This window comes from Flavobacterium foetidum (genome assembly GCF_004634245.1).
In the GTDB taxonomy this organism is placed as follows: Bacteria; Bacteroidota; Bacteroidia; order Flavobacteriales; family Flavobacteriaceae; genus Flavobacterium; species Flavobacterium foetidum.
In genome coordinates, this window is the sequence record NZ_SJTF01000009.1 from 173014 (window position 1) to 228686 (window position 55673).

The following is a 55673-nucleotide window of genomic DNA, read 5'->3' on the forward strand; positions in this document are numbered from 1 at the left end:
GATCTTCTACGCGATTGGCGACGATGATTACAGGTCAGTTTTCGAATCAGATCTTTTCAAAAAGACAATATAATTCTAAACTGATGCAAGTCTTTAATCCAGAATCCTTAAACGAAAGATTTGTTTCTGATATTGACGGGAAAGCAGTAAATAGCTTAAATTTAGGAACTATATATATTATTACTACGGCAAGTACAGCTTCTGCAAGTGAATTGATCATAAACGGATTGAAACCCTATATTAATGTTGTACAGATTGGAGAAACAACTATTGGCAAAAATGTTGGGTCTTTTACAGTTTATGATTCTGATACTTATATTACTAAGGAAGGAATTAACAGAAATCATAAGTATGCAATGCAACCACTGGTTTTTAAAATCGCAAATGCTCAAAATTTTGGCGATTACCAGCAAGGCTTGAGTCCGACCTATGAACAGTACGAAAAAGTGGCAACCTATGGTGTTTTAGGAGATCCGACTGAACCATTGTTAAGTCTGGCAATTTCTAAAATTACAGGTTCTGCTGCCAAAAGAGTACCTGATGTTTCTGATGAACCAAACAGCCCTTACTTTACAGACTCAAAAATCTTAAATGGACTTCGTCACGGAATGTATCTTACTACAGCTCCAAAAGAGTTCTTAAACTTAAAATAATAAAAAAGGCTTTCAGAAAAACGAAAGCCTTTTTTTATCCAAAAATATAATCAAATTCTAAAGCAAAAAGTTAATCATTGAAATAGAAACCGTTTGATCCTGCTCCTGTTGTTAATTCTTTTTGTAAAACTCCAGATAAGTTGTAGATAAAGGCTTTACTGTCTGCTGTGAATTTAGCATCTGCAATGTAAATGTGGTTATCCTTAACAGCAAAACCATATACATAACTAGCGTCTGACGCGAATAATGCTGTAGTCGGAGCTGTTGTTGCGTTTGTACTAAATGAATAAACAGAATTTGAAGCAGTATAATACACCTTATCATCTTCGATATCCATGAAACCAGCTTGTCCTATACTAGCAGGAAGTGCAATACGAGAAATAGATTTGTCAGATATTTTAACTTTTACAATTTCGCCGGCACCTCCATAAGGTCTTCTCAAAATAAAGAGTACTCCGTCTTCTTCTTCAATAGAATCTCCGTCAAAACCAATTGTTACAGGAGTTTCTAGAGCTTTTGAAGCGATATTATAAATTAAAAGTTTATCATTGTATGCATCTGTAATATAAAGTTTTCCATTTTCCTCAATAACTCTGTTCGCAGTTGAGTTTAATGCTACTTTAGATTCTACAGTGTTGTTAGATAAGTTGATTACAGCAATATAATCATCTGTATCTCCAGTCGCTGGATTTTGATACGAATATTCGCCAGCATTGATTACATATGCTTTTCCATCTTTTACAACGCCATATCTCGGAGCCACAAGACCAGAATCGATTTTTGCAATTAACTTAAATGTGTAGCGATTTACAACATTAATTACATTAGATCCACCCGCAATAATATACGCTCTGTCTCCGCTAAAAAAGATATTTTGTAAATATCCTCCAACTGCATCGGTACCGTTTTCTTTTTCGTAAACATTCTTAGTAAAAGAATTCAAATCATTGCTTGAGAATGAAATAGTTCCAAGGCTTTGACTTCCTTCATTCAAAATAAAAAAACCATTGTCATAAGCTCCCTTTGAAGTATCGTCGTCATCGCTCGAACAAGAAACGAACAGTGAAATGCTTAAAGCTATTAAAAGTAATTTACTGAATTTCATATATTAAAATTTTAAGGTTATATACATATTAAAATTGCGGCCTGGCATTGGTCTGTTTTCTAAGCTTTCATAGTTTTTGTTAAAGACATTTAAAACCTGAAACCCTAGCTTCGAAGAATCTAAAAATTTAAAATCATAATCGATTCCAATGTCTGAAATCGTAAAGTCTTTTACAACATCATCCGAGTTATTATCTGCGGTGGTATACACAAAACCATTGTATAACACCTGATAATAAGCGTTTATTTTATTTCGCGAATAAGAAACAGCTCCCGTTGCTTTATGAAATGGAACAAAGAAAATCTGTTTTTTAGTCTGATCGTCCTCAGATATAGTATATGCGTAAGTAGCGTTTAGAGCAAAAGTATTCTTGCCATAGCTTTTTTTCCAGTTCACTATGGTTTCTGTTCCGTAACTGTTTACTTTATCCTGGTTTTGAGGAGACCAAAGACCGCTTGGTCCTGGAACCCACTGCAGCATATCATTTATTTTGATGTAATAAAAATTTTGCGTCCAGGTAATATTTCTGAATGTGAAGACATTTCCAATTTCTGCCTGATAAGAACTTTCGGGTTTTAAATCTGGATTTCCGCCTGTTTCCCAGTACAAATCATTATAAGTAGGAATTCTGAAGTTTCTGGAAATATTTACTTTTAAGTTGTATAAATCACTGAATTTATAAGAAGATCCGAAATTGAATAGAAGTGGGGATTTGTAATTGTCTGTAAATTCTTTTCTAATTCCAAATTCATTTTTCCAGTTTGAGCCGATGTCTTGTTTAACTAATAAAGACGCAGAACTTATTTCGCGTATATGACTTCCAAAACCGCTTCCGTAGCCATTTGTTCTGCTGTAATCTACAATTCCGTTAATTTGAGTAGATTTAAATAAAGCATAATCTAAATCTAATTTTGTAATCAGATTTTCGGTTTTTCCGTAGGTATAATTTTTAGAACTAATGTTTGAGAAATATTGATAGTTTTCAAAAATATAAGCCGTTTTAAAATTGGTTTTCAGTTTCCCAAAATTACCATCATATTCTAATAAATTTCGATTAAAACCATTAACGTACTTGCTTTTTGTATCTGTCTCTGTAATTAGAGAAGTATTTCTGTCTGTATTTGAGGTTTGACTGTAAAGCTTTAGAATATGATTATCGTTTATTTTATAACCCACATTAGCATTTAAGGTAATAATGTCGTACTGTCCATTTTGATTCCAGCGTTGTTCGCCTCTCCAAGTGTATCGATTTAAATATTTGTAATCGTTTGTGGAGCTGTTTTTAGAAAAGCCAATTTGTGCGCTCCATTTTTTGTTTGAAATAAAAGTTTTGTAATTAATCCCAATAGTATTAAAACTGCCGTAATCCAGTTTTAAATTATTCTCAAAACGATTAAAAAACAACATATCGTTATTTAAGTGAACGGTTCCTCCAATTGCGCCGCTTCCATAAATTACACTTCCACCGCCAGCTTTTACGCTGATAGAATTATAATCAGAACCAGAAATAGTATTGAAATCGGTGCTTCCGTTCATTTGTGAATTAATATTAATTCCATTCCAAATTACAGCAGTTTGTGAAGAAGTTGTTCCTCTAAACGAAACTGTAGAAAGCATGCCACGACCGTATTCCTTAAAATATAAAGTAGAATTGAAGTTTAATAAATCGGTTAGTAAAGCTTCATTTTTAGTAATAACAGAATCATTAAGCTTTAAAACAGATTGTGTAGAAGAATATTTTTTTAGGTTTTTGTCTGAAACATAGACTTCTTTCAGATTGTTAATAGAATCGTTCTGCGCCGAAATAAATTGGCACAACAGTAACAACGATAAAGCAAGACGTATTCTAAAAACCATAATTTCTACACTCTTTTTCCCGAGAGCTCGATATTTTTGTTACAAAGGCAGGTCTCCTGGCTTGCGTCTTGTTGTTTACCTTCCCATTCACATCGAGCGAACAGTGGTTTTGTAGTTACAACAAGCATTCGTTTAAGAACTAAGCTTACAGTTGCGGGTACAGCTCAAGATTTTACTTGATTCCCTTTTAATGTGTTTGCTAAAACACAACCTTAATTTGCTGCAAATATAAAATTAAAAATACGGATTAATCAAATTTGTTTCACTTTTAAAGTATAATAATGAAACAAAATCGATATTTATAATTCAATTCTTATAACTTGTCCAAAATCAACCTTATTCTGAAATGCTTCTGTTAAGGCTAATGCAGTTTGATGACATAAAATACTTCTAATAATTCCGGCATGAGCGACAATAATAATTGGATGTTTTGTTTTTGAAATTTTTTCAGATAAAAAATCACCAACTCTTTCGTGTAATTCCGTGAAAGATTCACCATTTGTAGTTTTGATATTTACAAAATCTTCCATCCACGGATTGAGTTCTTCAGGCGGAATTTCGTTCCAGTTCTTGAGTTCCCAGTCACCAAAATTCATTTCCATTAAACGTTTGTCTTCCTGATAAGAGATAGCATTTATGTTTTCCTGAATATGTTTTGCCAAAATCACACAGCGTTGTAACGGACTTGATAAAATGACAGCTTCTGAAGGCAATTCGGAGATAATTTTAGAAAAAATTTTGTCAAAAGGTTTCGCAATATCGACATCAGATTGTCCGTAGCAGATTCCCTTTTCGCAGATCGTTTCAGTATGTCGTACTAGATAAATTTCCATAAAAATAAAATGCTTAGGTAAAAGATAACTTCACAAACCTGTTGTGTTGCACCAAGACAATCTCCAGTATAACCTTCAATCCATTTTTGGAAATATCGGGCTAAAAAATATCGGGTAATAAAAACAGGAATTATGGCTAAAATTAATCTGAAATCAAAATAGGAGAATACAAGTAAAGGAACTAATCCAAAAAAGAAAGATCCTAAAACTTCTTTCCATGTGAATTGTTTTGCAATAGGTTTGCTTTTGCTCGAAGCATCTTCACGAGAATATGCATGGGTAAAAACAATGCTGATCGCTGCTAAACGACTTAAAGAGTGCGCAGAAATAAACAAGAGCCAAATTTTGAATGTTGCCATCGAATCATAAACTTGAAATAGCAAAATAGATTCTGAAAGCAGTTTGAATTTTAGTAGAAAAAGTAAAACCAATCCAATTGCGCCATACGCACCGATTGCACTGTCTTTCATAATCATGAGGATTTTTTCTTTTGTCCAGCCACCGCCAAAACCATCGCAGACATCTGCAAAACCGTCTTCATGAAATGCACCAGTTGTTAAAACTGAAATGACAATCGAAAAAATAACAGCCGTTTCTGTAGAAAGAAATAAGGCAAATAAAGAATAAGTGATAAAAGAAATACTCCCCACAATCCATCCGATAAAAGGGAAATATCTTGTCGCTTTATTTAAATAATCCGGATCATGTGAAATGTTTTTTGGGCATGGAATTCGGGTGTAAAACATTAAACAGGTAAAGAAGATGTGGAGTTCTTTTTTCATTTAGTTTTTAGTTGTTTGGCTAAGGCCTTCTATCTTCCAAATTTTTAACCTCCAGATAAATCTGGAGGCAACTCAAAGAAGAAAATTTTAAAAAAAAATATAAATAATTTCACAATTTGAGTTGCCAACATCTTTAGATGTTGGTTATTTATTGACAAAGACAAGGGCTTTAGCCAAACTTTTTTTTAAGAATGTTTAAAGCCAAACTTAATCATAAACTCATCATATTCCTCTTGAAATGTTTTCATTTTATGATGTTCTTCCTGATTTTTGATATAATCTCGAACTTTATTTACAATTGATTGTGAAACAGAAGCAGCAAAATATTCATCCTGCCATTCAAATTTATCTTTTGTTAATTGATTTTTATTGATCCAATAAGAAGATTCTCCTTTTAATAGTTGTATTGTTTTTTGAATAGTCTGATCGTTTCCTAGTGAAATTAGACAATGACAATGATCGGAATATCCACTTATAAAATCTAGATAAATATCTTTTTTTGAGGCATTTTCTTTTATATGATTCCAAACTTTTTCACGTAGATCAACTGAATTTAAAAACGGAAACCTGTTTTTGGTACTCCAAACGCAATGAACATAAACTTTAGTAAATGGCATAGATAAAATAGTTTTAAAATTATTTTAAGTTTGATTCAAATTTAAAAACTATTAGTAATAAACGGAGAGTTATTTCCTACTTATTCCCGCGCTCTCAAAACTAGCCATATCATTCAAAAAAGCTTCAGCCGAATTTAAAATTGGAAAAGCGACTGCACAGCCAGTTCCTTCTCCTAAGCGTAAATCAAGATTTAGAATAGGTTTTACCTCAAGATATTCAAGCAGTTTTATATGTGCTTTTTCAGCAGAGCAATGACAGAAAACAGCATTGTTTTTAATATTCGGATTAATTTTAGAAGCAATTAAAAAAGCAACCGTACAGATAAAGCCATCTACTAAAATCAGCATTTTATTATCGAAAGCAGAAAGGATTCCGCCAGCCATCTGAAGAATTTCAAAACCGCCGAAATACGAAAGCTGTGATAGTAAATTGGCTTGACCGGAATAATTATCAATAGCTTTTTTGAGGATATTTTGTTTCTGAATTAGTTTTTCATCTGATAATCCTGTTCCTTTTCCAACACATTCTTCAATGGAATAACCAGTCAAAAGACTCATTAATACAGATGCCGTAGAAGTATTGCCAATTCCCATTTCGCCAAAACCAATACAGTTTGAACCAGATTTCGCAATGGTTTCAACAATCGATTTTCCTTTTTCAAAACACAATTGTACTTCAGTTTCGCTCAAAGCCGGAACATGAAGAAAAGACTGAGTTCCTTTCGCAATTTTAGCATCAATTAATTTTGTATTTGTTGGGAAATCATAATTTACGCCAGCATCAACAATCGATAATTTGATATCGTTTTGTTTGCAGAAAACATTTATTGCAGCACCGCCATCCAGAAAATTACTGACCATTTGCCGTGTCACATCTTGCGGATAATCGCTTACATCGTGATTGGCAATTCCGTGATCGGCTGCAAAAACTACAATGTTGGGATTTATGATTTTTGGATTTAAAGTTTCCAAAACAGTTGCAATCTGAAAAGCTAAGGTTTCTAAAGTTCCCAGTGAACCGACAGGTTTTGTTTTAGAATCTATTTTTTCCTGTAAAAGTTTTTGGAAATCAACTTTGTTTTCGTTTTCAGTTTTTACGTTTAGCTCAAAATCAGCAATGTTTATTGTATGAATTTCCGAAATCTCTTTGCAGATTGGAGCTTCTGATTTTTGTTTCCAATGCAATTGCTGCAACATGGGCTGATTATTATAATTAGTAGCAGGTTTTCCGATACAGAAATAACCCAGCGGTTCTATATTTTCAGGTAAATCGAGGATTTTTTTAAATTGATAATAATTTAGAATCGAAACCCAGCCCATGCCGTAACCTTGTTCTGTCAGCGAAAGCCAGATATTCTGAGCCGCACAAACCGAACTGAATTTTACTGCTTCGTTACTGCCAATAGTTCCAATCGTAAATTGATTCAAAACCGAACGGTCGTAAGCGATGATAAGTCCAATTGGCGCTTCTTCAATAGCTTCGAGTTTAAGTGAGTTATACAATTCTTTTTGTTCCTCGTTATCGGTCAGTTCAGCCGCTTTTTTGTTGTAATCTAAAAACAGCTTTTTAATGGAGGTTTTAACTTCATTAGATTTGATGAGGAAATATCTAGTCGCATCAGTAAGTCCAACAGAAGGTGCCCAATGTCCAGCCTGTAAAGCTTTCTGAATTACTTCATCAGGAACTTCATCAGTTGTGAAATGTCGGGTGTCACGGCGTGATTTTAATATATCGTCTAGATTGCTCATAAATTTCAAATTTTCAATGTCAATGGCAAAAATCAATATCAATTACAATATCAAAAATCAATGTCAATTACAATATCAATTACAATATCAATTACAATATCAATTACAATATCAATTACAATATCAATTACAAAAATTAATATCAATGTCAATTACAATTTTCACCTTATGTAAAGATACTCCACGATATTGGAATTTGAAATTTAAAAGTTTAGAATTTGCCTTTTGATATTGTAATTGATTTTTGCCATTGATTTTTGCCATTGTAATTGCCATTGCCATTGCCATTGAATTTTGTTAACCTTTAATCTTGACCGGAATCCCGGAAACCATCAAAACAACTTCATCTGCGTTGGATGCCAAAAACTGATTCATCCAGCCTTGCAGTTCTACAAATTTTCTTCCGATATGAGTTTCTGCATGAACTCCCATTCCGATTTCATTGGTTACAATAATGATATTAGTGTTTTCCTGATTGGCAATGGCAAGGAATTCTTTTTTGGCTTCTTCCAAACTTAACTGAACATCATTTTGAGTATCCACAAAAAAGTTGGTAAGCCAAAGTGTAACGCAGTCAATTAAAGCCGTTTTATTGGAGAAATCAATTTTACTTAAAAACTTTTCTTCTTCAATATTCGTCCAGCGTTCATCGCGTTCTTGTTGATGTCTGTCAATTCGGTTTTGAAAATCAGAATCCCATTTTCTGGCTGTTGCGACATATATTGGATTGTCAGAAAGTGTTAAGGCTAAGTTTTGTGCATAACTGCTTTTTCCTGAGCGCTCACCGCCGGTAATTAAATAAATCATTTTTTTGGGAAGTTATAAGTTAAAAGTTGTGAGTTAAGAGTTAGGGGTTAGGGGTTAGGGGTTAGGATGTGTTGTCATAGCGCAAAGTAACAAAGAGCTTTTCAACTCATAACATATAACTCTTAACCTAAATTACGATTAATAAGGGCAATGTCGGCAATTATTCCCACAGCATTTTCCTCTTTTTAAATGGTACCAGGTTTTAAAAACCATATTTCCATTTTCGATATAATAATCAATGCCTTCAATTAAAGTGTTTGTTTTGGGTAAAGAAGTCGCTTTGTTTTTAGAAGCGTTTGACGGATTTATGGTCTCTACATAGGCATCAATTTTGTCTTCACAAGCTTCTTTAAAACAGGTCGGACAAAGACAATCTCCACCTTCAGAAAGAGAAAAAATGGGCGGGTAGTCGTTGCACCAGCATTTTTTTTCTACAGATATATCTCCACAGCTGAACTCAGAATCACAGCTTGTGCAAATTTTCATTTTTGTGGTATTCATGTTGTAAAGATACAATTGTTTAAATTTGTAAGAATAAAGGTAAACAAAAAAAATAGAAAATACTTTACCTTTGTTACCATCCAAAACATAAAATATGAGACATTTATTGCCAAAAATGATTTTTATAGCTTCTTTTTTTATCCTGACAGGATGTAAGAAGAATGAAAAAGCAGAAGCTCTAAAAACTGAAAATGTAAAAAACAGCATTGAATATGCGAGCGGACTTTCAATCGTAAAATATGATGATTATTCAGTTGTAACTGTCTCAAATCCATGGCCAAATGCGAATAAAGATTTCAAATATATTTTAAAAGAAAAAGACGGAAAAGTACCGGATAGTCTTAAAAATTACACTACAATTCAGGTTCCGTTAGAGTCTGTTGTAGTTACTTCGACAACTAATATTCCGTTTTTAGAAATGTTGGAAGTAGAAAACAAATTGGTTGGTTTTCCGCATACGGATTACATTTCTTCAGAAAAAACCAGAGCTTTAATTGATAAAGGTTCTGTGAAAAACGTTGGACAAAATGAAAAACTAAACATTGAGCAGTTAATTGAATTATCTCCAGATTTGATTGTGACTTTTGGAGTCGATAATAATAATCCGATGTTGGATAATCTGAAAAAAAGCGGGTTAAATGTTTTAATCCAAGGCGATTGGATGGAACAATCTCCACTTGGAAAAGCGGAATGGATTAAACTTTACGGTGCTTTATTTGGTAAAGAAGAACAAGCCAAAGAGCTTTTTGATAAAATTGTTCAAAGTTATAATCAGGCGAGAAAAATGGTGGCAGACAAACCTGCAACTTCAAAAGTTTTATACGGTTCTATGTACGAAGATGTTTGGTATGTGGCTAAAGGAAACAGCTGGGTTGCCGAGTTTATGAAAGATGCAAAATCCAATTATTTGTGGTCTGACTTAAAAGGAAGTGGAAGCGAAGGTTTATCTTTTGAAAAAGTTTTGGATAAAGCCAAAGATGCAAATATCTGGATTGCTTCTGGTTCATTTAAAAGTTTAGAAGAATTGCAAAAAGCAAATCCGCATTATGGAGAATTTGATGCTTTTAAAAACAAAAGTGTTTACAGTTTTGAAGGTAAATTGGGCGCAACCGGTGGTACAGTTTATTACGAATTAGCTCCAAGCCGTCCTGATTTAGTTTTAAAGGATTATATTAAAATTTTCCACCCTGATTTATTATCGGGTTACGAATTTACTTTCGCATCAAAACTGAACTAAATTGGCGAATAAAAAACGAAATACTATTTTATTTGTCATTTTGGCGCTGGGACTTTTACTGATGTTTTTTGCAAGCATTAGTTTAGGTTCTGTTATGATTCCTGTAAAAGATGTTTTTACTAGTTTAACAGGTGGACATGCGACAAAATCAACCTGGGAATATATCATTATAAATTATCGTCTGCCCAAAGCCATTACGGCAGTTTTAGTTGGAACTGGGCTTTCAATCAGTGGACTTTTGATGCAGACTTTATTCCGTAATCCGCTTGCTGAACCTTATGTTTTAGGGTTAAGTTCGGGAGCCAGTCTCGGTGTTGCTTTTGTTATTTTGGGAGCAGGATTTCTGCCTTCTTTTTTAAGTGTAATTGTATTGTCTTCTTATGCAATCGTTTTGGCATCTACTATAGGAAGCACATTGGTTCTTTTCTTGGTTTTGATTGTTTCGGAAAAACTACGAAACACAATGGCAATCTTGATTGTGGGATTGATGTTTGGAAGTTTTAGCACGGCAATCGTAAGTATTCTATCTTATTTTAGCACAGCAGAACAACTTCAGAAATTTACTTTTTGGACAATGGGAAACCTTGGAAATCTCTCTTGGACAACTATCGGAATTCTAACTTTCTGCGTTGGAATCGGGTTGCTTTTAAGTGCCAAAAGTATCAAACCATTAAACGCATTGCTTCTTGGAGAAAATTATGCCAAAAGCATGGGATTGAATTTTAAACAGGCAAGATTGATAATCATATTTGCAACAAGTATATTGTCCGGAGCAATTACAGCATTTGCAGGTCCGATTGCTTTTATTGGATTAGCAGTTCCGCATATCGCCAAACTGACTTTTCAAACCAGTAATCACACCGTATTATTTTGGAGTACTTTATTTTTTGGTTCGATTATAATGTTGTTTTGCGATATTGTTTCGCAAATGCCAGGATTTGAAGTCACACTTCCAATTAATGCAATTACGTCTATAATTGGTGCTCCAGTTGTTATTTGGCTTGTAGTAAGGAAAAGGAATTTTCAGTAAAAGATTACAAAAAAATAATATCTTAGTTTTTTAAATACATAGAGACATAGATTTCTATTTTTTCTGAAAGTTGATTTGGAAAATTTACTAGTAAATTAAAACATAGACTTTGCGAAAATGGAACATGTTCTTTTAAAAATTAAGAGAATGATTACTCAGAAATATTTAGATGAATTGACTTTCAGTGTTATAGGGGCTTGTATTCAAGTGCATAAAACGATTGGAAGAGGATTGTTGGAAAGTGTTTATCATGAATGTTTAAAAGAAGAATTGAGTTATCGTAAAATAAATTTTTTCACAGAAATGAATGTGCCTTTGATTTATAGAGATAAAGAATTAAATGCTAATTTAAAATGCGATTTATTTATTGAAATTGTTTAGTTGTAGAATTAAAAGCAACATTAGAATTAAATCCTATTTGTGAAGCACAGTTAATGACTTATATGAAACTCTTAAAAAGCGCCAAAAGGTATTTTGATTAATTTTAATTGTTTTAATATTTTCAAAGAAGGTCAAAAAACTTTCGTAAATGAATATTACAAATTACTCCCAAAGCTCTAAATTCAAAGCTATGTGTTAATTTACTAGTAAATTTTCAAATCAACTCTCAGAAAAAGGAAAAACCTATGTTTCTATGTGTTTAAAAAATAACCACAATGATTAGAATTATCTTAAATACATCAAACTTAAATATCGGATATAAATCCAAGAAAGGTGTTACGACCATTGGTAAAGATCTGAACTTAAATCTGGATTCAGGAAAACTGATTACTTTGATAGGAGCAAACGGAATTGGAAAATCGACTTTACTTCGCACTATAACCGGAATCCAAAAGCCTTTATCAGGCAATGTTTATTTAAATGAAAAGGAGATTTCGCGTTATAAACCTTTAGAATTAGCGCAGAATCTAAGTTTGGTTTTGACAGAAAAACTTCCTCCAAGCAATTTGTCTGTTTTTGAATTAGTTGCTTTAGGCCGTCAGCCTTACACGAATTGGGTGGATAGTTTGTCGAAAGAGGATATTGACAAGGTTCAGCAAGCGATGAGTCTCACTCAGATTGAGCATCTGGCTTCAAAAAAACATTTTCAAATTAGTGACGGACAATTACAGAAAGTTTTAATTGCAAGAGCTTTGGCGCAAGATACGCCACTGATTATTTTAGACGAACCTACCACACATTTGGATTTACTGCATAAAGTTTCATTATTCAAATTATTGAAGAAACTTACACACGAAACCCAGAAATGTATTTTGTTTTCAACCCACGATATTGATTTGGCCATTCAGTTAAGTGACGAAATGATTATTATGACACCGGAAAATATTGTACAAGATCTGCCGTGTAATTTAATTTCAAATGGCAGTTTTGATAATTTGTTCAAAGACGAACATATTGTTTTTGATGCAGAAAAGGGGAAGTTTATCGTGAGTTAGTTTTCAGCCTTTCCTGCAAGGTTTCCAAAACCTTGTAGGTTTAAAATTTAGATTTAGGCTAGAAATAATATACCTACAAGGTTTGGAAAACCTTGCAGGAGCGTATTAACTATTTCTTCAAGCCAATTTGTCTTTTAGCCTCACCAACCACAAAAGCCACAGAATTTGCGATATTAAAAGAACGAATCAATGGTGACATCGGAATTGTCAAATGATTTTCGAATTTGGCCATAAATGCCGCGCTCAATCCAACGCTTTCTTTTCCGAAAACCAACCAGTCGCCATCCTGAAATTCATTTTCCAAATACGATTTTTCAGAGTGTGAACTCATTAAAAATACACGGGAATGATCTGGAATCTGTGCAATCCATTCTTCTGCATTTTGATATTCGGTCACATCAAGGTGAACCCAATAATCCAATCCGGAACGTTTTAAGTTTTTATCATTAATCACAAATCCGAAAGGATGAATTAAATGCAGTCGGCTTTCTGTACCAACGCACAATCTTCCTATGTTTCCCGTATTGTTAGGTATTTCCGGTTCTACAAGAACTACGTTTAGCATTTTCTTTTTTTGAGTTATGAGTTAAGGGTTAAAAGTTATGAGTTCGCAAAAATTATCTAATTATCTAATTATCTAATTCAAAATTGGAAACCTCAAGTACTTCTCCCGCTTTTAAGTTTTGCAAATATACATTTCCTATTCGTACACGAACCAAACGTAAGGTTGGAAAATCGACTGCTGCGGTCATTTTTCTGACCTGACGAAATTTTCCTTCTCTTACTGTAATCGATGCCCATGAAGTTGGACCATGACGCTCATCTCGGATTTTTTTGGCTCTTAAGCCAAAATCTGGAATTTCATTTACTATAAAAGCTTTGCAGGGTTTGGTTTTATATTTTCCTCCGTCAAGACCAATTTCTACGCCTTTTTGCAATTGTTCTATTGCTTCGGGTGTAATTAATCCGTCAACCTGAACGTAATATTCTTTGTCGACTTTTTTGCTTCGCACCAGTTCGCTCATATTTCCATCAGTTGTCAGGAGAAGAAGACCTTCGGAATCTTCGTCTAATCTTCCAATGGCCATTGTCCCTTCCGGAAAATCGTGTAATTCGCCCAAAAGCTTTTTCTTTCTTTTTAATTCATAAATAAATTGGCTCAAATAGCCGTAAGGTTTAAAAAGAATGAAGTGTCGGTGCATTTTTAATTTTTTGCAAAGATAGTTCTTTCATAAAATAAAAAGCGAACATTTAGTATGGTAAGTCTGAATGGGATTTCATTTTTTTTAGCCACTGATACACAAACCAAATCACGGTAATAATAAAAACGCCAATTAAAAAGCATAATAATTTTCGAAAAAATCATGAAAATAACTTCCGATAAAAATATAAGCAGAAGCCATACAAAGTTTGATGAGAATGAATTCGGCATTAGACCAGCTGGTTTTGATTTTGAAGAAATTCATGAGGCTAGAAATTTGGTTAAACATTGAAATTGTATAAATAGAAACATGAAATTATGAAAAATTTTCTTTCAAAAAGTCAAAGCAATGTTAAACCATTTAGATGTAAGCTCTATAATTCGTAATATTATTATAGAAACTAAAAAAAATAAAGCCATGGAAACGAATAATTTAGGCACAAAGAAAATCAACGGAACGCAGAAAGACATAGACGAATCAAAAGGTAAAAACATTTCGCACGACGGAAAAGCCGATGATGCAAATTTAAAACGAGAGTTTGTTACAGATGCAGACGGCAACAAAAAAATAGTCGAAAGAGCTCGTAATGAAAATGAGGACATCAAAAATAAGCCATCGGGTATATCGGCAGACAATCCGAATGCAAACCGTGGTGTTGCTACAGACGACGAAGCAGAAAAAACGATAGAGAACAAAGACCGAAATTCGGATATCACACCAAATCGTTATCCGAACTCTCATCCTGATAATCGCAAAGATCGTGGTAATATGAAATTGGACGAGGAGGATTAAACCATAATACAAAATTTTCTGGGAATAAAAATCATTTTAATATCAAATAACATTTGATTAGCAGTTAACGTTAATGTTATCGTAAAGCCAGTAATTTAAAGGGTTCAACTGTTGATATCTTCGTAAATTAGTAGAACAAATTTTAAAATACAAAGAAAATGGCACTTTTAGAAAATAAGGTCGCTTTTGTATCTGGAGGAGGTTCGGGAATCGGACGCGCAGTTGCAGAAGCCTATGCTCGAGAAGGAGCAAAAGTAGTAGTTTCAGACATCAATGTTGAACACGGAGAAGAAACCGTAAATATCATAAAGGAAAAAGGCGGAGAAGCATTTTTCGTAAAAGGCGATTCGTCGAGTGCCAGCGACAATAAACATATGGTCGAAGTTACGGTCTCCAAATACGGCCGACTAGATATTGCTTGCAATAATGCCGGAATGGGCGGTCCTGCAAAACCCACAGGAGAATACGAGCCCGAGGCATGGGACAAAGTTATCGCGCTGAATTTAAGCGGCGTTTTTTATGCCTGCCGCTACCAATTAGAACAGATGGAAAAAAATGGCGGCGGAAGCATTGTTAATATTGCTTCGATTCATGGACAAGTGGCAGCGCCAAACAGCGTGGCTTATACTGCCAGTAAACATGGAGTGGTAGGTCTAACGAAAAATATTGCGGTTGAATATGCGCAAAAAAATATTCGCTGTAATGCCGTTGGTCCTGGTTATATAGAAACGGCGCTTTTAAAAGATAATCTGAATAAGGATATGATGGATGCCGTAGCGGCAAAATCTGCGATGAATCGTCTGGGAACTGCAGAAGAAGTTGCAGAGCTGGTTGTTTTCTTAAATTCAGATAAATCGTCTTTTACAACCGGAAGCTATATTATTGCAGATGGAGGTTATTCAGCGGTATAATTAAATTTCGATATAAAATGAATAGAAGAAGCAGTAAAGTAAAGTTTGCTGCTTTTTTGTTTGCAACAGCGAAATATTAGATTTTAAAAACAGTTGTTTTTGTAAGAAACCATCCGATTTTGTTGGTGTTTAGAAGATGTTTTAGTTTTGAATAATAATTTAAGAAATAAGTTTTGGTTTGATTTTTATTTAATAAAAATACCTGTTTTCGGGTATATGTTGAATTTAATTGATAAAAATGTACATATTAAGTTTATAGTTTTATAATATTAGCTTAACTTTAAACAACATAAATTTGATTTCTAAAACTCTATTCTAAGACGTATGAAAAAACTTTACATTTCACGCCATTTATTGGCTATTTTATGTTTTGTATGTTTGCTCTCGGGAAATCTTTTTTCTCAGACAAATCCTCCAGCTCAGATTTTGCCTTACACGCAAAACTTTGAAGGACTTGCAACAACTCCGACAACTTATCCAACAGGATTTCAGGGATGGCAGATTACGGGTGCCGCAACTACTACTTCTTATGCAACAATTGCTCCTATTGCCGATAGATCCTTAGTTGCAAACAGTCATGCGGGAACCAGCAGCGGTAATGTACATAATTATAACGGGAAAATAGGATTTCTAGATACCGGATCTTTAGATTTAGCAATTGGATTTGCATTTAATAGCTTAAATCAGACCAGTATTCAGGTACAGTATGATGCGATGGTGATTCGTAATCCGTATGATGGAACTCCGTCTAACAATCGTATTATGGAAATGGCGCTTCAGTATCGTATAGGTACTACAGGCGCATTTACTACGATTGAAGCTTCTGCCTATCTGAGCGGAACGGTTTTGCAAACGGGCTCTGGAGTTACAACACCGCAAAATCCACAAACAATTAAGGTAAAGCTTCCATCAGAATGCGATAATCAAAGTGTTGTCCAAATCAGATGGATTGCGAGAATGTTTTCTGGCACTACGGGTTCTCGTCCTTCTTTTGCAATCGATAATATAGAGATAGGAAAAGATGCTGATGCTCCGATTTCTGAAACAGGATATCCAAAAGCAGAAAATATATCGGCTAATAATTTTGATTTTTCAGACAAGTTAAATGAAATCGGAAAAACATATTACGTATTATTAGCTGGCGGAAGCACGGCTCCAACAGCTGCACAAGTAAAAGCGGGTCTTGATGCAAACGGAACAGCAGCTTTACAGTCAGGATTTTTAGATGTTACAGATAAAAATCAGGTGTACACTAAAAACTTTGCAGGCTTAACGTTAAATACGCAATATTCTGTGTTTTCTGTCTCTGAAGATGCTTCGGGCAACATTCAGACGACTGTAACTAAGACTGATGTCACAACAACTGCTGTTGCAGTACCTGTAATTACAGTTAGCGTGACTTCATTGGATTTAGGGCTGACGGAAATCAATTTTAATTCGCAATCATTAAATTATCAAATTCAGGCAACAGATTTAACTCAGAGTTTGACCGTAAGTGCCACTTCAAACTTCTCTATTTCAAAAGACAATGTAACATTCGGCTCAGAGCTTACTTTTTCGGTTTCAGATTTTGCCGCAAATGCTTCTCAGACAGTTTATGTTCGTTTCACTCCAAATTTAGCTAGGAATTTTACAGGACAGCTTACGCATAAATCTGTGGGAGCAGTTAGCAAAATGCTCTCATTGACAGGAAAAGGATTTGATCCGTATGTAGAAGGATTTAACGATGTAAATGTGTTGTCGAACGGTCTTTGGACCCAGCATAATATTGCGGGTACCGTAAATAAATGGACTCACACTACTGTTGCACGAAATGTTAATTCTGGAAGTGGAGCTGTATTGGTAAACGGATACTCTGACAATGGTCCGAGCAAAGATTGGCTGATTTCGCCAAAATTGCATTTGGATACTTTTACCCACTTTGCATTGCTGTCGTTTTACTCACGTAAATTTTATGCAGGACCAAGTTTAAAACTAATGGTCTCCACGGATTACGACGGAGTAAGCAGTCCAGAAACAGCTACGTGGGCAGAAATTGATGGTAAGTTTCCAACAACTACAGGAACTTATGTACAGTCAAAGTATATTGATTTGACTGGCTTTAAATCTCCCAATACGTATGTTGCCTGGGTTTACGAAACTACAGCTGGTGGAAACAATTTTGCCGCAGAATGGTCATTAGACGATGTTGCAATTACAAATGAAACGGGTTACGTAAATGCGGATCCGATTTTAGATTTTGGAGATGTAAGCATCAATTCAATTTCTGCAAGTCAGTCTTTTGTATTAAAGGCCGAAGGTTATGGTGATATTATCTTGACAGTTCCAGCAGATTACCAAATTTCTTTAGATAATTTGTCATTTCAGTCAAGTGTTTTGGTTGATGCATCGGCAGCAGCCAATAATCAGACGGTATATGTAAGATTTACTCCATCTGTAAAAGCGTTGAAAATAAGCGGGTCTCTAACGGTTAGCGGAACTGCATTAAATAGACAAATCGGATCTTTTACTGGTTCTTCAATCCCAAAAGCCGATACTTATGATGTCGTGACTTATAATTTAGAATTTTTCGGTACAGATGTAAAAGGTACTGACGGTGTGGAATTTGGCCCAACTGACGATGCGCTGCAAATTGAAAATGTTGCCAAAGTCATGAACAAATTAGATGCTGATGTTTATGTGGTTCAGGAAGTTTCAGATGATCCTTCAATTGATATCTTGATTCAGAAATTGAACATCAACGGAAAAACGTTCGATAAGAAAATTTCAACTTCATGGTCTTATTCTTTTCAGGATCCAGATCCAAACTTCCCGCCTCAAAAATTGGTAGTACTCTACAATACGCAGACAACTTCTGTAAAAAAGACTCGTGTAATGTTTAAAGATCTTTATGATGAGGTACGTGCGGGAACTACAGTTTTACAAAATTATCCAAATAACAGCGGCAACAGTTTCTTCTCTTCAGGACGTCTTCCGTATATGGTAACTGTAGAAGCTAATGTGGGAGGTATTAAAAAAGAAATCAATTTGATAAACATTCACGCACGTGCCAACAGCGGATCGGATTTGTCGAGATACAACATGCGTAAATACGATACTCAGGTTTTAAAAGACAGTTTGGATGCAAATTATCCTGATGCTAATTTTATCATTCTAGGAGATTTTAATGATGATGTGAAAGCTTCTGTAATTGCTGGTCAGCCTTCTTCGTACGAAAGCATAGTTACAGATACCAACCGCTACAACCCGCTGACTCTAGAAATCAGTAGGGCAGGCGCGTACAGTTTTTTAAGTTCTGGAGGGTTTTTAGATCATATCGTAATTTCTAACGAGTTGACCGATGATTATATCCAAAATTCAATTGCTGTTTACGATCCACGAAATGACATTCCTAATTATACTACAACTACTTCAGATCACGGGCCAGTAATTGCGCGTTTTGAGCTGAAAGAAGATGTATTGTCTACACCAGATTTTGGGAAAAACAATTATTTTGTAAAAGCGTATCCTAATCCGGCTTCAGATATAGTAAGTTTTGATGTTAAAACCACTGAAGGCAGAGATTTAAAAATCAAACTATACGATACAAACGGACGCTTGGTTGGAAGCCCAATTGGTATTAAAAGTGAAGCAGACATTAAAACAGCTTCGCTTTCAGTCAATAGTTTAAGTGCAGGAATTTATTTTTATGTTGTTACAGAAAACAACAAAGTGATTTTTAAAGATAAGATTATCAAAAACTAATTTGATAATTAACGAAAAAAAGGGCAGTCCGTTATAGACTGCCCTTTCTTTTTTAGAGTTAGTTTGTATAAAATATTGTTTTTATGCGATTGAAATCAATTTCGCTTTTATCAGAAAAAGAAAAAAAATAATCTAATTGCCATTTTTGGGTTTTTTGAGCTTGTTTGCTCGTAGTTTCATCCCAAGGCGGATAAACTCTTGTCGCTCGTATTCCTTCTTTATTTGGAGTTGAAAAAATGCTTTTCTCTAAGAGTATATTTTTTGGAAATATAAAATGTCCCCAGTTTAAATCTTTTCGAACACTCACAATTACAAAATCAATTGGGTCTGAATCGTCAAAAGGCTCAATAGTTCCATTTGAATTACGTTTCCATAACGTCACAAATTGACCTGTTTTTGTCGGAGTTATTTTGGCTTCTCTAAAACAGATTTTTTTTGCGTTGAGCTCAAATCTACAGGCACTGTATTCTTCGCTTTCGTTTTCTTTTGCAAACAAAGAAAATTCAAAATTACAGACATCATAAACCAAATATTTTGCTTCATTAAGCGATGTAGGAATGGGCTGAAATGATTTTGCTGCAGAAGTCATTTAAATCTAAAGTTTTTACAAATAACAGCAAAACTCTTTAAAACGAAAAATTAAGCCCGAAATTAAATCCCCACTGAAATTGATTAAACGATTGGCTGTTAAGCGGATTTATATAATAATTCATTGCTGGCTCTACAAACACATTGGTTTTTTTATAAACTTGATATTGAATGGTGCTGCTCAACGTTGATCCGTAAACAAAATCATTTGCGTTTACATTCTGTCCAATCGATTGCCCGTCTAATACAGCGTGATTAGAAATCAGTCTTCCGACAAAACCTCCAGTATTCAGATTAATGCTGGCTTTCTTTCTGTTAAAAACAGAATACGAAACCTCTAAAGGCATTTCTAGATATCTCAGATTTTGGTCGAGTGTGCCGCTTTTTATGTTATCGCTGTTTACGGCTTCTTTCGTGCTGTTTGAAATTAAGACATAATCAGAACTGCTGCTAAATTGAGCTGCCGGAGCGTTTGAACTTTCATTGCCGGGAGCAAAAAGAGCACCAGTTCTAGCGCTTGCATACGAAATGTTAGCGACACTTTGTCCCAATTCATTGATCTTAAGTCCGGTGCCGACTGCCCATTTTTTAGTAATGCTATATCTTGTTTTTACGCCGTACGAATTGGATTGTTTGGAATCGTTTACATTGCCCAGCGTCTTTTCGTTCTTATAATTTTCAGAATTCGCCACGCCCGCAAAAAGAGCAACAGCCCAACGCTCGCCTTTGGTGAGAGCTTTGTCTTTTTTCTCTTTTTCTTCCTTCGCATTTTCTGGCGTTTGGATTCCTTTTTCCAAGTTTTGAAGTGCAGCTAACTGTATAGAGTCTTGTTTGGTTAGAGCGTTAGCAAACTTTGGATTCTCCTTAGAAATTCCCGAATCTGTAGTTGGGCTGTTTCCGTTTCCAGCTTTAGTCGAAGAAGAATTTGCGGTATTTTTTCCAGAATTATTAGAGTTAGTAAATGCCAGATTAGCAGTGCCGTTTACAGTTTTTGGAGCTTCAAAAATAGAATTTGAAAATGTTTTATTTGTTGCTGGATAAAAATTATTCTGTTTTTTTCCAAATGCAATTCTTTGTTCAGAAACAGGCTGATTGAGCGTTTTTTTACTATTGCTTTTTCCGAATTGCGTTTTTGCGGTCTTGCCTGCTGTTTTTTCGTCAGAAGAAGCAAAGACAAAAGCGGATTGATTCGGAGAATTTCTTTGCGAATTTGGCTCAGTATAATAATTGTTCTGTTTTTGTTTCTTTTGCCCGCTTACTTCATTAGTATGTACAATGCTATGGTTCGCTTTTTTATTTTCTTTTGAGTTATTTGATAATCCGTTTGTTTTTGAAGCTGGATTTGTATTACCGATTTCATTTTTATGAATACCGCTGTCTGTTTTTTCATCGAGTGCCACAGCATCGTTTTTAGGATTGTCAAAAGAATTGTTCTCTAATTCATTTTTATCCTTATCTGCATTTTGATTTATTTTTTCTTCATTTTCGCCAATTCCTGCTGTACTGTTTGTAGAATTGTTTTTTATGATTTTATTTCCGCTCTCCGGAATATTTCGGTTTACATTCGTATTGTTTTTGTTTTCATCAAGAACTACATTGTTGTTTTCAAAACCGTTTTGGTTTGGAGCTTTATTTTCCAAATCCGTAAAATGCAATATAGAAGGAAGCAGCAAGCCTAATAAAAGACACGCAGCAGCCGACCACCAAAGAACAGCCCTTTTTTTCTTTTTTGGTTTGTCCAGTTTTTCTTCAATCTGTCCCCACAATTCAGGAGGCGGAACACTCGAAAAGTTTTCCATTGATGAAAAAATATCCTCTATTTTTTCCTTCTTCATGCTGTTTTAAAATTTTTTATGCTCAAAATTCGTTTCTGCAAAATATGCTTGGCGCGGTTTAAATTTGATTTTGATGTTCCCTCAGAAATTTTCAGTAATTCGGCTATTTCCTTATGCTTCATTTTTTCAAAAACATAGAGGTTAAAAACGGTCCTGTACTGGTCGGGAAGATCCCGTATATATTCCAGAAGTTTTTCCTGTTCTATCGGGATTGCTTCTAATTCTTCCTCTTCGATAAAATCGGTGTCAGGATCAAAAACATCCAGAAAAAAACTCTCTTTTTTCTTTTTGTTGAGTGTTTCAATAAGTTTGTTAATGAAAATCCGCTTCATCCAACCTTCAAAACTTCCTTCAAACTTATATTGGTTTATTTTTTGAAAAACAATTACGAAAGCTTCCTGAAAAACGTCTTTTGCGTCGTCTTCATTTTTCATATACTTCAAGCAGATACCATATAAAACAGGAGAGAACAACTGATAAATTTTCAGTTGTCCCTCTCTGTCATTTTTAAGGCACAGTTTAATGTATTTTTCTAAATCGTCTTTCAAGAAATGGTTCAAATTATTTTGGCAAAAATAGTCTATAAACGTTTACAAAACTATCTTTTGAAGATTGTGCGAACACCTTCTTCGTTATTGGTTATAATTGTTAGGTTTTGATTGTCAAGGTTTTCTATGATGTAAGTCTTGCCCTCAAACGTAATAAGGTCGTGTTCTGACTGGTCAAAAATGCCTATTCCTTTTGATGTCTGATACGTGCTGTTTCGGATCTCAACATTGTTTTTATAAGTGATGATTCTTCCGTTTTCGGTAAAAACAATTTTTTTTGCAAAACCCAAGCTTTTCGGGGTCGAAACATAAGGATTTTTTGCCCCTCCTAATGATTTTTCCCAAGTCCAGGTATTTACGATTGAGCCCGAATCAACCTTAGCAGCATCTGTAGAATAGGCAGTTGTAAAAAGACAGCATACGATAAAAAATGCAATGAGCTTTCTCATAAACTGTGTTTTTTATTTTAAAGCGGTAATCTTATCCTGAATCGCTTTTTTAAATGCTTTTACCTCTGCAGACTGATCGTTTGTGTCTATGTTGTCAATCGAAATTCTGGTAATGTCTTTGCCTTGTCTAAGTTGGAAATAAATACCACCTTGATCTTGAGAATCTGGATCTCCGTACGTTTTAGATTGTCCTTTTAAGTTTAAGATTTCTGTCGGAACAATTTTAAGCAACTGTGTTAATTCACCTCTTTTAATCGTTGCGGTATATTTATACTGGCCGAATTCGTACTGATCTGTAACAACCCCTTGAAACTTCAAGTAATTGTATTCATTAATCTGGAAAAATGTATTGGTAGCGCCAAAACTTCCAATTACAATATAATCAGAACTTTCGTTTGTTTTGTTAAAGTAAATCGGTTTTGAAGTTTTCGGGATTAATGCAAAATCTGAAGGATAAGTTGCAGATGGCGTTGTCGCTTCTCCCGCAGCAGGTTGTTTTTCAAAATAATTTACAATGATTTCACAGCTGTTTTCTACAATAGATGAAATTTTGATTTCGTAACCGCTTGATGGTTTTTGACCAGCGAAGATACCAACCAGTGCATTTTTGGTAAAATCAATATTCGGGTCGCTTGCAACCGTACAAGTGTTGTTATGCTTTGTGAAAATTTGATCCATTTTTTCCTGCGAACCAACAGCGACTGCAGCCGGAGTATTGGTTTGAGTTTTTACTGAATAATTGCATAAAAGCGGAAATCCGCTGAAAACAACTTCTTTATAAGTGCCACAATTCATATAAGCGTCGTCATTACCAAGAGAGCAGGCACTAAATCCAAAAGCTATAAATAAGCCCAGCATTAATTTTTTCATGATTATTTTTTAATAGGTTTATATACTGTAGATGGATCAATTGCGAAATGGTTGCGTCGTCGTGTATTTTTTTTGAAAAAATGTTGATTTAGTTTGCATTGAATACTATTTCGTGAAATTTTTATTTTTGGAATCTGGAACTACGTATTATTGCGTACTTTTACGTAAAATAAACTTAGATATGTTGAATTATGTACCGTTTTTATTAGGTTTCGCCTTGGCCCTTTTTCTAGGAATATACTTAGGAAGATTGCTGTTTCAAAGCAAATCACAGTCGGATAAAGCTGTTTTTGAGGAAAAGCTTCACGCATTAAACAATCAGTTATTGCAACAAAAAGAGCAGTTTGAAACCGAAAAAAGCTATTTTCAGAAACAGCTGCAATTGCTGAACGCTGAAAAAGAAAATATCCGTACAGAAAAAGATAGTCTTGCCATTCAGCTTTCTAAAAAAGAAGTTGATTTCGAAAATTTATGGGAACGCCATAAAGAGCAAAAAAGCGAAATCAATGAGCTTCAGGAAAAATTCACGAAAGAATTCGAAAATCTAGCCAATAAAATCCTTGAAGAAAAATCGGCGAAGTTTACTGAGCAAAATAGTGAAAACATGAAAAATATTCTGTTGCCTTTGCAGGATAAAATTCACGGATTCGAACAAAAAGTCGAACAGACCCACAAAGAAAGCATCGATTATCATGCGGCACTACGTCAGCAGATTATCGGTCTCAGTGAAATGAATGTTCAGATGAGCAAAGAAACCCTTAATCTAACCAAAGCATTAAAAGGCGACAGCAAAATGCAAGGAAATTGGGGCGAGCTGGTATTGGAACGTGTTTTAGAAAAATCAGGCTTAGAAAAAGGACGTGAATATGAAGTGCAGCAGAGTTTTGTGAATACAGAAGGAAACCGCGTTTTTCCAGATGTGGTAATCAATCTTCCTGACGGAAAGAAAATGATTGTCGACTCTAAAGTTTCGCTTGCGGCCTACGAAAAATGGGTCAACGAAGAATCGGAACTACTCAAAACAGAATTTTTGAAAGAACATGTAATTTCTATAAAAAGACATGTTGAGCAGTTGGGAAATAAAAATTACCATGACTTGTACCGAATCGAAAGTCCCGATTTTGTACTGTTATTTATTCCGATGGAACCTGCTTTTGCCATTGCCTTAAATGAAGATCCAGCCTTGTATACCAAAGCGTTTGACCGAAACATTGTAATCGTGACGCCAAGTACGCTCCTCGCAACATTGCGAACGATTGACAGTATGTGGACCAATCAAAAACAACAGGAAAACGCTTTTGAAATTGCAAGACAAGCTGGCGCTCTCTACGACAAATTTGAAGGTTTTGTATCCGACTTAATCCGAATCGGGAATAAAATCAAGGACACCAAAACCGAATACGAAAATGCCATGAATAAACTTGTCGAGGGAAAAGGAAATCTCGTTACAAGTGTCGAAAGATTAAAGAAAATGGGAGCAAAGGCCAAAAAATCGCTTCCCGAAAACATTCTTTCCAGAGCATCAATTTCAGACGAAAACGAACTGCCGGGTTCAGAGCTTTAAACACAAAAAACTATTAAATAATACCAAAAACAAAAACATGACTACAGATTTTAAGCCCGTTTCTTCTTCCAAAATTAGTATTTCAGAATTAATGCTGCCTTCACATACCAATTTCAGTGGTAAAATTCATGGAGGTTATATTTTACAGCTCCTCGATCAGATTGCTTTTGCAAGTGCTTCAAAATTTTGTGGTAATTATTGTGTTACGGCTTCTGTCGATACGGTAAACTTTCTAAAGCCAATCGAAGTAGGTGAATTGGTGACTATGAAAGCTTCTGTAAATTATGTAGGTAGAAGCTCTATGATTGTCGGAATTCGCGTTGAGGCAGAAAACATTCAGACCGGAGTGGTCAAACATTGCAATTCGTCTTATTTTACAATGGTTGCCAAAGACAAAGAAGGAAAAAGCGTTGCTGTTCCTGGACTTATTTTGTCTAATCTTGAAGAAGTGCGCCGTTTTAGAAAATGCATCAAACAGATTGAAGCCAAGAAAGAAATCGAGGAACATGCAAAAGTGGCCAACATAAATTCAATAGAAGATTTGGCAAGCTTGAATCAATATAATGTGTTGCTTGAAATCAGTTAATGAAGTATCAAAATGTAAAATTTAATTCTAAATTATAAAAGCGAGATTGCATATAATTTCTACCTTTAGAATCATAAATTTTAAAACTTCAGAAAATGATTAAGTTCGGATATACAATACTATACGTTGAAGATGTTGAGGAAGCAATTGCTTTTTACGAAAATGCTTTTGGTTTTACAAGAAAATTTGTTTCTCCTGATAATGATTACGGAGAATTGCTAACAGGTGAAACCACACTTTCTTTTGCTTCAAAAAAACTAGCAGCTCAGAATCTGCCTGATGGTTTTTTGGAAAGTAATTTAGAAGACAAGCCTTTTGCAATCGAAATAGGCTTAATAACCGAAGATGTTCCCGAAACACTGCAGAAAGCGACCTCGTTTGGAGCGGTGATTGTTTCGGAGCCGCACGAAAAGCCATGGGGGCAGATTGTAGCATATGCAAGAGACCTTAATGGCTTTTTGATTGAGATTTGTACACAAGTAAAAGCGTAATTGTTAGTTGAATGAATTTTATAACTACCAAACCTTATTTTTTATTTTTAGTATCAACAGTAATTCTGCTTATTGCAGGATTTTTGAATCCACAGAAAAGTATCAGTATTAATATTAAAGATACTTATCTTATAGTTTCAAGAATTGATTTTTGTTTGATTTTCGCTTTTATTTTCGGGCTTTTTTCTTTGCTCTATCTTGTACTGATTAAACTTCGTTTGAACTTAATCCGTTGGATGACGATTTCGCACGTTGTAATCAGCGTTTTAGGGTTTGGGTTAATTGTTTTGCTACATTATTTAATCAAAGACCATAGCCCAAAAGATTTTCTTGAAGTGCTAGACGGAATTGATTACAACAACAATATATACCTGTCAATTACAATTTTGTTTTTCTTAATTGGGTCTGCTCAGTTACTGTTTTTTGTTAATGTATTCTCAGCTTTGATAAAAGGCAGAAATTAGAAAGTAAATAGATTTCTTTAGTAGCACATTAAACTTAGAAAAATTCACAAATATTTAGGATAAAACGGCATCTGGCTTCGCCGAAAATTCGTAACTTTAAGTATGAAGTTCAACGAACTGATTTTCACGGAATACTGCCGTTTTATTTTTTCTTTTTCTCACCAAAAATAAAATGACATAATTGTTTAAATGCAGACGATTATGAAAACAACTACTTTATTAACTTTACTTTTTACCGCTTTTTCGGTTATTGCACAAGATAAATTTTTCACCAATACCGGAACCGTCAATTTTGAAGCTTCTGTGCCTTATTTTGAAGAAATAAAAGCCGTAAACAGACAGGTTGCTATTATTTTGGAACCTAAAACTAGCACTTTTATCTGCACTGTTCTGATCAAAGATTTCCGTTTTAAGTTAGATTTGATGCAACAGCATTTTAATGATAATTATATGGAAAGCCGTCGGTATCCAAAAGCCGTCTTTAAGGGAAAGATTCAGAAGTTTGATTTGAAAGATCTTACGGAAACCGAAAAGCCTTATCAAATCAAGGGAAAACTGATGCTGCGTGGCAAATCTAAGGAGTTTATTGTAAATGCATTTATAAAAAAAGTTGCCGAGGGTATCCAGATTATTTCTGATTTTCCAATTTTGGTTTCAGATTTTGACATTCAGATTCCTATGGCAATTGCTTCTAAAATTGCATCGACAGCCAATACAGAACTTACAGGAATTGTACAAAACGGCGATTTGATGTATGCTGCGTTGAAATAGTTATTTCACGCAATTTATAAGCGTTTTCTCGAGGTCGGTAAATAGAAACTCAAAACCGGTTTTTTGTATTTTGTCTGAAGAAACTCGTTGTCCTTTTAAAACCGCTATGCTCATTTCTCCTAAAAGAAGTTTAAGGAAAAATGTTGGGATTTTGGGAAGCCAGATATTGTATCCGTACAATTCCGCCAGCAATCTTGAAAGCCTTGAGTTGGTGGTGTTGTCTGTAATGCAGGCGTTGTAGGGGCCAATAACTTCTTGATCTTCTATTGCTTTTAGATAAATTCGACATAAATCATCGACATAAATCCACGGAATATATTGTTTTCCAGTTCCCAGAACAGCCCCAAAGCCAGATTTAAAAGTAGGAGTCATTTTTTTCATAAAACCTTGGTCTTTGGCTAAAACGATTCCGGTTCTTATTTTGGCAGTCCGAATATTTAGGGAGCCGATTTTATCAACGGCATTTTCCCATATTTGGCACGTCATACCGAGAAAATCGTTCGCAGGCGGTGTTTCTTCGTTACAGATTTTATGGCTCGTTTTAGCGCCGTAAATCCCGATTCCAGATGCCGAGATAAAACCTTCTAGACTTTTGTTGTGTTTTGTCAGAACAGAGAGAATCAGTTCAATGGGTTTTACGCGACTGTCTATTATTGCTTTTTTGCGTTTTTTGGTCCATCTTTTTTCTACAATGCCTTCTCCTGCGAGATGTATTATAAAATCAGCGTTCAAAATGGCATCTTCTTCGATAAAGTTTTTTTTCAAATCCCATTGATAATAAGTGATTTGTGAGTTGCTTTGGCGGGCAGAACGGCTTAACACAGAGACCGAATAACCATTTTCTAATAGTAAATCGGTCAAATGGGAGCCAATGAATCCTGTTCCTCCAGTTATTAAGATGTTTTTGGACATGAGAGTTTATAATTTATTTAACAGCACAACCTGTTTGACTATAAGTAAAGATACTTAAACATTGCTTACCTTTAAGGCAAATTCTAAATTTTAATATAATGGAAGCTAAAAATAAGATTATCAGCAAAGAAGATATCGTTTCACTATACATGGATACTGTTTTAGAAAAGGGACAAAGACCAAAATCGGTTTATCATTTTGCGAAGGAAAACAATTTTGATGAGTCCGAATTTTATGCTTTTTTTGGAACTTTAGAAGGTTTGGAGAAAGAAATATTCAGAATGTTTTTTAGCAACACGGTTGATTTGCTTCATAAAAATGAGGAGTATCAGCAATATGATATGAAAAATAAAATGCTGAGCTTCTATTTTACCTTTTTCGAGGTTTTAACGGCAAACAGGAGTTATGTTGTCGAAGCTTTGAAACTGCAGAGAAATCCGCTTCGTAATTTGGCACAGCTTTCTGCTCTACGTGATGATTTTAAGGGATATGTTAGTGAGATTTTGACAGATGATTATAGACTGGAAGTAGAAAAACTGCAGAAATTTCAAGAAAAAACCATTCAGGAATCGGCTTGGGTGCAACTCCTGATGACTATTAAATTCTGGATTGATGATGCCTCGCCAGCATTTGAAAAAACGGATATTTTTATTGAAAAATCGGTTAATGCTTCTTTCGAATTAATGAATGTGGCGCCGATTAATCATTTGATAGATTTCGGAAAATTTTTATTCAAAGAAAAAGTGTACAGCGGAAAATGAAAACAATCGATTATATTCCAACTTCAAAAATAGAAAGAGCCGGAAAACTGGTTCAGACTGGTGCCAAAATTGGTGTAAATTATATTAAGCATTATGCTGAAAAAGTTGTCAATCCAGATTTGACGCGAGATAAACTCAACGAAAACAATGCCGAAGATATCTACGACGGATTAAAAAGCTTGAAAGGTAGCGCTCTAAAAGTTGCGCAAATGCTCAGTATGGATAAAAATTTCCTGCCGCAAGCCTATGTAGAGAAATTTTCTCTTTCTCAGTTTTCGGTGCCGCCCTTATCGGCGCCATTGGTTTTAAAAACGTTTAAAAGCAATTTTGGCAAAACACCTTATGAGATTTTTGACGAATTTAATCCGAATTCGGTAAATGCGGCCAGTATCGGCCAGGTGCATCTAGCGGTTAAAGACGGAAAAAAATTGGCGGTCAAAATTCAGTATCCCGGAGTTGCCAATAGTATTTCATCCGATTTGGCTCTGGTAAAACCTATTGCCATTCGAATGTTTAATCTGCAAGGAAAAGATTCTGATAAATACTTTAAGGAAGTTGAAGACAAGCTTATCGAAGAGACAAATTATCTTCTAGAATTAAAACAGAGCAGAGAAGTAGTAGATGCTTGCAGCAAAATCGAAAATATACTTTTTCCGAATTATTATCCTGAGTTTTCGTCAGAGAAAATCATTACGATGGACTGGATGACGGGAATTCATCTTTCTGAATTCACTGCGTCAAATAATGACCAAGCGGCTGGAGACCAATTAGGACAAGCACTTTGGGACTTTTATATGTATCAAATTCATGTGCTTCGAAAAGTACATGCTGATCCGCATCCTGGGAACTTTTTGGTAGATGAAAACAACACTCTTATTGCGTTAGATTTTGGTTGCATGAAACAGATTCCAGAGGATTTTTACACACCTTATTTTGAACTGATCAATAAAAATGTGATTACAGACGAAAAACGTTTTAATGAGAAATTGTTAGAATTGGAAATTCTTCGCCCTGATGATACTCCGGCTGAAGTGGCCTATTTTACCGAAATGTTTCACGAGCTGTTGTCGCTTTTCACCCAGCCTTTTCAGAACGAAACTTTCGATTTTGCGGATGAAACTTTCTTTAACGCGATTGCACAATTAGGAAAACGTTTCTCTGAAGATACCAATCTCAGAAAAATGAACGGAAACCGCGGCTCGAAACATTTTATATATATGAACCGTACTTTCTTTGGATTATACAATTTAATGTTCGATTTGAAAGCTAAAATCGTTGTAGATAATTATTTGAAATATTAAGAGTTTGTTTGAGGTTTCAAGTTTCAAGTTTCAGGTTGCTAGAGCTTTGCGTATAGCGCTTTTTCAAAGTTTTTTAATCTGCTGATCGGCTAAATCTGCGTGAAACTTGAAACCTGAAACCTGAAACAAAATAAACTATTTCAAAATTCCCTCTTTATAAACCGAGATAGCTCGATCTCTCGCAAAGGCATGATTAACCATTGGTTCATTGTAACCCAAATCAAATTCGGGAATCCATTTGCGGATATATTCTCCTTTTTCGTCAAATTTTTTCTGTTGGATTTCGGGATTAAAAACCCTGAAATAAGGTGCTGCATCGCAACCAGTTCCTGCGGCCCATTGCCAGTTTCCAACATTCGATGCCAGCTCAAAGTCTAATAGCTTTTCAGCAAAATAAGCTTCTCCCCATTGCCAGCTGATCAGTAAATGTTTGCATAAAAAACTCGCCGTAATCATACGTACACGATTGTGCATATAACCCGTTTCGTTAAGTTGGCGCATTCCGGCATCTACCATTGGGTAGCCAGTTGTTCCTGTGCACCAGCGTTTAAAATCTTCTTCATTATTGCGCCAATTTATTCCATCGTAATTGGATTTAAAATTGCGATTTACCACTTTTGGAAAACTGAATAGAATCTGGATAAAAAATTCCCGCCAGATTAATTCGCTCAGAAAAGTTTGGTTTTTTCTATTGGCCCAGTTTACCAGCTTACGAATACTCACCGTACCAAAACGCAGATGTGGCGAAAGATAGGAGGTACTGTCTAATGCCGGAAAATCGCGTGTTTCTTTATAATTTTCAATCTGAGTGAGGTTGTGAGGCTGAACTTTTATAGAACTTCTGTCAAAACCGATTGCTGCTAGTTCTGGAAATGTAAATTTGTTTTGGGCAAATTTTGAGAAAAAGGGCTTTGTATCATGTTCTTCGGCACCGAGAATTTGATATTTTTCCAGCCATTTGTTTTTGTAGGGAGTATAGACCGTGTATGGAAGTCCGTCTTGCTTTACGATTTCTTTTTCTTCAAAAATCACATGATCTTTAAACGAAAATACTTCAACATTATGCTGTTTTAATAATTCAGAAACGGCTAGGTCGCGTTTTATGGCAGATGGCTCGTAGTCTTTGTTATAAAACATCTCTTGTATGTCATATTCTTCTAAGAGCGATTTCCAAACGGCTAATGGTTTTCCTTTTTTGATTAAAATCGAAGAACCGTATTTTTGGAGTTCAACATCTATTTTTTGAAGCGAATCAAAGATAAAGGTTACCCTTGCGTCATTTTTTGGAAGATTGTCGAGTATGTCTTCATCAAAAATAAAAAGCGGCATAATCGGAAAGTCGGACTGCAATGCATTGAATAATCCGAAATTATCGTCTAAACGAAGATCGCGTCTGAACCAGAAAAAATTGTTTTTTTGTTTTGTCATTTTTAGGGTAAGAATTAGTTTCCCGAAATCTTTGTTGGATTCTATTTTAGAATTAAATAAAGTTGTTGGGTTAAATTATTTACAACACATAGGAACATAGAGCTAAACTTAAAAAATGCGTTTCACTAGTCTAAATGCACATAGTTTAGCTATGTGTGGAAACTTGTTTGTTCCATTTTTCTTTTTTCGGCACAAAAAACTATGCTTCTATGTGTTAAAATGCTTTTATTTTTTAATTATACCCAAGGGGTTAAATAATTCTTCGACTTTGTTGCGTCGGTAGTCAAAGATTGATTTGAGTTTGTCTTGAATAATTAATCGATTCATCAGACGTCCTAAATATCCGAATGGAAGAGCGTAATGCACAACATCGGTCATTTTTATTCCATTTTCGGTCGGTTCAAAAAAATGCTTATGATGCCATAATTTATATGGTCCAAAACGCTGCACATCGATAAAATAGTGATGGTCTTTGACAAAAGTAATTTCGGTTACCCAAGAAATCTTGATTCCGAGGAGCGGTTTTAGCGTATACGTAATGATTTGACCGGGATACATTCTTTTTTCGTCAAAATCCTGAATGGTAAAACTCATATTGTCGAGCGTGATTGTCTGCAGGTTTTTTGGACTCGAAAAAAAGTCCCAACATTCTTCTATAGTAGTATTAATGTGCTGTACAGTTTCTATTTTGTATAATTTCATAACGCAGATTATTACGAATGGTTCTTGTTTTACGTGAGCGTTAGGGGTTGTAGCGGAGCTCTCCCGATTTTTCATCGGGAAGCGTGAGTGTAAAACCCGACCCAGAGGGAAACGCCCAAATTGTTCTACATTTTATAATATTTAAAAGGAACAAACAACATTCCGAAACATTCTCCGTGTTCTTTTCCGAGGTGCTTATGATGAATTTTATGCGCTTTTCTTAGTCCGATGAGGTATTTGTTTTTGGTGTTTTTAAACCATTTAAATCGCTGGTGAATCAAAACATCGTGAATTAAGAAATAACATACTCCATAAAGCGTAACCCCGCACGCGATAAAAAACAAGTAATTGAAATCGGCTTTTACGCCAAAATAAAAAAGTAAAATACTGGGTATGGCGAATATGACAAAAAAAATGTCGTTTCGCTCAAAAGTATCTTCGTATTTCGGCTGGTGATGATCGGAATGAAAATACCACATAAAGCCATGCATAACATATTTATGCGTAAGCCAAGTAATGCATTCCATAAACAAAAAAACGCCTATAAAGATTAAAAAAGAAATCATTTTGTTGTTGTTGCTGTATTAAAGTTATGATTTAAAATCGTAAAAAAAGAGCTTTTGTTTATTTGGTTTGGTTTTTTGAGGTTCTTTACACCATTTTCAGTTTATAGGTTACAAAGGACTGTGCCAGAAGTCCCGCTTTTGTGTAATTGGAAACTCGTATTCTGGCATTTCCTATTTCGTGGCACGGCGTGTTCTTTAACTTTTTAAGCAGTTTTTTATAATAAATGTAAGCTGTATAAACACCGAATTTGGCTTCAATCGGTAGTTTTATAATTCCTTGAAAAGCCATTTTAAAATCGTCTTCAATTTCGTTTATAATGGCTGTTTTGGCGTTTTCGTCGAAATTCTTAAGGTCGATTCCAGGAAAATAATTTCGATTTAAAATAAGATTATCATCTTTTAGATCTCTCAGGAAATTGACTTTCTGAAAAGCCGATCCCAGTTTCATCGCTTCTTGTTTTAGCTGCTCGTATTTTTGATTGTTTCCTTTCACAAAAACCTTTAAACACATAAGTCCGACAACATCTGCCGATCCATAAATGTAATCTTCGTACTCGCTTTTGGTGGTGTAAGTAGACTTGATAAGGTCGAGTTTCATGCTCTTTAGAAACGCCTGAATCAAATCGTCTGTAATATTATATTGTTTTACTGTCTGCTGAAACGAGTTCAGAATTGGATTAAGGCTGATGCCCAGTTGTGCGGCCTTATAATACTCGGTTTCAAAATCGTCTAGAAGGTATTCTTTTTCGTAATCGTGAAAAGAATCTACAATTTCGTCTGCGAGGCGAACAAAACCGTAAATGCTATAAATGCCATCTCGAATGCTTGGAGAAAGCATTTTTACGGCAAGGGAAAAAGAAGTGCTGTAGCTCTGGGTTATCAGCTTACTGCATTTGAAAGAAGCGGCGTCGAATAGTGATTTCATTGTAAAGCTTTTAAAGATTTTTGAATTAATTCTGCCGCTAATTTTCCCGAAATTAAAGCAGGTGGAACTCCCGGTCCCGGAACAGTGAGCTGTCCTGTAAAATACAAGTTACGAACTTTTTTGCTTTTTAGTTTCGGCCTTAAAAAAGCCGTCTGAAACAAAGTGTTGGCCATTCCGTAGGCATTTCCTTTGTATGCATTATAATCGGCTACAAAGTCATTTTTGCAGAATGATTTTTTATAGATAATCGCGTCACGAATGTTTTGATTGGTCAGTTTTTCAAAACGAGTAATTATTTTATCAAAATATTGTTGGCGAAGTTCTTCAGAATCTTCGATTCCGGGCGCAAGAGGAATCAGGAAAAAACCAGACTCCATTCCATCTGGTGCGGCAGTCGAATCTGTTTTTGATGGAAAATTGGCATAAAAAAGCGGTTCGTCAGGCCATTTCGGGTTATCGTAAATCGCTTCGGCATGCTGATTAAAATCGGTGTCAAAAAATAAGGCGTGGTGCGAAATGTTTTCTATTTTTTTATTGAAACCCACAAAGAATAGGAGAGAAGAAGGCGCAAAAACGCGGCTTTCCCAATATTTTTGAGAATAAGTCTGATATTGTTCTTCTAATAAACTTTCGCTGTGCTGATAATCGGCACCGCTAACTACGATATCTGATGGGATAAATGTTTTGTTTAAAATGACCCCGACTGCAGTTTTGTCCTTAACCTCTATTTTTTCAATCGGAGAATTTGTCTTAATGGTTACGCCAAGCTCTAGAGCTAGCTTTTCTAATCCTCGTACAACATCAAACATTCCTGTTTTAGGATGCCAGGTTCCGAGGCCGAAATCGGCATAATTCATAAAATTGTAAAAAGAAGGTGTTTTAGATGGTTTGGCGCCCAAAAACAAAACCGGAAATTCGAGAATCTGAATCAGTTTTTTGTTTTTGAATTTTTTTTGGATGCCGCGACTGACCGAACCAAAAAACTGATTCAGTTTTAGAATGGTTTTTGGAGTAATAAGTTCCAATGGCGAAACACCCGGACGATAAACCAAATCTTTGATGGCAATGTCGTAATTGCTTTTTGCCTCCGAAATAAAGCTTTGCAATTTAAGCGAGCTGCCTTTTTCAATAGATTCAAAAGTCTGTTTGATTTCTTCTAAATTATCATAAATGCTAACAAAATCGTTTATTCCGAAATAGACCCTGTATGCGGGATTGAGCTTAATAAGCTCATAATAATCAGAAGTCTTTTTGTTGAAGTCTTTGAAGAAATTCTCAAACACATCGGGCATCCAATACCAGCTTGGCCCCATATCAAAGGTAAAACCTGCAGCTTTAAACTGCCTGGCTCTTCCGCCTATAGTTTCGTTTTTCTCGTATATAGTGACGCTATGACCTTGTTGCGCCAGATAACATGCGCAAGAAAGAGCAGCAAAACCAGAACCTATTATTGTGACAGTTTTTCTCATTTGTTTAACAAATATAGAAAAACTTTAAACAAAATAAAACTACATCATGTTAATAGTTTCTTCCATCGAATCAAAAACACGAATTCTGTCTGATAGAATTTTTGGGTCTATATGTTCGGTCATTTTACCCATAAGCCAGATTTCGTTGTTTTTTTGCAGCAATTTCTGTCCCATTGATTTTACGTACTGGTTGATAACAGTTCGGTCCGGCTGAATAGTCATGAACGAAACAAATGTGATATTTTCAAAATGTCTTGTCAAATCCTGAAGATTTTCTATAGGCATGCTTTCGCCTAAGTATATGGTTTTGTAGCCTTTATCGAGAATTTCGTATTGAAGATACAATAATCCGATTTGGTGAATTTCATTTAGCGGAAGCGACAATACAAAAATACGATCGGTTTTGGTTGGCTTTTTGATTTGCAGGCTTTCGGTATAAATCAAAATTTTCTGCTTGATCAAATAACTCATAAAATGTTCATTTGCAGGTGTTATGGTTTCGGACTGCCATAAAAGTCCGAGTTCTTTAAGAAGCGGGAGAAAATGTTCTTTGAAAACTTCTTTGAATGTCTTCTCCGAGATAAGCCAGTCAAAAGTATTGAAGAATAATTCCTGGTCAAAATTCATCATTGCCATTTTAAAAGAAGTAATGGCGTAGTTTTGAGAGTTTTTCTTAGAAATGATTTCGCGAACCAATTGCGGAATTTTTTCTTCTGGATAAGTTGCGATTTTAGAAATCTTATAACCGTACTCGTGCAGTAAGGTTATATTTAAAAGTTTTTGCAGGTTTTGCAGATTATAAAGGCGAATATTGGTGTCTGTACGCATAGGCTCGAGAATGTTATATCTCTTCTCCCAGATGCGTATCGTGTGGGCTTTTATTCCAGATAAGTTCTCAAGGTCTTTAATGCTGAAGACGGTCTTAATGTTGTTTATCATTTTTTCGGATTGGATGAACAAATGTAGAATAAAAAGTTAAATTCAACCTTAAAACAACCTTAAAAACATAGATTATTAGCGATTTACGGGTTTAAAAACCGTTTTTTATATAAAAAAAGTTTGCTTTTTTGTAAAAAAAATATTATTTTAAGTTAAAATAAAAAAATGGCTGCAATAATAATTTGTAACTTTTTAGGTACAAAAAAATGAATCTTATTTACAAATCGATTGCTGTTTTTGGTGTCGCTTTGACTTTACCATTTTACTACTATTCGTGTAAACAGGTTTGACTGTTCCTCCTTTTGCTTTTGTATCATAATGATATTTAGAATCCACCAATACCACATGCAACCATTATAATTGAAGTACCTTTTCCTCTCTCATCATTTCATGATCTAGTCCTAATCCCAAGAGCATTTCATGTGGTCCAGCTGGTGAGGTGCCAAGTCCATCACTTACCAGCCACTATATTGTGATTGCGTTTAGTTTTTAAAAAGATACCTGTATTTTCCGCAATCTCTTTTTAGGAATATTTTTTTATTCTGAAGAAAGTTCGTGTAACAGTATTTGTTGCATTTAAAATCAAATTTCGCAATACCAATTAATTCGTCTTTTTTGTAAAAAAGCATTATGTCTTGATAGCAATTCAGACATTTGTAATCAGGGAAATATTCGCCTGGGTTGTGACCTGTGAAAAAATCTTTAAGCTGGATAGATAATTCATCATTGATTTCATTTTTCACAAACCCAAATTGAGGTAGATTTTTATAATGAGTTTTATTATTCTCGTTAACAAAATCAGAATAGTAAACCTCAAACCTAGGAGTATTATCTGGAGGGCCTGGGATTTTATAATAATCACTATGATAATATTCTACTTTGTCATAAAATAAGGTGTTATCTTTATCCTTAACACAACTAAATGAAATAATACTTATAAGTAAAGCAATCATTTCTTTTTTAAATAATAAATTACTTTTCATTAATTATTTTTTTTACCTCTTTACTATTCGGTTTCCAATCCCAAGGAAATGACTTAATGAGTTTTCCGCCTTTATATACATTCCAAGAGCCTTTGTTTTTAGTTCCATTTGTAGCTGTACCCATTTATTCTCCATTTTCGTTGTAAAGTACATTTCCAGTGGCACCTACAGTAATTAAACCAGTAGATGAAAACTATTTGCTTCATAAAGGGATTTGCTAAAAAAAGAGAAGTAAGACGAATAAGGTTTCGAACACTTGTGATTGTAAATCCGCGCTAACGGTTTGAAAATCTGTGCAATGGTATCTCACCTTGTTTTTTCAAATTCTCAATTAAATTATGCTTACTTATCCCATTTATTAAAGTATCACCTAAAGTAGTAGTATTTACAACGTATTAAAGCTTGCCTTCAAAAGATTGAGAATTAATATGAAGTGCAAAAAAGAAGAAAAATAAAGAATTAAATTTTTCATTTAGTTTTTTTTGTATTATTAATAATTTATGTCTTTTCTATATTCTATTTTTTAATCAACTCATATTCCTGTACTACATAAATATTAAAAATAGATCTTTTGTATTCTAATCTTAATAAATAATTATCAATAATATTTTTTCTCTCCAAATGGTTATGATTTTTAAATCCTACACTATAAACTTTATTATCAAAATAAAAAAGCAATCTATCTGATCGACCAGAAATATAATTTGATATTTTGCATTTTTTTTCAAAAATTTCATTCTGGCTTTTAAATATTATATATTCATTGATTGGAATTTTTAAAATTAAAGCGATATAAATGGAAAAAAAAGAAACCGTTATCATTACGAAAAAATAGTTCCAAATGCCTTTTGTTATTTTAATTTTATCCTTAACCTCTAATACAGATAATATAATAAAGGATAATGAAAATAATATCCAAAAAATATATTTAGGAGAGTTTAATATCAATTGATTGTCTCGTAGATATAATACTATACCTATTAGCAGTAAAAAATAAATCCACTTACTCTTTAAAATTTTATTTATCATTTTCTTTTTGTTTATCTTTTCTATATTGATTTGCTTTTTTTTGAAATGGTTCCTTTTTGAACAGCATCTTTTGTCTTTTGTCGTAAAAGGTTATTTGTACCTTTTAATGCTTTGTTTCCTTGCTCTTTTACCTTTTTAAAATAATTTTTAATTCTGGTAGGAGATTCACCATTTTCAACTTTATTTAGCATTTTATTTACTTTAGGTATTAAAGCCTTATTTTCAATCTTCAAACTACCAAGCATTTCTTCAGCTTTTACTGCTCATCTTTAGAATAATTCTTAAGAATTTTTATTCCTTTTCAATAGGTTAGAAGTCTAAATCTCACATCACTTACTTTGAAACACTACCGGGAAAACACTACCTCTTTTACTCTCTACCTTCTGTCCAATAAGGCATTTTATAAAAATAATCATCTAAAGTTCCTTCTGAAAGTTTATAGCTAAATTTGTTTTTTATCTTAGTTATTAATAAAAGTATCTCCTGATAAGTTAATTTATTGACATCTATATCTTTACCTTCTTTATCGACAACCTCGCTAAGAATAATTTTATTGTTTTTATAATCAATTTTAAATACAGAAGGGCGATCAACTCCAAATTTGGTAATTCCATATACTGGCATAAGTTTGTCATTTAGAATATACAACGAAAAAGGTCGGTTTTTCACAGATTGAAAATTGGGAAGTAGTGAATTGATAGCCAATTTTAAATTTTCTTTTTTATCAAAAAGTACCCTACTGCGAAATCCGTTATATAAAATTTTATAATTCGAATCAGAAAATACAACCTGACATTTCTTTAATTCATCAATACCAAAATCATCAAAATGATTATCACATATATATCCATTTTGAATTAATTTATCCATATCTGATAGATATTCGATTTTCAGTCCTTGATCTTTGCACTCATGGTCTTTTTTATTTGTACAAAAAATAAAAAGGAATACTAAAAAAAAACTATATTTTACCGTTTTATTTACTTTTTCATTCATTATTTAACTAATTAATTTTTTAATGTACGGAAAATCTTTTTTGTTTCAGGAACATCTCCAAATCTGTTGTTAGGTCTTGAATATTTGATACTCATTCCTCCATTACTATTACTTTAAATTATAGAAAGCGGGTAACGTACCATTTTTTGTTAAACATAAAAATAAGGCTTCGAACACTTGTGATTGCAAGGCCATGCTATCGTTAATGGATATAAATCTGCTCAATCGGATTGCAAATCCGTGAGATTGGGTTTTTGATCTAATTTTTCTAGTCAGCTTTTAAGTAAAGTAATATTCTGCTAAAAATTAATACAAATAGAAAAATCATTCCACCTAGAAGGAAACTGCCAAGCAATACGATAAACCACCAATATGGCAAAACCCATATAATGTACTATATAAAGTAGTTTACTAAATCTTTTTACCATATTGCTTCATAATACTTTTCTCTGAAAATATCATCATTCAATCCCGAGAGATAAGATATTAGAAAAATAATTAAAAAACTTATTAGAAACAAATTACGAACTTTTTCATTTTTATGTAGATCTGCTTTTTCAAAAAGAGCATACCGATAGCACGGATTGCAAATCCGCGCTATCGGTACTTGAGATATATCTGCACAATCGGATAGTTTTTCACATACATTTATTTTTTAAAAAGATACTTGTATTTTCCGCAATCTCTTTTTAGGAATATTTTTTTATTCTGAAGAAAGTTTGTGTAACAATATTTGTTGCATTTAAAATCAAACTTCGCAATACCGATTAATTCGTCTTTTTTGTAAAAAAGCATTATGTCTTGGTAGCAATTTAAACATCTCGGATCTACCATTTTTGTGGGCGGAGCTGTACTGGTAAAAAAATCATCTATTTTTAATGCGAACTCAGGACTAATCTTGCATTCTGCGTAACCAAATTTAGAAAGATTTGAATAAGCTTCTACATTGGTTTTATGAGCAAAGTGAAAAAAATAAATTTCATGTTTTTGAGTATTGTCAGGAGGTCCTGGTATCATATATGTATTGCTATGATAATACAATACCTTATCATAAAAAGTATCTTTCTTTTTTTCTTCACATCCGACTAGAATAATGATTAGTGAGATGATTAATATTTTTTTTGCAAATTTAATTCTGTTCATTTAAATATTTTTTTACATCATTACTATTAGGTTTCCAATTCCAAGGAAATGACTTAATGAGTTTTCCATTTTTATATACATTCCAAGAACCTTTATTTTTTGTGCCATTTGTTGCGGTTCCGATATATTGCCCTTTTTCATTATATAATACATTTCCTGTAGCACCAACAGTTATTAATCCAGTTTTTTTATTCTCTATCGAGAGAGTTTTCGCTACTGAATTCTCACCATATGCACCTCTACAGCCATGTAATATTAGAATATGATTTTTCTTCGATAAAAAAGAACTACTTATATTATTTGTTTTAAGCCAGTTTCTCATATGTTCAGTATTAGAAACTGCATGATGAACTCCTTCTGCTTCAAAATAGATGGTGAGATAAGAATATCCTTTTGAATTTGAATCTCCATCTGTATACCATCCGTGTGAATAAATATGTGTTGTATTATTTTCTACTTTCTGCTTAACTGCATTGGCATAAATAGATTTATTTGTTCGAATATGAGATTCTTCATTTATTCTATCCGCTCTTTGTAATAAAGGATCTACAACAGTATTTTTATCGGCATTGAATATGGTTCCATTATTTGTAACCTCAGTTTGTTTTCCATTTGGATCAACATATTTTACAGGATTTTGATAACAATAAATATAAGGGTTTAAATTTCCACTATAATAAATACCTCCATTATGCTGTCCTTCAAAATAAAATTCATTCTCAAATACAGGATTAAAAAGCGCTAGTGGGTCAACATTCAACCACAACGAAGTTTTCATATCCAAATACCTAGCCCCATAATAACTCAAATTTGTTTCCCTATCCAATTCCTTTCCATTAAATAAATAAGGCGAAGAAAAACTAGATGAATGCTCCTCAAACAAAACCTCACCAAATGCAATATACTCCACATGTTGTGAAATAGAACCGTTTTTGTTGGTAATATACGAAGTACTTCCCAAATGATCAGGATGGAAATAGAAAATATCATTCTCAGGCATACCTGTTCCGGTAAAACCTTCTCCCGATTTTACGGTTTCGGGCTCAACCGGAGGGCCGAATTGTACTGGTGGCCCCGGTACATCTCCCGGCGCATTGAAAATTGGGTTTCTCGGCCATCCTTCTGGCGGTTCCTGATTTTCGTCTACCGGTTTAATTACTTCGCTTGGGTATGGATTTCCTGTAAACTCTGGCGTTGCATAAATGCCTTGTTGGGTCGGTGGTCCAGGCGGTAAGCCTAAACTTCGCACATAGGTATCTAATGCTTTTTGCTGCTCAGCTGTTAGTTTGGTGTAATTTACACCACCTGCTGTAATTCCTAATGGTTGTGCAAAAGCGCCATTCCCCAGTTTGCTTACAATACGTCCGGCACCTTCAAAATAATGTTTGGTAAATTTACCTTTACTAATTACAAAATACGGAGAAACATAACCCGTATAATCATCGGTATGTACAATCGTTGCAGCAGTTTCACCGTTTATAGCTACATTCTGCGAATCTCCTGAACTTTTAATAACACGTTCGCCTCCTGCATCATATGTATATTGGTGGATTCTACCGTTATCGTTAATTCCCATCAAGCGGTTTTCTTCGTCCCAAGTCATTTTTCTGAAGTTTTGGTCTTCGGTATAACTCGTTGGGTTTCCGTTACCGTCGTAAACGTACTCACGTGGAATAGCTTTTCCGACTTCAGCAATTTTATTTGGCGCGTTCGGATGTAATTCGTTATCGTAATTATAATCTAAGACATACCCTTTCTGAACATTATTAACGGTATGCACCAAATCTTTTTTAGTAATATTGTGCATTTTGTTGTAGCTCATATTCAGTTCGTAACTTGCTTTGGTAAATTCGCCCTGATAAGTCGCTTTTGCCGATTTTAATCGGTAAAAATCATCGTACTGATATTCGTGCGAAGATGTTCCTCCCAAAGTATTATTAACAATCGGAGCAGTGTTTTTGATGCTCAGTACATTTCCGACCAAATCATAACCGTAAGCATTGTTCATGACCTGTCTTGTGCCGCTTTTTACCTGCATTTGCTGTAACCTGCGCATGACAGGATCGTAAGTATAATTGGTTTCGGTATTGTTTCCGTATTTTAAATACTTGCGCTGTTCAAATTCGTCATAACTCAATTGTTTGATATAATCGTAAGTATGACTTTCTTTTTTACCCTGCATGCTCTGTAGGTTTCCAGCGCGGTTATAAGTATATTCTACTACCTCACCATCTGGATAAGTCATTTTCTGAATACGGTTCCAAGTGTCGTATTCGTACTGCGAAATATAGGTCTGAACATCTGTAGGCGTAATACGAAGGGTACGGATTTCTTTTTCAATTTCTCCCAGTTTCCCATAGAAAAATTCCTGACCACCGCTGGCATCCTGTACAAACCACAATCTGCCTCGACGAGATGCAGTTCCATCAGCTTTGCCGTAGTTATATTGCACATTATTCTGCGGATTTTTAGGATATTTTATGCTTTCTAAACGGTTGAAATTGTACACATATTCAATCGCACCGCCGTTTGGTACTGTGTTTTTGATGTCCTGTGTGATACGAGTAGTTAAGTTACTTGCCAAATCGTATTGCATCGTTGTTGTTCCAGCGTCAGGGTGTGTAAATTCTGTACGTCTTCCTAACCAGTCATAACTGCTTTTGGTAACATGATCCATAGCATCGGTTACTTTGATCATTTCGCCTAATGCATTGGTCTCAAACTTGGTTAATAAATCATTCTGCATGCTGGCTAAATTCTGTCCAGTGGCATCTGTAAATGTTTCAGCTGTTTTGTTTAATGCATCGGTCTGAGTAGTTTTTAATACCATTACTCCATCATAATCTTCCAAAACAAAAGTAGTAGTATTGGTACTTCCGTCGGGTAATGTCACTTTTACAGCTCTGTTAACTTCGTCGTATTCTGTTTCAGTTGGTGTAACATTTGACAATGCGGCACTCAAATTATTATCAATTGTAGTAGTGGTGGTAGGGTAGTAGCTGGTTATTGGCCTTCCTAAACCATCATAAATGATTTTTCCAGAGATAATATGCGCTTCCTGATCTGCACTTCCTGCCTGAGTAAACAAACTGGCTGTTTTTTTAACTTGTAAAGCTCTTCCTAAACCATCAGTGTAGGTGTATGTCTCAATATCTTTGTCTATTTCAGGATCGTAATTTTTGGTTTTGGCATACGGTACTTTTGCTTCTGGAAAATACTCGTACGCAATTGTGTACGGTTTTCCCGAAGCGATTTCGTATGGCGCTTTTATAGTTGCCGGACGGCCTTTGGCATCAAGTGTATAAATGATGCTTTGGTCGTTTCGGTCGGTCGTTTTTAATGGAACGCCGTAACGATAATCGTATTCCATCTTGCTTTGATAGTCAAATGCATCTTTTATTTCGGTCATGTATTGATGGTTTTCGCCATCAAATACATATTCCAAAGTCATTCGCTGATCTTTATGATTGGTTGGACCTGTAATTTTTTGCAGGTTTCCGTACGTATCGTATTCAATATCGGTAATGGCAATTTTATCCGCTGCAGCATAGTTTTTAATCTGTATTACTTCAGCAGTTTTAGTGTCGATTGTTGTCGCTCTTTTACGACGTAATCCATCAGTTGTATATACTTCCAATTGTTTCGGAATTCCGCCATAATAAGGAGTAGTGCTTTCGTGATACGTAATTTTAGCCGTTACTTTATCATCGGCAGTTCCATTTCCTAAATCTTCATACTGAATGATATTTCCTTTAGCATCATACGTATTAAAAGTGTTCGTTTCCAAATATTCACTACCTCCCTCGTATACTTTTTGATTGGTGTGAATCAGTCCAACAAAAATTCGTTTATCATCACAAGATGGCAAATTTAAGTCAGAAACCGGAACGCTGGCTTGCGTAGCCACATCAACAAAACTGTATTCATTTTCAGCCTCCTGACGCATTTTTCCGTTTTTGTCTAAAGTGTAACTGTGTTTTAAAAGGTTTTTTCTGAAATAATCCTGATTGTAAAACTCCTGAACAGTAGTCATGAAAACCGAATCATCAGCAGCATCAATCTGTTCCTGAATTACTTTTCCGAAACCGTAAAACTCTCTTTCACGACGGTCTTGATAACCGTCTTCATATCTAAACTTGGCAATCGAATGATCGATTCCGTCGCCCGTATGTCCGTCAAAAATGTCAACCGACTGTAAAACCCATTTGGCAGACGGATTTTCATAACTCGGTTTAGTCAGTTCGTAATCTACCGTGAAGCTATTTCCAGCACCGTTGGCGACGCTTTTAAGTTTGTTGGTTCTTTTGATGTTAGATAGCTGAACCGTTAAATTGTTATCGTCTGTAGAGACAACATAATCTAGATTTCCATCTCCGTCAATATCCATATACGTTCCTTCAGAACGGCTTGTGCTCCAGCCTTTGCTGCCGCCAACAGTTGGTGTTATACGAAGCAACCAAACGGTAATGTCAAACGAGAAATTAGCATTCATTCCGTAACTAACTCCTTTGTTTAGGTTCATTTCTGAAAATTTAGGATACGCTACGGGTTTGTCGAAAGAGTCTCCTAAGTTAAAAGCAACATTCATGGTATTACCTTGGTAACTAATTTTATCTGCTAGACCGTCACCATTGATGTCCATAAAAGACTCGTCGACATCAGACTCTGATCGGGCATAATTGGCGCCTCCAGAAATAGACCCCTGTTTGATGCTGAAACCTAGTCCGGCGCTCCAGTCTTTAGAAAAACCTTTGTTTAAGCTTCCAAGATTCCAATTGCCACCAGACACAAATCCATAACCTGTGTTCAACATTACATCTCCAGAATCTGTAATTTTATCAGGAAGTCCGTCGCCATTAATATCGCTGTGAATCATTCTGGCACGGTCTGTTCCTTTACCTTGCGACGCACTTACAGAAATTTGGTCTTTTGCTTTTTCTGCTTCTTCATCTGCGCAGGATCTTGATGCTTCTCGTTGTGCGGCGACTTTTCCAATCGTCATTCCTAAACCGCTTTTCGGAGATCCGTGACTATAACTTCCTCCGAAATTCGGACCTTCAGAAGTAGTTGTGGCATGACTGAAATTGTCTCCCAAATCGATGATTTCATCCGATATTTTTCCGACAGGAGCGGTTAGCTGCACATTTCCGCCTCGAATATAATCTGGAAAACGGTCTCCGTTAAAATCACTCATGGTCTGAGTAACATACGAATCCCCATCTATAGATTTGCTGTAACCTACATTTGCAAATCCGGCAGAAGCTCCAGCCGAAATACTTTTGCTTTTGCTTTCGCTGATCATATCCAATGCAGAAGTGCTGCCTCCTTGTAAATTCGGAAGCGAAAAATCGGTATAATCGGCTATGTCATCTTCTCCTAATCTTGAAGTTCCGATTATCTCGCCTTTTATGTAAATTCCTTCTTCTAGACCCTGCCATTTTGCTTTAGTGTAAGACGGATTTAGCGAAACAAAATAGTTGTTGGCCACTTCATACCCTTTTCCGTCATAATTTTCAGGATCTGTATTGTCTAAATCGGGTTCTGTATTATAAGCGTCAGATTGTTTTAACTGTGTTTCGTCTATGGTGTTAGAAGCCAATGTTCCGTTAATGATAAAACCTCCCCAGTTTCTTTGGGACAATCCTAAAGTTCGTTCGTCTGTTGTTAAAAGGCTGTAAATCGAAAAATCATCTGTGTTTCCGTTCCAAATTACATCATCAGTCAAATCGGCCAAATCTTTCAAGTCGGTTACCTGAACCTGAATTTTTAAAGCATTGGTTTTTGGATAATTTTTAATGATAGTAATCGACTGCTGATTAGAAACCGTCATTTCTAGCTGAATTGGAACTCCCGAAACAGCATCTGGATAAACCACCAAATTGTCAAAAGCATTCGTTACAGGAACAAGGGTTCCGGCAGTAATTTGAAAACGCTGACGAGCTAATAAAAGATTGTTTTGTTTGGCCGAAATAATTACTTCTCCGTTGTAATTGTTGATGTTTCCTGGATATTGAAAAGGAGTTGCAAGTATTAAATCTTGAGGCAATATACTTAACTTAACCTTGCCTCCAGTTGTTGAGGTGATTCCTGCAGTGTTACAATTTCCTTCGCGTTTGTTGTATAATAAATGCGAAACTTCTATAGGTGTTTCTTCTGCAACGCTGCCCGGATAAGCCGGTACAACTACGCTTGGAGAAAAAGAAACGGTCTGCCAGTTTATATTGGTCTGGGTTTCTAATGCCAAGCTGATTTGCGTTTCTGCTTCAAACGAAGGCAAAGTGATTGACGTCAGATTAAACGAAGCAACTTCATTTGCTAAAAATGTCTTTTCATAAACAACAACAGGCGGATCGTTCTGTTCCAAATACGTTTTGGTCACTACCAATCTGATATGATCTGACGTAACGGGTTTATTCAAAATTCCTTTCAATAAAACATTTCCTGCAGTCGGAATCGCTTTTCCGGCCAACGAACTGCTGAAAAAATCGCTGCTTGGCTTATACTCTGAGAGCGAATATAAATTGGCATCTTTTAAGTTTGCGGCATTGACATCACTTTCTGTAATGGTTCCGTTGAGGTCTCTGTCAAAATGTTTAAACTGCGAATAAGTTATAACAGGCTCCCAATTTACAGCATCAAAATTCCCGTCTTTTACTGAGCTGACTCTGAAATAAAGACGTTCGCCTTTTTCAACCGAAAGGACTGCGTTTTGTTTGGTTTTAACGGCATAATCTTGCGCTCCAATGGCTTCATTCCAAATTAATTGGTTTCCTTTTTGAAAATACAAATGCACACCATCGGCTTTGTCATCTCCAGCATTGTTTACATATTCGGCGCGGGCTTTTATTCTCTCTGGTGTAGTTTCTTCAACAAGCTGATATGCATGCGATACGCTGATGGTTCCTTTTACAGGCGCTTCCCACATACGAACTACATCGTGAAGCGGATTTTGTTTTTCAATTTCTTGGGCAGAAATAGTGGTATATCCCGGAATCGTAAGATCTCCTCCTCCAAAAATAGGAGAGGGCGTTCCTGAACTGCTGTTTTTAAAAGTTGGAACTCCGTTCTCCAATCGGTTGTAATAAACTTGGCCGTTACGAACAAAATCGATTAATCCGTCTCCGTTAAAGTCCATAAAATAGGCTTTTGTTTTACTGGTTGAGCGTTGTTCATCATAACCAATATTTCCGTATTTTAAATTTAAATCGACACCCCAGTTAAATGAAGTCGATTTTGAAAATCCCACATCGCTGATGTTGATTGCCTGAATTTCGCCAAAACCATTTTCTCCTGTTCCCGAAAGGTTTTTTCTATAATAAACACCATTTTTGGTTTTAAAAACTTTGTCAGGTAAACCGTCGCCATCTAAATCTTCTAAGATAGCAGCAGTGTCAGATTTTCCCCAGCTGTTTCCTCCGTGACCTCCAACGGTGAAACCTTTTAAACTCCCTGCATTGGTTGCCAAACCTATTCCGAGTCTGTAGCTCACACCTTCCGTGGAACCTTCGGTACTGCTTACCAACGAATGTTTTCCAGAGAATAATAAATCACTGAAAGCCGGAATAGAAGAGTTTGAAAGATTATCATTTGGAACATCCCAGCTTTGAACACTGCCAAACGGATTGTATTTTCCAGACGAATCACGAACATCATCAAAATAATCCATCGTGTTGGTATAGAATAATTTAGATTCTGAGTCGTATTCTGAAATCGATTCTAATAAAGTCTTTTTGAAAGCACCTTCTTTGTATTTGAGTTCGTAACTGCGTACCATGCTGTTTTTGTAGCGCACTTCGATTTTTCGCAACAGTTGGTTGTTCAGTTGTTTAAAACCTAATCTCGCAGAAACCTGAACATCAGGACGGTCAGTTTCTCCTAAATCTGAATTTTTAACGAAGGTTACCGTGTAATTTCCTTTTTCAGATCCGAAACCGGTGTAATAGACTTTTTTAAGATAAAGTTCGCCGTTGCGTTTATCATATTCGTAACTAATGGTGTTTCCTTTTAAATCTTTTTGCAGACAAAGCGCCCAATGCCCGACATTTCCTGAACCGTCCTGTAGCACTGCACTTGTATTAAGGCCAGACTCATTTCCTCCATAATAATTGGTTACGCCACTTTTGTCTTTTACTACCCAATAATAATTTTTAGGAGAAGAACCTTTACGGATGATTTGCTGAAAAGCTCCTTCACGTCTTGGATAAAACTGTTTATCAGAAGTTCTGCCAATCCATTCTGCTCGATGCGAATTCGGGATCAAGGCTTCGCCAGCAAGATTATAACTCTCGGTTTCTTTTGAAGCATCATATCGAGGTGCTCCCCAGCGGGTTTCGATATTTACAGATGGAGCCGAAATATCCCAGCCAGTTCCCGCCCAGCTATGTCCGCCATCACTGTCGTATTGTAAATTGAATGATGGTTGCATGCCACCTCTTCCGTTCGGGATTACGATAGAAAAACCAGTACTTGCCGTTCCTCGTCCGTTGGCAGAAGGTGGTGCGATTGACTGAATTCCAACTAACGGACTCGCTGCTTTTAAATCTTTAATGCTTGTTGGAGTATAACCTGAAGTTTCTGGTGATTCAGGCATTTTTATAATTCCGGCAATAAAGTCGGTAAAATGGGTTGTTTTGGCTTTTATGATTCCTTCCTTAATATGCAGCGAATCTTTGGTCACTTCTTGCCAAAGACGCTTGTTTTCATCAAAGTAAAAAACATTGATATCCTTCTCGGTATAACCTTCTGGAATAGCTTTTTTGTCGTAAGGAAGTGAAAGTGTAACGGCTTTTTCAAAAACAGTTCCGTGAGGTAATAATCTGAAACCGGCATTGGTAGCGGTAACATTGACCATAGCCGAATTAAGAGGCGCAATATCAATTTTTCTAAGACCGCTTACCGAAACAGAAATATTATTTTTTAAAGCTCCGGCAGGAAAAACCGCATCAAATTCTTTGTGCGACAAGGTGTTTTCTGTCTTAACATCAATAGTTTTAAAAACGCGTTCTTTTGCATTTTCGAGTGCTCGGTAATCTTCGACTTTGGTAAATTGATTGAGTTCTATTTTGTCATTTACCAATATGCCTGTAGTGGTTTCCTTGCTGATCAAAATCGTTTTTCCTGTATTTTGAGCATTCAGGATTAGTTCAAATTCAGGCTGGTTTACATCGACCGCAATTCCGGCAATGCTCATTTTTTTGATTTGCGAAGGAAAATTGGTTCCTTTGATGTATAATTTGTCATCTGCTTTTAAGAGCGTGAAGCCTTTATCAGCCGAAGCTGTTTTATAAACAATTCGGACATTTTTAATTTTATAGCTGTTCGAAATTCCTTCAGGAGCTGTAAACAAAAGTACATTATCGCCTTTGCGGAGCGACTTTTCAGATAAAAGCTCCGATTGTTTTGTCCAAGATTTATTATGCGATAAAAATTGTCCACCAATACTCGCCTGATTGTTTAAACTTCTTGAAATTGACGCTGCTCGATCATAGCCGTATAAATCATATTCCAAATAAGCATTCTCTGAAAAAGACGGAAGTTCATCAATTTTTAGATGAAAAACGTTGTCATAGGCATCATCAATATCTTCAGAATTTACAGTCCCGATAATCCCTTCCTGAATATCTGCTGAAAATAATTTTGTGCTTTTGCTTTCGTTTTTAAAAACAATGGCAGTATCAGATTGTACAATTGTTATGTTCTCTGTAAAAGTACTTTCAGAAAATAAAGATGTGATTTTATAATCTCCAAAATTTGCTGCAAACAAAAATGTGCCAATTAGAAAGAGCAGTAATATTGTTTTATTTTTCATAGAAAAGATAATCGGTTAGGGGCGATCGGTTTATATTATGTAATTCGGAAGCGGGAATCCTGAGCCGAATTATTTTACAATAACTTTAAAAGTCTTGGTTCCAAAATCTGAGTCTACCTTTAGTAAATACATTCCGTTTGGTCCCTGAATGTTGTCCTCGTACAGATAGGTTTCGATTTGCGTGAACTGTTTTTGTTTTACTAATGAGCCTGTTGGCGAATAAATACGTACTGAGGCATTTGTTTTTTTAGGAAACTGCATTGCAATAGTAAATTTTCCGTCGGGAGCAGGGTTTGGATACAGCATTAAAATACTTGAATCTGTAATTTCTTTCCCGTCTGTTGCTACAGCAATTTTTTTAGACGTTTTGCATTCTTGGTTGTTTGTCAGTCGGAGTTCGTAAACACCTGGTTGGTCAATTAGAATTTTTGCATTATCATCTATAAAATTTCCCTCGTAAAACCATTCGTACTGATAATTTCCGTTCGGAAGATCTTTGCTGGCATCTAAAAGCAATGCATTTCCGTCCGTCAGCAAATATTCTGATTTAAGATTCGGAAAAGTGCCTTCTTTGTCTGCTACAAATACAGTTTCGCTGTAGAGATTTCCTTTAGCGTCTTTTACAATATAGTCATAGGTTCCAGACGAAAGCTGCAGTCCAGATTTGCTTTTGGCAGCCTGATTCCATTTTTTTACGATGGCTTCGCTGCCTTCTTTTTTTACGGTAACAGTAAAAGGAGCTTCACCTCCCTCAATAGTATAATTAAGCTCTCCGGATCCGGCTACACCGCAAACTGCTTCGGTAATCCAAACACGGCTAAACATTTGCGGAGCGATCTTTAGCGTAAATCTAGCCGTTCCTTGTTTTTGTTTATTCCAATCAAAATCGTTTAAAACCAGTTTTTCGGTGCTAGAAGTGCTTCCTAAACGAATGTATTCGGAATCGTTTTCATCATAAGTTCCTTTTCCAGAATAATCCACCAACAGCCAATAAAAAGTGTCTTTTGGTAATGTTCCTTTGATAAATTTAGGATTGAAAGTCCAATTAAGGCTTAGGTCCGAAGGATTTGCAAAGTCTAGCTGCCATTCTCTCGAAACTCCAACCGGTTCTCCTTGTTCTTGTTTTTTGACGAGGAGTTCTTTTCCGTTATCGCTCCAAAACGCAAAATAATTGTTTGGAATTTTTTCTGATTTGCTTTTAAGTTCTATAGTCAGCAAGCCTTCATCAATCATATTGCTGCTTTTGGCTTGCAGCAATCCGCTGGCATCATCGCGGCCTACCGCAGTAATCGATGAAGTAAAGCCTTTATGTTTTTCGGCATCCCAGATAGTCTGTCCTTGGCTGTTGACGTAGTTTTTATTATCAAATTGAGAAAGAGAAATTCCGTATTTCATGGCCAGATAACTTGCTGCTCTTTGGGTTTCGGCACCAGATAAAACGCGATTGTAGACCAAAATTTCGCTGATGTTTCCAGCAAAGGCCACGGGAGGTAATTTTTCAGCCTTTGATTTTTGGCCAATAGTCAAAGAAGACGCTTTGGCGACACTATCGGTAATATTTTGCTGAAAAAAATGAATGTTCGCCTTGTGCGGTTTTATTTTTTCTTGGTACGATTGGTAAGAATACTTTTTTAAATCGACCAAGCGTTTGTTGGTTGCGGTAGAAAGCGTTTTTTCAGGATCGTTTATGGTCCATAAAAACTGCTCCTTTAAACTGTCTTTTACTTTATAAACCATAAACAACGTCTGACGTCTTTTGCTGTCGGTGCCTAGAGGCAGAATCAAAGAATCCTGCGTGGTGTCAAAAACAATGCTCGGGTTAAAATTGAAAGCCTTTCCATTTTGTTTTGCGGCAGTTATTTTTCCCTGTTTATCTGTTAAGTTTTCCCAATAATAATTTTCACCAATATTTTTTGGTTTGATCCAGAAATAAGGGTCTGAAACGGCTCCCGGTAATGGTTTTTGTTGCGAAGACGCTATATTTCCGGTCAGCGACGATATAAAAACTAAAGCTGAAAAAAACTTTTTATACATAATACAGAGTTTTTAATTGCTAGAAATTAGCTAAATCATCAAAGTCAAAAGAATACCCGATGATTAGAGAAATACTGTTGATCTTATTTTTGTTTTCGCTATAGCGATGTCCGTTTTCTTCTGTAGCCAATGCGTCTGTAATGCCTATGGTGTATCGAGCTCCAATAGATAGATTTGAGCTGAACTCATAGCCTGCAGAAAGCATTCCGTAGAAGTAATTTTTTCCAGTAAGAGATTCTTTTAAAACTTTCTGTACGTTGGCATCGGGTTCAAAATAAACTCCCGAATCTGCAAATATTTGCTGTGCATTAGAAGTATATTTGATATTGTCGCTCGCAATATTAAACCCAACATAAGGACCAAAGCCAACATAAAATCCTTCTACAGGATAATATTTGAACTGAGCTCCAACGTTGATATAGCTGTATCCAAAAGTCATTTTGTATTTAAGACCTTTTACGTCTTCATAATTCAAATCGGTTGATTGTCCCGAATAGGAGATTTCCGTCTGGATGCTTACTTTGGCATACGGATATTTCCAGTTAATGAAAAGTCCGCCCGTACCGCCAAACTTACCTTCTTCTTTTAAAGTATATCCTTCGTAGATACCTTTTGGCACTATCACATCCGGAAGATTCGACATTTTGGAGTAGATACCGCCACCAAAAAGGCCATATGTTATTTCTCTGTCACTTTGTGCGAAAACAGATTTGTTGCTTACCAATAAAAGAAGCAGAATGATTTTTTTCATTTTTTATAAATTACCATTGATGAAAACTATAGCCTACCGAAAAGCAAAAAACACTGCTTTTGTTTTGATTTTCGATGAACTGAAAAGAGGAAGCATGACTTTTGACCATATCTTTTACTCCGAGATAATAGCGCATGTCAAAATGAATGCTTTTATGGAGTTCATATCCTAATGCAAAGCACAATGCAAAATCGCCTGCACCTTCGAGACCGTCTATGTAAAACTGTCTTGTCGCTACATCGTACATTCCATTGGCTTCGTTAGAAGTATAAGTAACATTATTGGGAGATAAGTTAATGCCGTAAAATGCTCCAGCACCCAAATTGAGGCCTTCGTACGGATACACTTTGTACAATGCGCCGATTTGCAGATAGGAGTAGTGAAGCCCCAAATCAAACTTTTTTCCTAGAGCATCCTGATAGGTGACTTTTTCGCCAGATTGTCTAAACAGGATCTCGGGCTGAATGGCAACGCGGGTATCGTAAAGTTTTAAATTAAGAAAGAAACCTCCTTCTAGCCCATAAACACCTTGATTTTCCATAGTGCTGTTGTCAAAAGTGTTGTCTCGTCCTTTGATGCTTTCTGGCAGATTACTGATTTTAGAATACAGTCCGCCTAATTTTAATCCGTAAGTGATGTTGGTTTCGTTTTGGGCGTATATGGAATTAAAAAAGCACGAAAATATTAATAAGCGTAATATTACTTTCATCAAAAAAAATTTTTGCGAATATATGTATTAATTATCACTACTTTTTACGGAATCCCGTCAAACGGGTGTTTTTTATCGACAAACAACGTTAATTTTTAACCAGAAAGGCTGTAAGAGGCTTTTTGATAGATTTAAGGTAGATTTTTAACTTTTGTTTAAAGGCAAAAAACTGTTCAATATTTCTGAATGGATTTTTGTTATAAAAATGAGGCTGATTGTATTTGAAGCTGGACTAGCTGTTTTATTTCTAAACTGTGTCACCCCAAAAGTTAAGAAGTGAAGTAGTTTTATACTGGAATTATTATTCATATAACCCGTTGGGTGTAATTAAAAAAATAAAAGCATTTTAACACATAGAAGCATAGTTTTTTGTGCCGAAAAAAAGAAAATGGAAGAAACAAGTTTCCACACATAGCTAAACTATGTGCATTTAGACTAGTGAAACGCCTTTTTTAAGTTTAGTTAAACTATGTTTCTATGTGTTGAAAATAATTTAACCCAACGAGTTATTCATATAAAAAAATAATATTGATGAACGTCCATTTTATACAACACGAATTATTTGAAGCGCCTGGTGCTTACTTGAACTGGGCTGAAAAGCGTGAACACTTTATATCGTTTTCAAAAATGTTTGAAAACGATATGCTTCCGCATGCACTAGAAAATATAGATATGCTCATTGTAATGGGTGGCCCCCAAAGTCCTAATACTACGCAGGAGGAATGTTCGCACTTTAATGCAAAAGCGGAGATTTCGTTAATTCAAAAATGTATTCGAAAAGGAAAAGCTGTCGTAGGGGTGTGTTTAGGAGCGCAGCTTATTGGTGAAGCATTGGGTGCAAAATTCGTATATAGTCCCGAAAAAGAAATCGGAATCCTGCCAATTCGGTTGACAGATTATGGTCTAGAAGATTCTGTCGCACATTTTGGAACATCTTTAAAGGTTGGGCACTGGCATAATGATATGCCCGGGCTTACGGCAGATTCTAAAATATTAGCAGAAAGCGAAGGATGCCCGAGACAGATTATTGCATATTCAAATTTAGTTTACGGATTTCAATGCCATATGGAACTTACGCCCAATGTTGTAGAGTTGCTTATTGCAGAAGACGAGGATTTTTTAATCCAAAATACCACACACAAGTTTGTTCAAAAGCCAAATGAAATTAGAAGCTATGATTTTGCAGCAATGAATGAGAAACTGTTTTTGTTTTTGGATAAGCTCGTTGCCGATTTTGAAAAGACTTCTCGTATTAAGTAATCTTTTTTAATTGACTAGCTATTTGTGTTTGTTGATCTTTAATTTTTTTTTCTCACTCCACAAAATTTTAATATCTGTCCATTTGTACATCTGTATTGAAAACATAGCCAGTGGATTTCCTCCTGACCCGTCATGTCGGACTATTGTCGGATTAATTTTAGTTCATAAAAACAAAACGCCTTGATTTGACAAGGCGTTTGTTGTTTTCTAAATGTAGTTTGTGTGACCATGGAGGGATTTGAACCCTCACGCCCTTGCGAGCACCACCCCCTCAAGATGGCGAGTCTACCGTTTCTCCACATGGCCTTAAAAGAAAAAAGGTCAAGTAAATTAAATTACTCGACCTTTTGTGACCCGACTGGGGCTCGAACCCAGGACCCCATCATTAAAAGTGATGTGCTCTACCGACTGAGCTATCGAGTCAATGCTATCAAGAAACTTATTTTGTTAATTACAAATTTTGTGACCCGACTGGGGCTCGAACCCAGGACCCCATCATTAAAAGTGATGTGCTCTACCGACTGAGCTATCGAGT

49 protein-coding genes, 3 tRNA genes, 1 pseudogene and 1 riboswitch (1 of these 54 running past the window's edge) are annotated in these 55673 nt (G+C 35.3%); of the genes and pseudogenes, 17 read left to right on the forward strand and 36 right to left on the reverse strand.

Annotated features, from left to right (window positions below; all coding sequences use genetic code 11):
- Positions 1-653, forward strand: partial view of a S41 family peptidase gene (locus E0W73_RS12975; protein WP_135222500.1) — the 3' end only. The gene continues 817 nt to the left of window position 1, outside the view; 653 of the gene's 1470 nt are visible here — the last part of the coding sequence; its start codon lies off the left edge, out of view; the stop codon is at positions 651-653.
- Positions 654-723: 70 nt separating this feature from the next.
- Here E0W73_RS12975 and E0W73_RS12980 read toward each other — a convergent pair whose 3' ends face one another.
- The 8 genes from E0W73_RS12980 to E0W73_RS13015 form a co-directional block, all read right to left on the reverse strand.
- Positions 724-1758, reverse strand: coding sequence for a DUF5074 domain-containing protein (locus tag E0W73_RS12980; RefSeq protein WP_135222501.1), 1035 nt, complete (start codon positions 1756-1758; stop codon positions 724-726).
- Between the two features lie 3 nt (positions 1759-1761).
- The gene (locus E0W73_RS12985) at positions 1762-3615 is read right to left on the reverse strand and encodes a TonB-dependent receptor plug domain-containing protein (RefSeq protein WP_135222502.1); all 1854 of its coding nucleotides are present in this window, start codon (positions 3613-3615) and stop codon (positions 1762-1764) included.
- Between the two features lie 29 nt (positions 3616-3644).
- Positions 3645-3845: riboswitch (cobalamin riboswitch) on the reverse strand.
- A 69-nt stretch (positions 3846-3914) separates the two neighbouring features.
- Positions 3915-4448 (reverse strand): alpha-ribazole phosphatase, encoded by a 534-nt coding sequence (gene cobC, locus E0W73_RS12990; RefSeq protein ID WP_135222503.1) that lies wholly within the window; start codon positions 4446-4448, stop codon positions 3915-3917.
- Positions 4433-5230: an adenosylcobinamide-GDP ribazoletransferase gene (locus tag E0W73_RS12995; RefSeq protein ID WP_135222504.1), complete on the reverse strand. Its 798-nt coding sequence runs from the start codon at positions 5228-5230 to the stop codon at positions 4433-4435. Before E0W73_RS12995 ends, cobC begins: the two co-directional genes overlap by 16 nt.
- Before the next feature lie 185 nt (positions 5231-5415).
- Complete coding sequence (gene tnpA / locus E0W73_RS13000; RefSeq protein ID WP_135222505.1) at positions 5416-5847, reverse strand: IS200/IS605 family transposase; 432 nt, start codon at positions 5845-5847, stop codon at positions 5416-5418.
- Positions 5848-5916: 69 nt separating this feature from the next.
- Positions 5917-7596: a nicotinate-nucleotide--dimethylbenzimidazole phosphoribosyltransferase gene (cobT, locus tag E0W73_RS13005; RefSeq protein ID WP_135222506.1), complete on the reverse strand. Its 1680-nt coding sequence runs from the start codon at positions 7594-7596 to the stop codon at positions 5917-5919.
- 297 nt (positions 7597-7893) lie between these two features.
- Positions 7894-8403 (reverse strand): bifunctional adenosylcobinamide kinase/adenosylcobinamide-phosphate guanylyltransferase, encoded by a 510-nt coding sequence (cobU, locus tag E0W73_RS13010; RefSeq protein WP_135222507.1) that lies wholly within the window; start codon positions 8401-8403, stop codon positions 7894-7896.
- A gap of 138 nt (positions 8404-8541) precedes the next feature.
- Complete coding sequence (locus E0W73_RS13015; protein WP_317129329.1) at positions 8542-8889, reverse strand: DUF5522 domain-containing protein; 348 nt, start codon at positions 8887-8889, stop codon at positions 8542-8544.
- A 109-nt stretch (positions 8890-8998) separates the two neighbouring features.
- Here E0W73_RS13015 and E0W73_RS13020 point away from each other — a divergent pair, with 109 nt between their 5' ends.
- The 5 genes and pseudogenes from E0W73_RS13020 (at position 8999) to E0W73_RS13035 (ending at position 12607) form a co-directional block, all read left to right on the forward strand.
- On the forward strand, positions 8999-10141 hold the full coding sequence (locus E0W73_RS13020) for an ABC transporter substrate-binding protein (protein ID WP_135222509.1): 1143 nt from the start codon (positions 8999-9001) through the stop codon (positions 10139-10141).
- Position 10142: 1 nt separating this feature from the next.
- Positions 10143-11171: a FecCD family ABC transporter permease gene (locus E0W73_RS13025; protein ID WP_394345995.1), complete on the forward strand. Its 1029-nt coding sequence runs from the start codon at positions 10143-10145 to the stop codon at positions 11169-11171.
- Between the two features lie 147 nt (positions 11172-11318).
- Positions 11319-11552: a GxxExxY protein gene (locus E0W73_RS13030; protein WP_262710901.1), complete on the forward strand. Its 234-nt coding sequence runs from the start codon at positions 11319-11321 to the stop codon at positions 11550-11552.
- 32 nt (positions 11553-11584) lie between these two features.
- Positions 11585-11653 (forward strand): annotated as a pseudogene (locus E0W73_RS21730) (hypothetical protein); the annotation flags it as partial.
- A 174-nt stretch (positions 11654-11827) separates the two neighbouring features.
- Positions 11828-12607 (forward strand): ABC transporter ATP-binding protein, encoded by a 780-nt coding sequence (locus tag E0W73_RS13035; protein ID WP_135222510.1) that lies wholly within the window; start codon positions 11828-11830, stop codon positions 12605-12607.
- 109 nt (positions 12608-12716) lie between these two features.
- On the opposite strand, the gene E0W73_RS13040 is transcribed toward E0W73_RS13035, so the two are convergent.
- The 3 genes from E0W73_RS13040 to E0W73_RS21680 form a co-directional block, all read right to left on the reverse strand.
- A complete protein-coding gene (locus E0W73_RS13040) occupies positions 12717-13172 on the reverse strand; it encodes a tRNA (cytidine(34)-2'-O)-methyltransferase (protein ID WP_135222511.1) in 456 nt (151 codons plus the stop codon).
- A gap of 64 nt (positions 13173-13236) precedes the next feature.
- A complete protein-coding gene (locus tag E0W73_RS13045) occupies positions 13237-13809 on the reverse strand; it encodes a pseudouridine synthase (protein ID WP_135222512.1) in 573 nt (190 codons plus the stop codon).
- A gap of 132 nt (positions 13810-13941) precedes the next feature.
- Positions 13942-14073 (reverse strand): hypothetical protein, encoded by a 132-nt coding sequence (locus E0W73_RS21680; protein ID WP_262710903.1) that lies wholly within the window; start codon positions 14071-14073, stop codon positions 13942-13944.
- A gap of 153 nt (positions 14074-14226) precedes the next feature.
- Between E0W73_RS21680 and E0W73_RS13055 the strand changes: the two genes are divergently transcribed.
- The 3 genes from E0W73_RS13055 (at position 14227) to E0W73_RS13065 (ending at position 19256) form a co-directional block, all read left to right on the forward strand.
- Positions 14227-14601 carry a hypothetical protein gene (locus E0W73_RS13055; protein WP_135222513.1) on the forward strand — a complete coding sequence of 125 codons (375 nt, stop codon included), beginning with the start codon at positions 14227-14229 and terminating at the stop codon, positions 14599-14601.
- A gap of 158 nt (positions 14602-14759) precedes the next feature.
- A complete protein-coding gene (locus E0W73_RS13060) occupies positions 14760-15512 on the forward strand; it encodes an SDR family NAD(P)-dependent oxidoreductase (RefSeq protein ID WP_135222514.1) in 753 nt (250 codons plus the stop codon).
- 324 nt (positions 15513-15836) lie between these two features.
- Positions 15837-19256, forward strand: coding sequence for a T9SS-dependent choice-of-anchor J family protein (locus E0W73_RS13065; RefSeq protein ID WP_135222515.1), 3420 nt, complete (start codon positions 15837-15839; stop codon positions 19254-19256).
- A 58-nt stretch (positions 19257-19314) separates the two neighbouring features.
- Here E0W73_RS13065 and E0W73_RS13070 read toward each other — a convergent pair whose 3' ends face one another.
- From E0W73_RS13070 to E0W73_RS13090, 5 genes are read right to left on the reverse strand one after another with little or no spacing between them, the layout of a single operon-like run.
- Entirely contained in the window at positions 19315-19845 is a 531-nt protein-coding gene (locus E0W73_RS13070) for a MepB family protein (protein ID WP_135222516.1), read from the reverse strand.
- 37 nt (positions 19846-19882) lie between these two features.
- On the reverse strand, positions 19883-21679 hold the full coding sequence (locus E0W73_RS13075; protein ID WP_135222517.1) for a hypothetical protein: 1797 nt from the start codon (positions 21677-21679) through the stop codon (positions 19883-19885).
- Positions 21676-22227 (reverse strand): RNA polymerase sigma factor, encoded by a 552-nt coding sequence (locus E0W73_RS13080; RefSeq protein WP_135222552.1) that lies wholly within the window; start codon positions 22225-22227, stop codon positions 21676-21678. The genes E0W73_RS13075 and E0W73_RS13080 overlap by 4 nt, the downstream gene beginning before the upstream one ends.
- A 50-nt stretch (positions 22228-22277) precedes the next feature.
- Positions 22278-22676: a hypothetical protein gene (locus tag E0W73_RS13085; protein ID WP_135222518.1), complete on the reverse strand. Its 399-nt coding sequence runs from the start codon at positions 22674-22676 to the stop codon at positions 22278-22280.
- Positions 22677-22688: 12 nt separating this feature from the next.
- Positions 22689-23546, reverse strand: a complete 858-nt coding sequence (locus tag E0W73_RS13090; RefSeq protein WP_135222519.1) for a protease complex subunit PrcB family protein — start codon at positions 23544-23546, stop codon at positions 22689-22691.
- A 181-nt stretch (positions 23547-23727) separates the two neighbouring features.
- Here E0W73_RS13090 and E0W73_RS13095 point away from each other — a divergent pair, with 181 nt between their 5' ends.
- From E0W73_RS13095 to E0W73_RS13115, 5 genes are all read left to right on the forward strand, one after another.
- Positions 23728-25110, forward strand: coding sequence for a DNA recombination protein RmuC (locus E0W73_RS13095; RefSeq protein WP_135222520.1), 1383 nt, complete (start codon positions 23728-23730; stop codon positions 25108-25110).
- Positions 25111-25147: 37 nt separating this feature from the next.
- Positions 25148-25696, forward strand: a complete 549-nt coding sequence (locus tag E0W73_RS13100; RefSeq protein ID WP_135222521.1) for an acyl-CoA thioesterase — start codon at positions 25148-25150, stop codon at positions 25694-25696.
- 95 nt (positions 25697-25791) lie between these two features.
- Entirely contained in the window at positions 25792-26187 is a 396-nt protein-coding gene (locus E0W73_RS13105; RefSeq protein WP_135222522.1) for a VOC family protein, read from the forward strand.
- A gap of 11 nt (positions 26188-26198) precedes the next feature.
- Positions 26199-26651, forward strand: coding sequence for a hypothetical protein (locus E0W73_RS13110; protein WP_135222523.1), 453 nt, complete (start codon positions 26199-26201; stop codon positions 26649-26651).
- Positions 26652-26852: 201 nt separating this feature from the next.
- Complete coding sequence (locus E0W73_RS13115; RefSeq protein WP_162847705.1) at positions 26853-27422, forward strand: YceI family protein; 570 nt, start codon at positions 26853-26855, stop codon at positions 27420-27422.
- Here the strand turns inward: E0W73_RS13115 and E0W73_RS13120 are convergent, their stop codons facing one another.
- A complete protein-coding gene (locus E0W73_RS13120) occupies positions 27423-28334 on the reverse strand; it encodes a TIGR01777 family oxidoreductase (protein WP_135222525.1) in 912 nt (303 codons plus the stop codon).
- A 98-nt stretch (positions 28335-28432) separates the two neighbouring features.
- On the opposite strand from E0W73_RS13120, the gene E0W73_RS13125 reads away from it, so the two are divergent.
- Together E0W73_RS13125 and E0W73_RS13130 are read left to right on the forward strand one after the other, a co-directional pair.
- Positions 28433-29095, forward strand: a complete 663-nt coding sequence (locus E0W73_RS13125; protein ID WP_135222526.1) for a TetR family transcriptional regulator C-terminal domain-containing protein — start codon at positions 28433-28435, stop codon at positions 29093-29095.
- Positions 29092-30396, forward strand: a complete 1305-nt coding sequence (locus E0W73_RS13130; protein ID WP_135222527.1) for an ABC1 kinase family protein — start codon at positions 29092-29094, stop codon at positions 30394-30396. The genes E0W73_RS13125 and E0W73_RS13130 overlap by 4 nt, the downstream gene beginning before the upstream one ends.
- Positions 30397-30531: 135 nt before the next feature.
- On the opposite strand, the gene E0W73_RS13135 is transcribed toward E0W73_RS13130, so the two are convergent.
- The 16 genes from E0W73_RS13135 to E0W73_RS13205 form a co-directional block, all read right to left on the reverse strand.
- Entirely contained in the window at positions 30532-31824 is a 1293-nt protein-coding gene (locus tag E0W73_RS13135; protein WP_135222528.1) for a cryptochrome/photolyase family protein, read from the reverse strand.
- A 225-nt stretch (positions 31825-32049) separates the two neighbouring features.
- Positions 32050-32526, reverse strand: coding sequence for an SRPBCC family protein (locus tag E0W73_RS13140; RefSeq protein WP_135222529.1), 477 nt, complete (start codon positions 32524-32526; stop codon positions 32050-32052).
- A 125-nt stretch (positions 32527-32651) separates the two neighbouring features.
- A complete protein-coding gene (locus tag E0W73_RS13145; RefSeq protein ID WP_135222530.1) occupies positions 32652-33092 on the reverse strand; it encodes a sterol desaturase family protein in 441 nt (146 codons plus the stop codon).
- An 85-nt stretch (positions 33093-33177) separates the two neighbouring features.
- A complete protein-coding gene (locus E0W73_RS13150; RefSeq protein WP_135222531.1) occupies positions 33178-34017 on the reverse strand; it encodes a phytoene/squalene synthase family protein in 840 nt (279 codons plus the stop codon).
- Complete coding sequence (locus E0W73_RS13155) at positions 34014-35486, reverse strand: phytoene desaturase family protein (protein WP_135222532.1); 1473 nt, start codon at positions 35484-35486, stop codon at positions 34014-34016. Before E0W73_RS13155 ends, E0W73_RS13150 begins: the two co-directional genes overlap by 4 nt.
- Positions 35487-35525: 39 nt before the next feature.
- Entirely contained in the window at positions 35526-36425 is a 900-nt protein-coding gene (locus tag E0W73_RS13160) for a MerR family transcriptional regulator (protein ID WP_135222533.1), read from the reverse strand.
- Between the two features lie 482 nt (positions 36426-36907).
- Positions 36908-37408, reverse strand: coding sequence for a hypothetical protein (locus E0W73_RS13165; RefSeq protein ID WP_135222534.1), 501 nt, complete (start codon positions 37406-37408; stop codon positions 36908-36910).
- A complete protein-coding gene (locus E0W73_RS21685) occupies positions 37398-37532 on the reverse strand; it encodes a hypothetical protein (RefSeq protein WP_262710905.1) in 135 nt (44 codons plus the stop codon). The genes E0W73_RS13165 and E0W73_RS21685 overlap by 11 nt, the downstream gene beginning before the upstream one ends.
- A 392-nt stretch (positions 37533-37924) precedes the next feature.
- On the reverse strand, positions 37925-38437 hold the full coding sequence (locus E0W73_RS13170; protein ID WP_135222535.1) for a hypothetical protein: 513 nt from the start codon (positions 38435-38437) through the stop codon (positions 37925-37927).
- A 20-nt stretch (positions 38438-38457) separates the two neighbouring features.
- Positions 38458-38682, reverse strand: a complete 225-nt coding sequence (locus tag E0W73_RS13175) for a hypothetical protein (RefSeq protein ID WP_135222536.1) — start codon at positions 38680-38682, stop codon at positions 38458-38460.
- A 124-nt stretch (positions 38683-38806) separates the two neighbouring features.
- A complete protein-coding gene (locus tag E0W73_RS13180; protein WP_135222537.1) occupies positions 38807-39433 on the reverse strand; it encodes a hypothetical protein in 627 nt (208 codons plus the stop codon).
- Between the two features lie 648 nt (positions 39434-40081).
- On the reverse strand, positions 40082-40576 hold the full coding sequence (locus E0W73_RS13185) for a hypothetical protein (protein WP_135222538.1): 495 nt from the start codon (positions 40574-40576) through the stop codon (positions 40082-40084).
- A complete protein-coding gene (locus E0W73_RS13190) occupies positions 40563-50384 on the reverse strand; it encodes a SpvB/TcaC N-terminal domain-containing protein (protein ID WP_135222539.1) in 9822 nt (3273 codons plus the stop codon). Before E0W73_RS13190 ends, E0W73_RS13185 begins: the two co-directional genes overlap by 14 nt.
- 69 nt (positions 50385-50453) lie before the next feature.
- Complete coding sequence (locus E0W73_RS13195) at positions 50454-52418, reverse strand: T9SS type A sorting domain-containing protein (protein ID WP_135222540.1); 1965 nt, start codon at positions 52416-52418, stop codon at positions 50454-50456.
- A 19-nt stretch (positions 52419-52437) separates the two neighbouring features.
- Complete coding sequence (locus E0W73_RS13200; protein ID WP_135222541.1) at positions 52438-53169, reverse strand: outer membrane beta-barrel protein; 732 nt, start codon at positions 53167-53169, stop codon at positions 52438-52440.
- 10 nt (positions 53170-53179) lie between these two features.
- Complete coding sequence (locus E0W73_RS13205) at positions 53180-53878, reverse strand: outer membrane beta-barrel protein (RefSeq protein ID WP_135222542.1); 699 nt, start codon at positions 53876-53878, stop codon at positions 53180-53182.
- Between the two features lie 531 nt (positions 53879-54409).
- Here E0W73_RS13205 and E0W73_RS13210 point away from each other — a divergent pair.
- Complete coding sequence (locus E0W73_RS13210; protein WP_135222543.1) at positions 54410-55138, forward strand: glutamine amidotransferase-related protein; 729 nt, start codon at positions 54410-54412, stop codon at positions 55136-55138.
- A gap of 223 nt (positions 55139-55361) precedes the next feature.
- Here E0W73_RS13210 and E0W73_RS13215 read toward each other — a convergent pair.
- The 3 genes from E0W73_RS13215 to E0W73_RS13225 all read right to left on the reverse strand — a co-directional run bounded on the left by E0W73_RS13215 (position 55362) and on the right by E0W73_RS13225 (position 55673).
- Positions 55362-55444, reverse strand: a tRNA-Leu gene (locus tag E0W73_RS13215).
- Between the two features lie 44 nt (positions 55445-55488).
- Positions 55489-55561 (reverse strand) — tRNA-Lys (locus tag E0W73_RS13220).
- 40 nt (positions 55562-55601) lie between these two features.
- Positions 55602-55673: transfer RNA gene (locus E0W73_RS13225), tRNA-Lys, on the reverse strand.

Coding starts and splice junctions, on each gene's coding strand:
- E0W73_RS13105 (WP_135222522.1), top strand. CDS start 25,792: ATGATTAAGTTCGGATATACAATACTATACGTTGAAGATGTTGAGGAA.
- E0W73_RS13195 (WP_135222540.1), bottom strand. CDS start 52,418: ATGTATAAAAAGTTTTTTTCAGCTTTAGTTTTTATATCGTCGCTGACC.
- E0W73_RS13165 (WP_135222534.1), bottom strand. CDS start 37,408: ATGAAAAGTAATTTATTATTTAAAAAAGAAATGATTGCTTTACTTATA.
- cobT (WP_135222506.1), bottom strand. CDS start 7,596: ATGAGCAATCTAGACGATATATTAAAATCACGCCGTGACACCCGACAT.
- E0W73_RS12985 (WP_135222502.1), bottom strand. CDS start 3,615: ATGGTTTTTAGAATACGTCTTGCTTTATCGTTGTTACTGTTGTGCCAA.
- E0W73_RS13200 (WP_135222541.1), bottom strand. CDS start 53,169: ATGAAAAAAATCATTCTGCTTCTTTTATTGGTAAGCAACAAATCTGTT.
- E0W73_RS13175 (WP_135222536.1), bottom strand. CDS start 38,682: ATGCTTGGTAGTTTGAAGATTGAAAATAAGGCTTTAATACCTAAAGTA.
- E0W73_RS13085 (WP_135222518.1), bottom strand. CDS start 22,676: ATGAGAAAGCTCATTGCATTTTTTATCGTATGCTGTCTTTTTACAACT.
- E0W73_RS13090 (WP_135222519.1), bottom strand. CDS start 23,546: ATGAAAAAATTAATGCTGGGCTTATTTATAGCTTTTGGATTTAGTGCC.
- E0W73_RS21685 (WP_262710905.1), bottom strand. CDS start 37,532: ATGGGTACAGCTACAAATGGAACTAAAAACAAAGGCTCTTGGAATGTA.
- E0W73_RS13055 (WP_135222513.1), top strand. CDS start 14,227: ATGGAAACGAATAATTTAGGCACAAAGAAAATCAACGGAACGCAGAAA.
- E0W73_RS13185 (WP_135222538.1), bottom strand. CDS start 40,576: ATGAACAGAATTAAATTTGCAAAAAAAATATTAATCATCTCACTAATC.
- E0W73_RS13120 (WP_135222525.1), bottom strand. CDS start 28,334: ATGTCCAAAAACATCTTAATAACTGGAGGAACAGGATTCATTGGCTCC.
- E0W73_RS13040 (WP_135222511.1), bottom strand. CDS start 13,172: ATGCTAAACGTAGTTCTTGTAGAACCGGAAATACCTAACAATACGGGA.
- E0W73_RS12995 (WP_135222504.1), bottom strand. CDS start 5,230: ATGAAAAAAGAACTCCACATCTTCTTTACCTGTTTAATGTTTTACACC.
- E0W73_RS13110 (WP_135222523.1), top strand. CDS start 26,199: ATGAATTTTATAACTACCAAACCTTATTTTTTATTTTTAGTATCAACA.
- E0W73_RS13100 (WP_135222521.1), top strand. CDS start 25,148: ATGACTACAGATTTTAAGCCCGTTTCTTCTTCCAAAATTAGTATTTCA.
- E0W73_RS13035 (WP_135222510.1), top strand. CDS start 11,828: ATGATTAGAATTATCTTAAATACATCAAACTTAAATATCGGATATAAA.
- E0W73_RS13060 (WP_135222514.1), top strand. CDS start 14,760: ATGGCACTTTTAGAAAATAAGGTCGCTTTTGTATCTGGAGGAGGTTCG.
- E0W73_RS13065 (WP_135222515.1), top strand. CDS start 15,837: ATGAAAAAACTTTACATTTCACGCCATTTATTGGCTATTTTATGTTTT.
- E0W73_RS13070 (WP_135222516.1), bottom strand. CDS start 19,845: ATGACTTCTGCAGCAAAATCATTTCAGCCCATTCCTACATCGCTTAAT.
- E0W73_RS13020 (WP_135222509.1), top strand. CDS start 8,999: ATGAGACATTTATTGCCAAAAATGATTTTTATAGCTTCTTTTTTTATC.
- E0W73_RS13210 (WP_135222543.1), top strand. CDS start 54,410: ATGAACGTCCATTTTATACAACACGAATTATTTGAAGCGCCTGGTGCT.
- E0W73_RS13095 (WP_135222520.1), top strand. CDS start 23,728: ATGTTGAATTATGTACCGTTTTTATTAGGTTTCGCCTTGGCCCTTTTT.
- E0W73_RS13130 (WP_135222527.1), top strand. CDS start 29,092: ATGAAAACAATCGATTATATTCCAACTTCAAAAATAGAAAGAGCCGGA.
- cobU (WP_135222507.1), bottom strand. CDS start 8,403: ATGATTTATTTAATTACCGGCGGTGAGCGCTCAGGAAAAAGCAGTTAT.
- E0W73_RS13125 (WP_135222526.1), top strand. CDS start 28,433: ATGGAAGCTAAAAATAAGATTATCAGCAAAGAAGATATCGTTTCACTA.
- E0W73_RS13045 (WP_135222512.1), bottom strand. CDS start 13,809: ATGCACCGACACTTCATTCTTTTTAAACCTTACGGCTATTTGAGCCAA.
- E0W73_RS13160 (WP_135222533.1), bottom strand. CDS start 36,425: ATGATAAACAACATTAAGACCGTCTTCAGCATTAAAGACCTTGAGAAC.
- E0W73_RS13145 (WP_135222530.1), bottom strand. CDS start 33,092: ATGATTTCTTTTTTAATCTTTATAGGCGTTTTTTTGTTTATGGAATGC.
- tnpA (WP_135222505.1), bottom strand. CDS start 5,847: ATGCCATTTACTAAAGTTTATGTTCATTGCGTTTGGAGTACCAAAAAC.
- E0W73_RS13015 (WP_317129329.1), bottom strand. CDS start 8,889: ATGAAAATTTGCACAAGCTGTGATTCTGAGTTCAGCTGTGGAGATATA.
- E0W73_RS13140 (WP_135222529.1), bottom strand. CDS start 32,526: ATGAAATTATACAAAATAGAAACTGTACAGCACATTAATACTACTATA.
- E0W73_RS21680 (WP_262710903.1), bottom strand. CDS start 14,073: ATGAATTTCTTCAAAATCAAAACCAGCTGGTCTAATGCCGAATTCATT.
- cobC (WP_135222503.1), bottom strand. CDS start 4,448: ATGGAAATTTATCTAGTACGACATACTGAAACGATCTGCGAAAAGGGA.
- E0W73_RS13075 (WP_135222517.1), bottom strand. CDS start 21,679: ATGAAGAAGGAAAAAATAGAGGATATTTTTTCATCAATGGAAAACTTT.
- E0W73_RS13030 (WP_262710901.1), top strand. CDS start 11,319: ATGATTACTCAGAAATATTTAGATGAATTGACTTTCAGTGTTATAGGG.
- E0W73_RS13150 (WP_135222531.1), bottom strand. CDS start 34,017: ATGAAATCACTATTCGACGCCGCTTCTTTCAAATGCAGTAAGCTGATA.
- E0W73_RS13180 (WP_135222537.1), bottom strand. CDS start 39,433: ATGAATGAAAAAGTAAATAAAACGGTAAAATATAGTTTTTTTTTAGTA.
- E0W73_RS13190 (WP_135222539.1), bottom strand. CDS start 50,384: ATGAAAAATAAAACAATATTACTGCTCTTTCTAATTGGCACATTTTTG.
- E0W73_RS13170 (WP_135222535.1), bottom strand. CDS start 38,437: ATGATAAATAAAATTTTAAAGAGTAAGTGGATTTATTTTTTACTGCTA.
- E0W73_RS13115 (WP_162847705.1), top strand. CDS start 26,853: ATGAAAACAACTACTTTATTAACTTTACTTTTTACCGCTTTTTCGGTT.
- E0W73_RS12980 (WP_135222501.1), bottom strand. CDS start 1,758: ATGAAATTCAGTAAATTACTTTTAATAGCTTTAAGCATTTCACTGTTC.
- E0W73_RS13205 (WP_135222542.1), bottom strand. CDS start 53,878: ATGAAAGTAATATTACGCTTATTAATATTTTCGTGCTTTTTTAATTCC.
- E0W73_RS13135 (WP_135222528.1), bottom strand. CDS start 31,824: ATGACAAAACAAAAAAACAATTTTTTCTGGTTCAGACGCGATCTTCGT.
- E0W73_RS13155 (WP_135222532.1), bottom strand. CDS start 35,486: ATGAGAAAAACTGTCACAATAATAGGTTCTGGTTTTGCTGCTCTTTCT.